This is a genomic window from Methylobacterium adhaesivum (genome assembly GCF_022179065.1).
In the GTDB taxonomy this organism is placed as follows: Bacteria; Pseudomonadota; Alphaproteobacteria; order Rhizobiales; family Beijerinckiaceae; genus Methylobacterium; species Methylobacterium adhaesivum.
In genome coordinates this window covers 52,591-107,635 of sequence record NZ_BPQD01000016.1, presented here as the reverse complement: position 1 = coordinate 107,635, position 55,045 = coordinate 52,591, and the positions used below count along the sequence as shown (strand labels likewise).

The 55,045-nt window shown below is 64.8% G+C and carries 65 protein-coding genes (2 of these 65 running past the window's edge); 20 read left to right on the top strand and 45 right to left on the bottom strand.

Translation table 11 applies throughout. The features are described 5' to 3' along the window. The 4 genes from MFF01_RS13880 to MFF01_RS13865 form a co-directional block, all read left to right on the top strand. On the top strand, positions 1-669 hold the 3' portion of the coding sequence (locus MFF01_RS13880) for a hybrid sensor histidine kinase/response regulator (protein ID WP_238226285.1). Its footprint begins 1,038 nt before the window's first position; 669 of the gene's 1,707 nt are visible here — the last part of the coding sequence; its start codon lies off the left edge, out of view; it ends in the stop codon at positions 667-669. Between the two features lie 311 nt (positions 670-980). Next, positions 981-2,072 (top strand): alkene reductase, encoded by a 1,092-nt coding sequence (locus tag MFF01_RS13875; protein WP_238226283.1) that lies wholly within the window; start codon positions 981-983, stop codon positions 2,070-2,072. 112 nt (positions 2,073-2,184) lie between these two features. After that, positions 2,185-4,083, top strand: a complete 1,899-nt coding sequence (locus tag MFF01_RS13870; protein ID WP_238226281.1) for a PAS domain S-box protein — start codon at positions 2,185-2,187, stop codon at positions 4,081-4,083. Next, positions 4,080-4,736: an HAD hydrolase-like protein gene (locus tag MFF01_RS13865; RefSeq protein ID WP_238226280.1), complete on the top strand. Its 657-nt coding sequence runs from the start codon at positions 4,080-4,082 to the stop codon at positions 4,734-4,736. Before MFF01_RS13870 ends, MFF01_RS13865 begins: the two co-directional genes overlap by 4 nt. 106 nt (positions 4,737-4,842) lie before the next feature. Here the strand turns inward: MFF01_RS13865 and MFF01_RS13860 are convergent, their stop codons facing one another. Beyond that, positions 4,843-5,340: an outer membrane protein assembly factor BamE gene (locus tag MFF01_RS13860; protein ID WP_238226278.1), complete on the bottom strand. Its 498-nt coding sequence runs from the start codon at positions 5,338-5,340 to the stop codon at positions 4,843-4,845. A gap of 209 nt (positions 5,341-5,549) precedes the next feature. Here MFF01_RS13860 and MFF01_RS13855 point away from each other — a divergent pair, with 209 nt between their 5' ends. From MFF01_RS13855 to MFF01_RS13805, 11 genes are all read left to right on the top strand, one after another. Beyond that, the gene (locus MFF01_RS13855) at positions 5,550-6,119 is read left to right on the top strand and encodes a ubiquinol-cytochrome C chaperone family protein (RefSeq protein WP_238226276.1); all 570 of its coding nucleotides are present in this window, start codon (positions 5,550-5,552) and stop codon (positions 6,117-6,119) included. Beyond that, positions 6,116-6,643 (top strand): YceD family protein, encoded by a 528-nt coding sequence (locus MFF01_RS13850; protein WP_238226275.1) that lies wholly within the window; start codon positions 6,116-6,118, stop codon positions 6,641-6,643. The genes MFF01_RS13855 and MFF01_RS13850 overlap by 4 nt, the downstream gene beginning before the upstream one ends. A gap of 202 nt (positions 6,644-6,845) precedes the next feature. After that, positions 6,846-7,880, top strand: a complete 1,035-nt coding sequence (gene plsX, locus MFF01_RS13845; protein ID WP_238226273.1) for a phosphate acyltransferase PlsX — start codon at positions 6,846-6,848, stop codon at positions 7,878-7,880. Positions 7,881-7,906: 26 nt separating this feature from the next. Next, positions 7,907-8,884, top strand: coding sequence for a beta-ketoacyl-ACP synthase III (locus MFF01_RS13840; protein ID WP_238226271.1), 978 nt, complete (start codon positions 7,907-7,909; stop codon positions 8,882-8,884). 95 nt (positions 8,885-8,979) lie between these two features. Continuing rightward, positions 8,980-9,303: an integration host factor subunit alpha gene (locus MFF01_RS13835; RefSeq protein ID WP_238226269.1), complete on the top strand. Its 324-nt coding sequence runs from the start codon at positions 8,980-8,982 to the stop codon at positions 9,301-9,303. Then, positions 9,300-9,797: a MerR family transcriptional regulator gene (locus MFF01_RS13830; protein ID WP_238226267.1), complete on the top strand. Its 498-nt coding sequence runs from the start codon at positions 9,300-9,302 to the stop codon at positions 9,795-9,797. The genes MFF01_RS13835 and MFF01_RS13830 overlap by 4 nt, the downstream gene beginning before the upstream one ends. Positions 9,798-9,929: 132 nt before the next feature. Further along, positions 9,930-10,373 carry a 4-aminobutyrate aminotransferase gene (locus tag MFF01_RS13825; protein ID WP_238226265.1) on the top strand — a complete coding sequence of 148 codons (444 nt, stop codon included), beginning with the start codon at positions 9,930-9,932 and terminating at the stop codon, positions 10,371-10,373. Between the two features lie 161 nt (positions 10,374-10,534). Beyond that, positions 10,535-12,481, top strand: a complete 1,947-nt coding sequence (locus tag MFF01_RS13820) for a PrkA family serine protein kinase (RefSeq protein ID WP_238226263.1) — start codon at positions 10,535-10,537, stop codon at positions 12,479-12,481. A 97-nt stretch (positions 12,482-12,578) separates the two neighbouring features. Further along, positions 12,579-13,880: a YeaH/YhbH family protein gene (locus MFF01_RS13815; RefSeq protein WP_238226261.1), complete on the top strand. Its 1,302-nt coding sequence runs from the start codon at positions 12,579-12,581 to the stop codon at positions 13,878-13,880. A 69-nt stretch (positions 13,881-13,949) separates the two neighbouring features. After that, a complete protein-coding gene (locus MFF01_RS13810) occupies positions 13,950-15,524 on the top strand; it encodes a SpoVR family protein (protein WP_238226259.1) in 1,575 nt (524 codons plus the stop codon). A 375-nt stretch (positions 15,525-15,899) separates the two neighbouring features. Next, complete coding sequence (locus MFF01_RS13805) at positions 15,900-16,136, top strand: hypothetical protein (protein ID WP_238226258.1); 237 nt, start codon at positions 15,900-15,902, stop codon at positions 16,134-16,136. Positions 16,137-16,195: 59 nt separating this feature from the next. Here MFF01_RS13805 and MFF01_RS13800 read toward each other — a convergent pair whose 3' ends face one another. Beyond that, a complete protein-coding gene (locus tag MFF01_RS13800; RefSeq protein WP_238226257.1) occupies positions 16,196-16,372 on the bottom strand; it encodes a hypothetical protein in 177 nt (58 codons plus the stop codon). Between the two features lie 521 nt (positions 16,373-16,893). On the opposite strand from MFF01_RS13800, the gene MFF01_RS13795 reads away from it, so the two are divergent. Together MFF01_RS13795 and MFF01_RS13790 are read left to right on the top strand one after the other, a co-directional pair. Beyond that, a complete protein-coding gene (locus tag MFF01_RS13795) occupies positions 16,894-17,235 on the top strand; it encodes a helix-turn-helix domain-containing protein (RefSeq protein WP_238226256.1) in 342 nt (113 codons plus the stop codon). Positions 17,236-17,389: 154 nt separating this feature from the next. Further along, positions 17,390-17,869 carry a hypothetical protein gene (locus tag MFF01_RS13790; protein WP_238226254.1) on the top strand — a complete coding sequence of 160 codons (480 nt, stop codon included), beginning with the start codon at positions 17,390-17,392 and terminating at the stop codon, positions 17,867-17,869. A gap of 13 nt (positions 17,870-17,882) precedes the next feature. On the opposite strand, the gene MFF01_RS13785 is transcribed toward MFF01_RS13790, so the two are convergent. From MFF01_RS13785 to MFF01_RS13765, 5 genes are read right to left on the bottom strand one after another with little or no spacing between them, the layout of a single operon-like run. Further along, positions 17,883-19,109: a hypothetical protein gene (locus tag MFF01_RS13785; protein ID WP_238226252.1), complete on the bottom strand. Its 1,227-nt coding sequence runs from the start codon at positions 19,107-19,109 to the stop codon at positions 17,883-17,885. Beyond that, on the bottom strand, positions 19,106-19,501 hold the full coding sequence (locus tag MFF01_RS13780; protein WP_238226250.1) for a hypothetical protein: 396 nt from the start codon (positions 19,499-19,501) through the stop codon (positions 19,106-19,108). Before MFF01_RS13780 ends, MFF01_RS13785 begins: the two co-directional genes overlap by 4 nt. A gap of 9 nt (positions 19,502-19,510) precedes the next feature. Beyond that, on the bottom strand, positions 19,511-19,924 hold the full coding sequence (locus tag MFF01_RS13775; protein ID WP_238226248.1) for a hypothetical protein: 414 nt from the start codon (positions 19,922-19,924) through the stop codon (positions 19,511-19,513). Next, positions 19,921-20,148 (bottom strand): hypothetical protein, encoded by a 228-nt coding sequence (locus MFF01_RS13770; protein WP_238226246.1) that lies wholly within the window; start codon positions 20,146-20,148, stop codon positions 19,921-19,923. Before MFF01_RS13770 ends, MFF01_RS13775 begins: the two co-directional genes overlap by 4 nt. Next, on the bottom strand, positions 20,141-20,902 hold the full coding sequence (locus MFF01_RS13765; protein ID WP_238226244.1) for a glycosyl hydrolase 108 family protein: 762 nt from the start codon (positions 20,900-20,902) through the stop codon (positions 20,141-20,143). The genes MFF01_RS13770 and MFF01_RS13765 overlap by 8 nt, the downstream gene beginning before the upstream one ends. 186 nt (positions 20,903-21,088) lie before the next feature. Between MFF01_RS13765 and MFF01_RS13760 the strand changes: the two genes are divergently transcribed. Further along, a complete protein-coding gene (locus MFF01_RS13760; RefSeq protein ID WP_238226242.1) occupies positions 21,089-22,039 on the top strand; it encodes a DUF4238 domain-containing protein in 951 nt (316 codons plus the stop codon). 47 nt (positions 22,040-22,086) lie between these two features. On the opposite strand, the gene MFF01_RS13755 is transcribed toward MFF01_RS13760, so the two are convergent. The 38 genes from MFF01_RS13755 to MFF01_RS13580 all read right to left on the bottom strand — a co-directional run bounded on the left by MFF01_RS13755 (position 22,087) and on the right by MFF01_RS13580 (position 53,962). Continuing rightward, complete coding sequence (locus tag MFF01_RS13755) at positions 22,087-23,124, bottom strand: contractile injection system protein, VgrG/Pvc8 family (RefSeq protein ID WP_238226240.1); 1,038 nt, start codon at positions 23,122-23,124, stop codon at positions 22,087-22,089. Positions 23,125-23,144: 20 nt separating this feature from the next. Then, complete coding sequence (locus MFF01_RS13750) at positions 23,145-23,363, bottom strand: tail protein X (protein WP_238226238.1); 219 nt, start codon at positions 23,361-23,363, stop codon at positions 23,145-23,147. A 2-nt stretch (positions 23,364-23,365) separates the two neighbouring features. Beyond that, positions 23,366-23,737: a phage tail protein gene (locus MFF01_RS13745; RefSeq protein WP_238226236.1), complete on the bottom strand. Its 372-nt coding sequence runs from the start codon at positions 23,735-23,737 to the stop codon at positions 23,366-23,368. 16 nt (positions 23,738-23,753) lie between these two features. Further along, on the bottom strand, positions 23,754-26,804 hold the full coding sequence (locus MFF01_RS13740; protein WP_238226234.1) for a phage tail tape measure protein: 3,051 nt from the start codon (positions 26,802-26,804) through the stop codon (positions 23,754-23,756). A 12-nt stretch (positions 26,805-26,816) separates the two neighbouring features. Further along, a complete protein-coding gene (locus tag MFF01_RS13735) occupies positions 26,817-26,960 on the bottom strand; it encodes a hypothetical protein (RefSeq protein ID WP_238226232.1) in 144 nt (47 codons plus the stop codon). A 35-nt stretch (positions 26,961-26,995) separates the two neighbouring features. After that, positions 26,996-27,280, bottom strand: coding sequence for a phage tail assembly protein (locus MFF01_RS13730; protein WP_238226231.1), 285 nt, complete (start codon positions 27,278-27,280; stop codon positions 26,996-26,998). Positions 27,281-27,343: 63 nt separating this feature from the next. Continuing rightward, positions 27,344-27,847, bottom strand: coding sequence for a phage major tail tube protein (locus MFF01_RS13725; protein ID WP_283207194.1), 504 nt, complete (start codon positions 27,845-27,847; stop codon positions 27,344-27,346). Positions 27,848-27,863: 16 nt separating this feature from the next. After that, positions 27,864-29,024 carry a phage tail sheath family protein gene (locus MFF01_RS13720; protein WP_238226227.1) on the bottom strand — a complete coding sequence of 387 codons (1,161 nt, stop codon included), beginning with the start codon at positions 29,022-29,024 and terminating at the stop codon, positions 27,864-27,866. A 389-nt stretch (positions 29,025-29,413) separates the two neighbouring features. Continuing rightward, positions 29,414-29,872, bottom strand: a complete 459-nt coding sequence (locus MFF01_RS13715; protein WP_238226225.1) for a hypothetical protein — start codon at positions 29,870-29,872, stop codon at positions 29,414-29,416. 18 nt (positions 29,873-29,890) lie between these two features. Continuing rightward, on the bottom strand, positions 29,891-31,840 hold the full coding sequence (locus tag MFF01_RS13710) for a hypothetical protein (protein ID WP_238226224.1): 1,950 nt from the start codon (positions 31,838-31,840) through the stop codon (positions 29,891-29,893). Positions 31,841-31,860: 20 nt separating this feature from the next. Then, complete coding sequence (locus MFF01_RS13705; RefSeq protein WP_238226222.1) at positions 31,861-32,088, bottom strand: hypothetical protein; 228 nt, start codon at positions 32,086-32,088, stop codon at positions 31,861-31,863. An 11-nt stretch (positions 32,089-32,099) separates the two neighbouring features. Next, complete coding sequence (locus MFF01_RS13700; protein WP_238226220.1) at positions 32,100-35,273, bottom strand: DUF4815 domain-containing protein; 3,174 nt, start codon at positions 35,271-35,273, stop codon at positions 32,100-32,102. A gap of 17 nt (positions 35,274-35,290) precedes the next feature. Beyond that, positions 35,291-35,986 (bottom strand): BW3TFN family phage tail fiber component, encoded by a 696-nt coding sequence (locus MFF01_RS13695; RefSeq protein WP_238226219.1) that lies wholly within the window; start codon positions 35,984-35,986, stop codon positions 35,291-35,293. Continuing rightward, on the bottom strand, positions 35,970-37,589 hold the full coding sequence (locus MFF01_RS13690) for a phage tail protein (protein WP_238226217.1): 1,620 nt from the start codon (positions 37,587-37,589) through the stop codon (positions 35,970-35,972). Before MFF01_RS13690 ends, MFF01_RS13695 begins: the two co-directional genes overlap by 17 nt. After that, positions 37,586-38,443, bottom strand: a complete 858-nt coding sequence (locus tag MFF01_RS13685; protein ID WP_238226215.1) for a baseplate J/gp47 family protein — start codon at positions 38,441-38,443, stop codon at positions 37,586-37,588. The genes MFF01_RS13690 and MFF01_RS13685 overlap by 4 nt, the downstream gene beginning before the upstream one ends. Next, complete coding sequence (locus tag MFF01_RS13680) at positions 38,433-38,852, bottom strand: GPW/gp25 family protein (protein ID WP_238226213.1); 420 nt, start codon at positions 38,850-38,852, stop codon at positions 38,433-38,435. Before MFF01_RS13680 ends, MFF01_RS13685 begins: the two co-directional genes overlap by 11 nt. Before the next feature lie 51 nt (positions 38,853-38,903). Continuing rightward, positions 38,904-40,133 carry a phage baseplate assembly protein V gene (locus MFF01_RS13675; RefSeq protein ID WP_238226211.1) on the bottom strand — a complete coding sequence of 410 codons (1,230 nt, stop codon included), beginning with the start codon at positions 40,131-40,133 and terminating at the stop codon, positions 38,904-38,906. Beyond that, a complete protein-coding gene (gene gpU / locus MFF01_RS13670; protein WP_238226209.1) occupies positions 40,130-40,696 on the bottom strand; it encodes a phage tail terminator protein in 567 nt (188 codons plus the stop codon). Before gpU ends, MFF01_RS13675 begins: the two co-directional genes overlap by 4 nt. Beyond that, positions 40,693-41,055: a head-tail joining protein gene (locus tag MFF01_RS13665; protein ID WP_435404637.1), complete on the bottom strand. Its 363-nt coding sequence runs from the start codon at positions 41,053-41,055 to the stop codon at positions 40,693-40,695. Before MFF01_RS13665 ends, gpU begins: the two co-directional genes overlap by 4 nt. Continuing rightward, on the bottom strand, positions 41,052-41,477 hold the full coding sequence (locus tag MFF01_RS13660; RefSeq protein WP_238226205.1) for a hypothetical protein: 426 nt from the start codon (positions 41,475-41,477) through the stop codon (positions 41,052-41,054). The genes MFF01_RS13665 and MFF01_RS13660 overlap by 4 nt, the downstream gene beginning before the upstream one ends. 2 nt (positions 41,478-41,479) lie before the next feature. Further along, a complete protein-coding gene (locus MFF01_RS13655; protein WP_238226203.1) occupies positions 41,480-42,529 on the bottom strand; it encodes a major capsid protein in 1,050 nt (349 codons plus the stop codon). 45 nt (positions 42,530-42,574) lie between these two features. Next, positions 42,575-42,979 carry a head decoration protein gene (locus MFF01_RS13650; protein ID WP_238226201.1) on the bottom strand — a complete coding sequence of 135 codons (405 nt, stop codon included), beginning with the start codon at positions 42,977-42,979 and terminating at the stop codon, positions 42,575-42,577. Positions 42,980-42,993: 14 nt separating this feature from the next. Further along, positions 42,994-44,121: a S49 family peptidase gene (locus MFF01_RS13645; RefSeq protein ID WP_238226199.1), complete on the bottom strand. Its 1,128-nt coding sequence runs from the start codon at positions 44,119-44,121 to the stop codon at positions 42,994-42,996. Positions 44,122-44,291: 170 nt separating this feature from the next. After that, positions 44,292-45,866: a phage portal protein gene (locus MFF01_RS13640; protein ID WP_238226197.1), complete on the bottom strand. Its 1,575-nt coding sequence runs from the start codon at positions 45,864-45,866 to the stop codon at positions 44,292-44,294. Continuing rightward, complete coding sequence (locus tag MFF01_RS13635; RefSeq protein WP_238226195.1) at positions 45,863-46,069, bottom strand: hypothetical protein; 207 nt, start codon at positions 46,067-46,069, stop codon at positions 45,863-45,865. Before MFF01_RS13635 ends, MFF01_RS13640 begins: the two co-directional genes overlap by 4 nt. A gap of 80 nt (positions 46,070-46,149) precedes the next feature. Beyond that, positions 46,150-46,653, bottom strand: coding sequence for a hypothetical protein (locus MFF01_RS13630; protein WP_238226193.1), 504 nt, complete (start codon positions 46,651-46,653; stop codon positions 46,150-46,152). A gap of 24 nt (positions 46,654-46,677) precedes the next feature. After that, positions 46,678-47,010 carry a hypothetical protein gene (locus MFF01_RS13625; protein ID WP_238226191.1) on the bottom strand — a complete coding sequence of 111 codons (333 nt, stop codon included), beginning with the start codon at positions 47,008-47,010 and terminating at the stop codon, positions 46,678-46,680. Between the two features lie 121 nt (positions 47,011-47,131). Further along, positions 47,132-49,099 (bottom strand): phage terminase large subunit family protein, encoded by a 1,968-nt coding sequence (locus tag MFF01_RS13620; RefSeq protein WP_238226189.1) that lies wholly within the window; start codon positions 49,097-49,099, stop codon positions 47,132-47,134. A gap of 163 nt (positions 49,100-49,262) precedes the next feature. Continuing rightward, positions 49,263-49,496: a hypothetical protein gene (locus MFF01_RS13615; protein WP_238226188.1), complete on the bottom strand. Its 234-nt coding sequence runs from the start codon at positions 49,494-49,496 to the stop codon at positions 49,263-49,265. Further along, complete coding sequence (locus tag MFF01_RS13610; RefSeq protein ID WP_238226186.1) at positions 49,493-50,023, bottom strand: terminase small subunit; 531 nt, start codon at positions 50,021-50,023, stop codon at positions 49,493-49,495. The genes MFF01_RS13615 and MFF01_RS13610 overlap by 4 nt, the downstream gene beginning before the upstream one ends. A 3-nt stretch (positions 50,024-50,026) precedes the next feature. Continuing rightward, positions 50,027-50,164, bottom strand: coding sequence for a hypothetical protein (locus MFF01_RS13605; RefSeq protein WP_238226184.1), 138 nt, complete (start codon positions 50,162-50,164; stop codon positions 50,027-50,029). Further along, complete coding sequence (locus tag MFF01_RS13600) at positions 50,152-50,358, bottom strand: hypothetical protein (protein WP_238226182.1); 207 nt, start codon at positions 50,356-50,358, stop codon at positions 50,152-50,154. Before MFF01_RS13600 ends, MFF01_RS13605 begins: the two co-directional genes overlap by 13 nt. Continuing rightward, the gene (locus MFF01_RS22080) at positions 50,355-50,489 is read right to left on the bottom strand and encodes a hypothetical protein (RefSeq protein ID WP_283207193.1); all 135 of its coding nucleotides are present in this window, start codon (positions 50,487-50,489) and stop codon (positions 50,355-50,357) included. Before MFF01_RS22080 ends, MFF01_RS13600 begins: the two co-directional genes overlap by 4 nt. 111 nt (positions 50,490-50,600) lie before the next feature. After that, entirely contained in the window at positions 50,601-50,729 is a 129-nt protein-coding gene (locus tag MFF01_RS22075) for a hypothetical protein (RefSeq protein WP_283207192.1), read from the bottom strand. Continuing rightward, entirely contained in the window at positions 50,729-50,977 is a 249-nt protein-coding gene (locus MFF01_RS13595) for a hypothetical protein (protein ID WP_238226181.1), read from the bottom strand. The genes MFF01_RS22075 and MFF01_RS13595 overlap by 1 nt, the downstream gene beginning before the upstream one ends. Further along, the gene (locus MFF01_RS13590) at positions 50,974-51,570 is read right to left on the bottom strand and encodes a nucleoside/nucleotide kinase family protein (RefSeq protein ID WP_238226179.1); all 597 of its coding nucleotides are present in this window, start codon (positions 51,568-51,570) and stop codon (positions 50,974-50,976) included. Before MFF01_RS13590 ends, MFF01_RS13595 begins: the two co-directional genes overlap by 4 nt. Positions 51,571-51,702: 132 nt before the next feature. Continuing rightward, positions 51,703-52,413, bottom strand: a complete 711-nt coding sequence (locus MFF01_RS13585; protein ID WP_238226177.1) for a hypothetical protein — start codon at positions 52,411-52,413, stop codon at positions 51,703-51,705. A 700-nt stretch (positions 52,414-53,113) separates the two neighbouring features. Beyond that, positions 53,114-53,962, bottom strand: a complete 849-nt coding sequence (locus MFF01_RS13580) for a hypothetical protein (RefSeq protein WP_238226175.1) — start codon at positions 53,960-53,962, stop codon at positions 53,114-53,116. 352 nt (positions 53,963-54,314) lie between these two features. On the opposite strand from MFF01_RS13580, the gene MFF01_RS13575 reads away from it, so the two are divergent. Together MFF01_RS13575 and MFF01_RS13570 are read left to right on the top strand one after the other, a co-directional pair. Further along, entirely contained in the window at positions 54,315-54,662 is a 348-nt protein-coding gene (locus MFF01_RS13575) for a hypothetical protein (protein ID WP_238226173.1), read from the top strand. Next, positions 54,662-55,045, top strand: partial view of a hypothetical protein gene (locus MFF01_RS13570; RefSeq protein ID WP_238226170.1) — the 5' portion only. 261 nt of this gene lie beyond the right edge of the window; the window shows 384 of its 645 coding nt (coding positions 1-384); the start codon lies at positions 54,662-54,664; its stop codon lies off the right edge, out of view. Before MFF01_RS13575 ends, MFF01_RS13570 begins: the two co-directional genes overlap by 1 nt.

The window sequence follows — 55,045 nt, the reverse complement described above, 5'->3', positions numbered from 1 at the left end:
ACCGGCATGCCGCCGGAGGTGGTCAAGCGGGTCTTCGAGCCGTTCTTCACCACCAAGGAGGTCGGCAAGGGTTCCGGACTCGGCCTCGCCCAGGCCTACGGTTTCGTGAAGCAGTCGGGGGGCGGCATCCGCATCGACACCCGCGTCGGAGAAGGAACCTCGATCCGAGTCTTTCTTCCTCGCGTCGAGGGCGCCTTCGAATCCCCGTCCCAGGGCGCGTCGTCGTCCGATAGGGCCGAGGCGCCCGCCTCGGCGCGCCGCTCGGTCCTGCTCATCGTCGACGACGATACCGCCGTCCGCGAGGTCACGATCACGCGTCTTGCCGAAGCAGGCCACGTGATTCGGGAGGCGGGCTCCGGATTGGCGGCTCTGGCGTCCCTTGAAGCCGATTCCCGCGTCGACCTCGTGGTGCTGGATTTCGCCATGCCCGGCATGAACGGCGCCGAGGTCGCAACGGAGATCCGCAAGCGCTGGCCGGGCATGCCGATCCTGTTCGTGACCGGATACGCCGACACCACCGCCCTCATGACAGTCGGCGCCGTGGGGCCTGACAGCATCGTCCAGAAGCCGTTCCGAGAAGGTGAACTGGAGCGCAAAGTCGCCTTGGCCGTCGCGAACCGATTGCAACCGGGCCTGCGCCTCGTCTCCAGCGGCACGGCCGGACACTGAGGCCGACGCGAGGCTTGGCGCGTCGACGGAGTGGAAGCGAGACCTGCCGATCACCGGGTCCCCGATGAAACGTCCTTGATCTTGGGCCACCGCGCGGCCGGACGGCAGATGCCGCCCGGGCGGTTACCGCCCGCCGAAGCAGCCCTCGCTTGCGTGGACCCGGCGCGTGCGGTGACGCACGCCCGGGTCTGGCTTGCGTCTTGCGGCCCATGACATTCCGTCGTGCGCAATCCAACTACCGTCATCGAAGCCCGGCGTCCTCAGGGATGCCGCAGGGCTCCGTTCGTCCCTGAACACCGCGAGAGCCAAACATGCCGAGTCTATCCGATCCGATCCGCATCGGCGCGATCGAAGCCAAGAACCGTGTCTTCATGGCTCCGCTGACCCGCGGCCGCGCCACCCGCGCGCATGTCCCCACGCCGATCATGGTCGAGTATTACACTCAGCGCGCTGGCGCCGGCCTTATCATCAGCGAGGCCACTGGCATCAGTCAGGAAGGGCTGGGTTGGCCCTACGCCCCCGGTATCTGGTCCGACGAGCAGGTCGCGGCCTGGAAGCCGATTGTCGAGGCCGTGCACGCGGCCGGCGGCCGCATCGTCTGTCAGCTCTGGCACATGGGTCGCATCGTCCATCCCGACTTCCTCGACGGCGCCAAGCCGATCTCGGCCTCGGCCACGACGGCGCCGGATGCCGCGCACACCTATTCGGGCAAGAAGCCCTACGCCGAGGCCCGGGCGCTCCCCATCGAGGAGATCCCCCGGCTCCTGGCCGACTACGACCGCGCCGCCCGCAACGCCATCGCGGCAGGTTTCGACGGGGTCCAGATCCACGCCGCCAACGGCTACCTCATCGACCAATTCCTGCGCGACGGCGCGAACTTCCGCGATGACCGCTACGGCGGATCCGTCGAGAATCGCATCCGCCTGCTGACGGAGGTGACGCAGACCGTAGTCGACGCCATCGGGGCGGATCGCACCGGCGTGCGCCTCTCGCCCAACGGCGCGATCCAGGGGGTCGACGATTCCGATCCCGACGCCTTGTTCGGGGCCGCCGCCATGGCTCTGGCCAAGATCGGCATCGCCTTCCTCGAGCTGCGCGAGCCCGGCCCAGAGGGCACCTTCGGTACGGCCAATCATGCCCCCGTCGCCCCCGTCATTCGGAAGGCGTTCTCTGGTCCCCTGGTGCTCAACTCCGATTACGATGGTCCGAAGGGCCAGGCGGTCCTCGATGCCGGGCAAGCCGATGCCATCGCGTATGGCCGGCCATTCATCGCCAATCCGGACCTTCCCGCCCGCATCGCCGAGGGTGTACCCCTGAACAAGGACGAGCAGAAGACCTGGTACAGCCAGGGTCCCGAGGGCTACATCGACTATCCAGCCCGCTCGGGTGCCAAAGCCGCCTGATCGCCGGGCCCGCACACCGGCATGTGATGCCGGTGTGCGACCAAACGTTTCGCATCGCGCTTGGCCCGCTCCGTCGCACGCCCTATTTGAGGACGCTGACGAGGACCCGCTTTTGACTGCGATCACTTCCTGCGACGGCGCCCAAGAGGACTGGACCGAGGCCGAACGGCTCGAGATTCTCCGCGACACGAAGCTTCTCGATACGGCTCCGGATCCCGCCTACGACGACCTCATTCGCATCGCCTCAGTCGTCTGTGCCGCGCCCATCGTCCTCATCAGCCTCGTCGACGAAGATCGCCAATGGTTCAAGGCGCGGATCGGTTTCGATTTGCCCGAGACGCCGCGGTCCCTGTCCATCTGCGCGCACGCCATCCGGAACGGACCGCTCCTCGTGATTCCGGATCTCACCACCGATCCGCGCACGGCCAGCAATGCCCTCGTGGTTGGCGCCCACAATCTGCGATTCTATGCGGGCGCCGTGATCCGCGCCGAGGGTGGCCAGCCCCTGGGAAGCGTGTGTGTCCTCGATCGTGTGCCCCGGCCCGAGGGGCTCACGGATGTCCAGGCCAAGACGCTGGAAGCCCTGGCCCGTCAGGTCGCGACCCTCATCGCCTTAAAGCGCGCGCGGGAGATCGTGTCCGACCGCGAGGCGGATCTCGCGGCAAGCGAGCGACGCTTCCGGGTGATGACCGACGCCATGCCCCAGATGGTCTGGACGACCCGGCCCGATGGGTTCCATGATTTCTACAACGACCGGTGGTATGAGTTCACCGGGGTGCCCTTTGGTTCCACGGATGGCGAGGGCTGGAACGATCTGTTCCACCCCGACGACCGGGAGCGAGCCTGGGCGCGCTGGCGGCGCAGCCTCGCCACCGGCGATCCCTACGAGATCGAGTATCGTCTGCGCCACCATACCGGAAGCTATCGCTGGACTCTGGGGCGGGCGGCCCCCTTGCGCAGCGCCGATGGGCGGATCGAGCGCTGGTTCGGAACCTGCACGGACATCGAGGATCTGAAGCGCGCCGAGGAGGAGGCGCGCAAGCTCGCCGCCGTCGTCGAGCATTCCAAGGATTTCATCGGGATCGCCGACGAGAACGGGCACACGCTTCACGTCAACGCCGCCGGTCGCCGCCTCGTGGGACTCGCCGATGCCGATGCGGCCCGGCGCACCATCGTGAGCGACTATTTCATGCCCGAGTGCCGACACGTCCTCGCCGAGACCGTGCTGCCGGCCGTTCGCCGGGACGATTGGTGGGAGGGCGAATTGACCTTCCGCCATTTCGTGACGGGGGAGGGGATCGCCGTACTCTACAGCGTCTTTCCCGTGCGCGACGAGCGCGGCGCCCTCATCGGCTACGCCAGCGTCACGCGCGACCTGCGCGAGCGCAAGCGGGCCGAGGAAGCCCGCAATCTGCTCATCAAAGAGCTATCCCACCGGATTAAGAACATTTTCGCCGTGGTCGAAGGCATCGCCGCCCTGTCGGCGCGGGCCGACCCGGCGGCCCGCCCCTTCGTCGCCGCCTTCCGCCAGCGCCTCGGCGCCCTCGCTCAGGCCCACGAATACGTGCGTCCGCATTCGGCCGCGAGTGCACCGGCGGTGCAGGGCCAGACCCTGTTCGGCCTCATGCGCCTTCTCCTGGCGGCCTACGCCCAGGATGGCCGCGAGCGCATCGCCCTCCTCGGCGACGACATCGCCGTGGGCGACCGGGCGGCCACGGCCCTGGCGCTCATCATGCACGAGCAGGCCACGAACGCGATGAAGTATGGCGGCCTCTCAACGGAGGCCGGGGCCGTACGCCTGACGGGCCGGCGCAACGGTGAGACCTACGAGCTCGTTTGGGCCGAATCCGGCGGGCCGCCCGTGGCCGGGGCGCCGACCCGGCGCGGGTTCGGCACGGTATTGGCCGAGCGCAGCGTCGCGGGGCAGCTCGACGGAACCCTGGAGCACGACTGGAACGGCGCCGGCCTCGTCATGCGCCTGACCGTTCCGGCCGCCAATCTCGCGGCGTGACACCGGGCCCCTACCGCCTCGTCGTCTTCGATTTCGATGGGACCCTCGCCGACAGCTTTCCTTGGTTCGCCCGCGTCATCAACGATGTCGCCGATCGGTACCGCTTCGCCCGCATCGCTCCGGACGAGACCGAGGTCCTGCGCGGGCTCGATGCCGCCGGCATCGTCCGCCATCTCGGGATCGCGCCATGGAAGCTCCCATTCATCAGCCGGCACATGCACGCCCTGGCGGCCCGTGACATCGGCGAGATCCAGCTGTTTCCGGGTATCGCCGCGATGCTGTCGGACCTCGATGCGGCGGGCATGCCGCTCGCCATCGTTAGTTCCAACACGCGCGCCAACATCGAGGCCGTGCTTGGCCCCGAGGCGCGGCGCTTCCGCTACTTCGCCTACGGAGCCTCGCTGTTCGGCAAGGGCAGGCGCCTCGGTGCCCTGATCCGCGAAGCTGGGTTCGACCCGGCGATGGTCCTCTACGTGGGCGATGAGATCCGCGACCACGACGCGGCCCGCGCGGCCGGCTGCTCCTTCGCCGCCGTGGCCTGGGGCTACACCCGCCTCGAAGCCCTCCGGGCGACGGGGCCGGCCCTGCTTCTCCACAGTCCCGGCGCGGTCGCGGCCGCCGTCACGGCTCCCTTATCGGTTCGGGCGCGCTGAGCCTGTCGGGGCCTCGTGGGGAGGTTCCGCCTACCCCTGAACGGCGAAAGCCGCCCCCGTCTGCACTAGGGCGGCTTCGCAGGACCACGAGACGGCGATGGAACCGTTACTGACCGGCGCGGGCGCCCGGGACCACGCTGGCGCCGCTGCCGCTGCCGAAGGGCTCGTAGCGGGTGAGGCCACGGAACAGCTGGCTGAGGAAGGCCCGGTCCGCACCGCTCGTCGGCGTCGCGCGTTCGATGAAGTCGAACACCTTGCCGTCCTGCAGGCCGTAGAGCGCCACGCGCTCGACCTTGAAGGCGGGGGTGAAATAGACGGCGGTGACCTTCTGGTCCTCAACCTGCTCGCCGAGAAACAGCACCGTGCGGCGGGTGTTCTGGCTGATGTAGTACCAGCTCTTGTTGCCGACGGTGGAGACGGTGGAGGGGGTGCCGAGGATCGTCAGCACCTGTTCCGCGCTCATGCCGGGCTTGACCGTCGCCAGCGCCGCCTGGTCAATCTGGTAGCCGTGGCGAAGGTCTTCGCCGATGCAGCCGGCAAGACCCAGGCCGAGCAGGCCGACGACGGCGAGGCGGGCGAGCGGCGAAACGAAACGGCGCGACATCGACCACCCTTGATCTTGCTGAGGAACTGAACGCGTCTGCGGCGATGAGCCCGACACGGTGCCGGAACTTCCGGAGAAGCCCGAAGACGGTTGCACCTTGACCATTCGTTGCCGTACCGCGGGGTTATGGTTTTGACAAGGCAAGCGCGGTCACACCCGACCCTTCCGCACGGTCTGCGACGGGCTGTCCACACGGGATGGAGGCAGGTATGATCGGTCGTCTGTTCGGGCGAACGAACCCCCGTGAACGCCTGATCCGCGAACTTCACGGGCGCATCAATACGGCCGCCCGCGTGCCGGCCCTCTACACCGCGCTGGGCGTACCCGACACGGTGGAAGGGCGCTTCGAATGCCTGAGCCTGCACGTGATCCTCGTGCTGCGCCGCCTCCATCACCTGCCGGACCCGGCGGCCGACGTGGCGCAGGACCTCGTCAATGCGGTCTTTTTGCAGCTCGATTCCTCCTTGCGCGAGAGCGGGATCGGTGATTTCGGGGTGCCCAAGCGCATGAAGAAGCTCGGCGCCGCCTTTTACGGCCGGGCCGCCGGCTACGACGCCGCCCTCGACGGGGCCGATGCGGACGCCCTGGCGAAGGTCCTGGCCCGCAACGTCCTCGGCATCGACAACCCGGCTGACGCGGCCGGCCTCGCACGCTACGTGATGGCGAGCGATCGGGCGCTGGCCGGCCTCGACCTCGACACCCTCGTCGAGACCGGGCCGGTCTTCGCTTCCATCGAAACCCCCGCCGGACCGGCGGGCCAATCTGGAGTTCTGCGATGACACGGGATCAGGCGGTCGGTCCGCTCACACGCTCGATCCGGGTCGATCGCATGGCGCGGGCGCAGGGCGATTTCATCGTTACGGCGACGCCCGAGGAATGCGCGGCCCTGGCGGCCGATTTCGGGATTCCCGCGATTCGCGACCTCGTCGGGCGCTTCCGGGTCGGCGGCACCCTGGAGAATCTCAAGGTCACGGGAACCGTCGAGGCCGTGGTCACCCAGATCTGCACCGTGAGCCTCGATCCGTTCGAGGCCTCCGTCTCGGAGCCCGTCGAGGTGACCTTTACGGACGGCGAGATCCCGACGGGCCACGACGCGGAGGATGTCGAGGTGCCCGATCCCATCGTCAACGGAAGGGTCGATTTCGGCACCCTCACGGCCGAATTCCTCGCGATGGGCCTCGACCCCTATCCGCGCAAGCCCGGCGTGACTTTCGACCTCGCGGAGCCCGATCCCGAGGATGCGCCGCTCGCCGGCCTGCGCGCTCTGCAGGGAGACCGGGCGCCCCAGGGAAACAAGGACTGATCCGGCATCGGCCGGATCGTCGCACTCGAACGACGCCGTTCCGACGCGATCCACCGGAGTTCCCGGACGGCCTCGGGCAGATTTCGTTTGCCCGGCGGCCGCGAGTCGCTATTTTCCGCCGCGCCGTGACCGATGCCGCCCCGATCCGGCCTCCGTTCGCGCGCCCGTCCCTATCCGCTCACGAGGCCTTCGGCGAACTTTCATGTCCCAGAGAGTGTGCATCTCGCTCGACGCCATGGGCGGCGACCACGGCCCCACCACGGTGGTTCCGGGCGCGGCCATCGCGCGCGAGCGCCATCCCGAGATGACGTTCCTGATGTTCGGCGACGAGGCGATCCTCGCTCCCCTGGTGGCGGCCGAGCCGCGCCTGAAGGGCGCCGTGGAGATCCGGCACACGGCCTTGTCCATCGCGATGGACGAGAAGCCGAGCCAGGCCGTGCGCACGGGCCGGGGGAAGTCTTCCATGTGGAAGGCGATCCAGGCGGTTAAGGATGGCGAGGCCGATGCGGCTGTGTCCGCCGGCAACACCGGCGCCCTCATGGCCATGTCGAAGATCTGCCTCAAGACGTTGGCCGGCATCGAGCGCCCGGCCATCGCCTGCCTGTGGCCCACCGTGCGCGGCGAGAGCGTCGTGCTCGATGTCGGCGCCACCATCGGGACGGATGCCGAGCACCTCGTCGAGATGGCCCTCATGGGATCGGCCATGGCCCGCATCGTGTTCGACCTCGACCGGCCGACCGTTGGCCTCCTCAACGTCGGCACCGAAGAGATGAAGGGCAACGAGGCGGTCAAGGAAGCCGCCCGGCGCCTGCGCGAGGCGGATCTGCCAAATCTGACTTATCACGGGTTCGTCGAGGGCAACGATCTCGGCAAGGGCACCGTCGACGTGGTGGTGACGGAGGGCTTCACGGGCAACATCGCCCTGAAGACCGCCGAGGGCACCGCCAAGCAGATCGGCAGCTACCTGCGCGCCGCCATGAGCCGGACCCTGTCGGCCAAGATCGGATACTTTTTCGCCCGTCAGGCGTTCAAGGCCCTGCGGGACAAGATGAACCCGAGCCGGGCCAATGGCGGCGTCTTCCTCGGCCTGGAGGGCATCGTGATCAAGAGCCACGGGTCGGAGGACGCGCACGGTTTCGCGGCCGCCGTCGATCTCGCCCACGACATGGCGCGCCACGACCTCATGCGGACCATCCGCGACATGCTCGAACTGACGCCGGCGGGGGCCTCTTCTTGAGGCTGCCCCATGTCGAGGACGATACGATGACACGCCTGCGCTCCGTCGTGGTCGGCTGCGGCTCCGCCCTCCCGGCCCGATGCGTCACCAACGACGAGTTGGCCGAGACCGTCGAGACCTCCGACGAATGGATCGTCCAGCGCACCGGTATCCGCCAGCGCTACCTGTCGGACGCGTCCGAGACGACGTCGGTCCTCGGCACCCGCGCGGCGCAGGCGGCCCTCGACGACGCCGGCCTCGACGCCGCTGACATCGACCTCGTAATCTGTGCCACCTCGACGCCGGACCACACCTTTCCCTCGACGGCGACGCAGATCCAGGCCGGCCTCGGCATGACCGGCGGCGTCGCCTTCGATCTCCAGGCCGTCTGCGCCGGCTTCGTGTATGCCGTCACCACAGCCGACAAGTTTCTCGTGACAGGCTCCGCCCGGCGCGCCCTCGTGGTCGGTGCGGAGACGTTCTCGCGCCTGCTCGACTGGGAGGATCGCACCACCTGCGTGCTGTTCGGCGACGGGGCTGGCGCCATCGTGCTCGAGGCCCGTGAGGGCGAAGGCACCAGCGCCGACCGCGGCGTGCTGACTGCGAGCCTGCGTTCGGACGGGCGCCACCGCGAGAAACTCTACGTCGATGGAGGTCCCGGCTCGACGGGGACCACCGGACACCTGCGCATGACCGGCAAGGAGGTGTTCCGCTTCGCCGTCGGTCAGGTGACGGACGTCATCGACGACGCGTTCCGGGCGTCGGGCACCACGGCGGACGACCTCGACTGGTTCGTGCCGCACCAGGCCAACCGGCGGATCATCGAAGCCTCGGCGGACAAGCTCGGCATCGCCCGCGACAAGGTCGTGCTCACCGTGGACCGGCACGGCAACACCTCTGCCGCTTCCATCCCCCTCGCCCTCGACGTGGCCCGCAGGGACGGCCGGATCAAGAACGGCGACCTCGTGATGATCGAGGCCATCGGCGGCGGCTTCACCTGGGGCGCGGCCCTGATCCGCTGGTGATGCGCCCACATGGTTGACCACGGCGGCGGCGCCGATTAGCGTGGCGCCTCAGACAGATAACCAAGAAAACGCGAATCGGCGTCGGGGATAGAGGCATGGCGGGAAAGACGGTCACACGCGCCGATTTGAGCGAGGCCGTCTACCAGCAGGTCGGCCTTTCGCGCACGGAATCCTCCGCCCTCGTCGAGACGGTCCTGTCCGAGATCTGCGCCTGCCTCGCGAGCGGCGAGACGGTGAAGCTGTCCTCGTTCGGCTCGTTCGTGGTGCGCAGCAAGGGCCGTCGCGTCGGCCGCAATCCGAAGACCGGCGTCGAGGTGGCCATCGAGCCGCGCCAGGTCATGGTGTTCAAGCCGTCGAACGTGCTGAAAGCCCGGATCAACGGCATGAACGGGGCCGGCGACCACGACGACGACGAATGAGCGCCCCGATCGCCGCCGCCGAACCGCCCGACAGGGCGGTTCAGGAGAAGAGCGCCACCGCTTTTCGCACCATCAAGGAAGCGGCGGACGAACTCGACGTGCCCCAGCACGTCCTGCGGTTCTGGGAGACGCGGTTCGCGCAGGTGCGCCCCGTGAAGCGCGCCGGCGGGCGGCGCTACTACCGTCCCGACGACATCGACCTCCTGAAAGGCATCCGGAGCCTGCTGCACGGCCAGGGCTACACCATCAAGGGCGCGCAGGGGATCCTGCGCGAGAAGGGCGTCCGCTTCGTCCAAAGCGTCGGCCGGGGCGAGGCCGTGGTCGCGGCCCCCTCGGTACCGGAGGATCCGAGCGTCGAAGACGGGGCGGGGGGCGAGGGTCTGCCCGAGGAGACCCGCGCGCTTCTGGAAGCCGTCCTCCAGGACCTTTACGCCTGTCGGGCGATCCTCGCCGACCTGCGCCACCTGCCGGATTCTGCCGACACCGTAGGCTGAAGGCGACACGGCCTGTCCGGCACGATCGCGTTTCGCCCTCGACGCATCCCCTTCGCATCCCCACATCGCCTGGACGCGTTCGCCCGCCCGATGCCGCCGCACGGGGGCGCGGGCCGTCCCGGAGAGTTCACGATGCTGCTTGCCCGTTCGACCGCCGCCCTTGGCCTCGGTTTCCTGCTGACTGCCCCGGCCCTCGCCCAGACCACCGTGACCCGCAGCGAGACGGCGGCACCCGGAAAATCCGTGCGTCTCGCCATCGTGCCGAACCTGAAGAAGGATTGCTCGGCGGGACCGATGCCGGAGATCCGTGTGAGCGGCGCGCCGAAGAACGGCTCCCTCATCACCAAGGTCGGCAAGATCAAGACGCCCGCAAGCTACCGCTGCCCCGGCAAGGAGGCGGCCGTGCAGGCGATCTTCTACCAGAGCAAGGATGGCTACACCGGCACCGACGAGGTGACGGTGGACGTCAAGGATTCCGACGGCAAGGTGCAGACCCAGAACATCCGCATCACCGTCGACGGTTCGAAGAAGGAGGCCCCGGCCAAGGATGCCGGCAAGGCCGCGACCGACCTGTGACGCGGGACTCCGGCCCGGAGGCGCCCCCTCCGGGCCGGGTGTGGCGCGCAATCCACGCTCGCCTTACGTGTCGACCGCGCTGCGACAAAACTGGGCCTGTCAGTTGCATCCCAGCCGAGACAGGATGAAGCTGGCACTGTCGTGAGGGGATCGGAAAGCCTATGCCGTCGACAAACGACCTGTTCCAGAATTTTGCCCGGGGTTACGAGGCGCGTCGCGATACGGAGATGAGCCTCTCCGAATTTCTCGAGGCGTGCCGCAACGAACCGTTGATGTACGCCACAGCGGCCGAGCGCATCCTCGATGCGATCGGCGAACCGGAATTCGTGGACACCGCCAAGGACGCGCGCCTCGGCCGGGTGTTCATGAACCGCACGATCCGGGTCTACCCGGCCTTCTCCGAGTTCTACGGTATGGAGGAGACCATCGAGCGGATCGTCTCGTTCTTCCGCCACGCCGCACAGGGCTTGGAGGAGCGCAAGCAGATCCTCTACCTCCTCGGCCCCGTCGGCGGCGGCAAGTCGTCCCTGGCCGAGCGCCTCAAGGCCCTGATGGAGGTGCATCCCATCTACGTCCTGAAGGCCGGCAACGAGGTCTCGCCGGTGTTCGAGAGCCCGCTGGGGTTGTTCGATCCGGAAACGATGGGGGCCGAGATCCAGGAGCGCTACGGCATTCCGAAGCGCCGTCTCACGGGCCTCATGAGCCCCTGGGCCCTGAAGCGCCTCGACGAGTTCAACGGCGACATCTCGCGGTTCAAGGTCATCAAGGTCCGCCCGTCGCGCCTGCGCCAGATCGGCGTCGCCAAGACCGAACCGGGCGACGAGAACAATCAGGACATCTCGAGCCTCGTCGGCAAGGTCGACATCCGGCGCCTCGAAACCCTGAGCCAGGCCGACCCCGACGCCTACTCGTATTCGGGCGGGCTGAACCGGGCGAACCAGGGCGTCCTCGAATTCGTCGAGATGTTCAAGGCGCCGATCAAGATGCTCCACCCCCTGCTCACCGCGACGCAGGAGGGCAATTACGTCGGGACGGAGAACATCGGCGCGATCCCGTTCACCGGCGTGATCCTCGCCCACTCGAACGAATCCGAGTGGCAGACCTTCAAAACCAACAAGAACAACGAAGCGTTCATCGACCGGATCTACGTCATCAAGGTGCCCTATTGCCTGCGGGTGACGGAGGAACAGCGGATCTACGAGAAGCTCGTCTCGGGCTCCGAACTCGCCCAGGCCGCCTGCGCGCCCGGCACCCTGGAAATGCTGGCGCGGTTCTCGGTGCTGTCGCGCCTGCGCGAGCACGCCAACTCCAACGCCTTCTCGAAGATGCGAGTCTACGACGGCGAGTCCCTGCGCGAGGTCGATCCCCGCGCCCGGTCCATGCAGGAATACAAAGACGCGGCCGGCGTCGACGAGGGCATGGACGGCATCTCGACCCGTTTCGCCTTCAAGGTGATGGCGGCGACCTTCAACCACGACACCACGGAGGTCTCGGCCGATCCCGTGCACCTCATGTACGTGCTGGAGCAGGCCCTGCGCCGCGAGCAGCTCCCGCCCGAGACCGAGAAGCGCTACCTCGAATTCATCAAGACCGAGCTGGCGCCGCGCTACGCCGAGTTCATCGGCCACGAGATCCAGAAGGCCTATCTCGAATCCTACCACGATTACGGCCAGAACCTGTTCGACCGCTACATCGACTATGCCGATGCGTGGATCGAGGATCAGGACTTCAAGGACTCCGAAACCGGCCAGTTGCTGAACCGCGAACTCCTGAATCAGGAGCTTACGAAGATCGAAAAGCCGGCCGGCATCGCCAACCCGAAGGATTTCCGCAACGAGGTCGTCAAGTTCGCCCTGCGTTCGAGGGCGCAGCACGGTGGGCGAAACCCGTCCTGGACGTCTTACGAGAAGTTACGGGAGGTGATCGAACGGCGGATGTTCTCCCAGGTGGAGGAACTGCTGCCGGTGATTTCCTTCGGCTCGAAGAAGGACGGCGAAACCGAGAAGAAGCACGGCGAGTTCGTCGATCGGATGGTGGCCCGCGGCTACACCGAGCGGCAGGTCCGCCGTCTGGTGGAATGGTACATGCGGGTCAAACAGGCCGGATAACGCGAACCCCTGATGACGGTGACCGCCGCGAGGGCGGCGGTCACCACCGGACAGTCCAAACCCGCGAGACTCTTGAGGGCGAAGGCAAACACACCGGATGCACATCGTCGACCGCCGTTTGAATCCCGGGGGCAAGAGCCTCGCCAATCGCCAGCGCTTCCTGCGCCGGGTGAAGGACATGGCGCAACGCGCCGTGCGGGAATCCGCCCGCGAGAAGGACATCAAGGATCTGGGCAAGGACGGGCGGGTGTCGGTGCCCCTAGACGGGGTGCGCGAGCCGCGCTTCTCGCGCCAGTCCGGCACGGGGCTGCACGACCACATCCTGCCCGGCAACAAGACCTACGTGGAGGGCGACCGCATCGAGCGCCCGCCCTCAGGCGGTGGCGGCCGGGGTTCGGGCGAGGGCGGCGACGGACAGGAGAACAGCGAGGACGCGTTCCGGTTCGTCCTCACCCGCGACGAGTTCCTCGAACTCTTCCTCGAAGACCTCGAACTGCCGGATCTCGCCAAGCGCCGCCTGTCCGTGGTGGAGACGGAAGGGCTGCGCCGAGCCGGCTACACCGTGTCGGGCTCGCCCGCCAATCTCGCGCTGACCCGCACCCTGCGCAATTCCATGTCCCGGCGCATCGCCCTCAAGCGCCCGAAGCCCGACGAGGTCGCGGCCCTCGAAGCGCGCATCGCGGAGACGCCGTCGAGCCATCCGGACCTGCCGGACCTGCTCCTGGCGCTCGCCGCCCTGCGCGAGCGCACCAAGCGCATCCCCTACGTCGATCCCATCGATCTGCGGTACCGGCGTTTCGAGCCCTATCCGCGTCCCGTGGCGCAGGCGGTGATGTTCTGCCTCATGGACGTGTCGGGCTCCATGACCGAGCACATGAAGGACCTGGCCAAGCGCTTCTACATCCTGCTGCACATCTTCCTGACGCGGCGCTATCGCCACGTCGAGATCGTCTTCATCCGCCACACCGACAAGGCGACGGAGGTGGACGAGGAGACGTTCTTCGGCTCGCGCGAGACCGGCGGGACGCTCGTCTCCTCGGCGCTCGTGGAAATGAAGCGCGTCATCGCCGAACGGTACGACCCCAACGACTGGAATATCTACGCGGCACAGGCCTCGGATGGTGACAACGTCTCCTCCGACGGCCCGACGGCGACGGAGCTGTTGCGCGCCCACATCCTGCCCGCCTGCCAGCACTTCGCCTACCTCGAAGTCGGCGACGAGAACGGGCCCCGGGCGGGCTTCGTCGAGCACCGTACCACCCTGTGGCGCACCTACGAGGGTCTGGCCAAGTCCGGCGGCGCCATCGCCATGCGCAAGGTCAACCACCGGCGCGACATCTACCCGGTGTTCCGGGAGCTGTTCGGGCGCAAGGACGCGCGGGCCGAGGCGGAAGCCTAAGGCCACGACGGGATCCTTCTCCCCAAGCGGGGAGGGGACGAGACGCACCGCTTGGGAGACAGGACAGCCATGGTCGGCAGCATCATCCGCCCCGCGCGCAATCTGGGATCGGCCGGCCCGCAGCCGCTGTTCACCGGTAACGACTGGGACTTCGACACGATCAAGCGCATTCACGACGCCTGCGAGACCATCGCTGGCGAGGAGCTCGGCCTGTCTTGGTACCCGAACCAGATCGAGATCATCACCGCCGAGCAGATGCTCGACGCCTACGCCTCCATCGGCATGCCGCTGTTCTACAAGCACTGGTCGTTCGGCAAGCACTTCGCCCAGCACGAGGCCAGCTACCGGCGTGGCATGATGGGGCTCGCCTATGAGATCGTCATCAATTCCAACCCGTGCATCTCCTACGTCATGGAGGAGAACACGGCGACGATGCAGACCCTGGTGATCGCCCACGCCGCCTTCGGCCACAACCACTTCTTCAAGAACAACTACCTGTTCAAACAGTGGACCGACGCCGACGGCATCCTCGACTACCTCGATTTCGCCAAGGCCTACATCACCCGTTGCGAGGAGCGCTACGGCCACGGGGCGGTGGAATCGGTCCTCGACGCTGCCCACGCCCTGATGAATCAAGGCGTCCACCGCTACCCGCGCAAGAAGCGGCCCGACCTCGCCTCGGAACAGCGGCGCGAGCGCGAGCGGGCCGAGCACGGCGAGCAAGTCTACAACGACCTCTGGCGCACCCTGCCGCAGAAGATCGCCGGCGTTCGGCCCGATCTCGCCGCCGAGCGCCGCAAGGCCCTCCTCGAACTGCCGCAGGAGAACCTGCTCTACTTCCTGGAGAAGGCGGCCCCGCGCCTGAGGCCCTGGCAGCGCGAGATCCTGCGGATCGTGCGCCTGGTGGCGCAGTACTTCTATCCGCAGCGCCAGACCAAGGTGATGAACGAGGGCTGCGCCACCTACTGCCACTACCGGATCATGAATTCCCTGTCGCAGAAGGGCCTCATCGGCGAGGCGGCCTATCTCGAATTCCTCACCTCGCACACCAACGTCGTCCGGCAGCCGAACTACAACGAGCGCGGCTACAACGGCCACAACCCCTACGCTATCGGGTTCGCCATGATGCAGGACATCGCCCGCATCGTGGAACAGCCCACCGACGAGGACCGCGCCTGGTTCCCCGACATCGCTGGCACGGGCGACGCCATGGCCACCCTGCGCGACATCTGGGCGAACTACCGCGACGAGAGCTTCATCGCGCAGTTCCTCTCGCCCAAGCTCATGCGCGACATGCGCCTGTTCCACGTGGTCGACGATCCCGACGAGGCGGAGCTGCGGGTGGAGGCGATCCACGACGAGCGCGGCTATCGCAAGATGCGACGCTCTTTCGCGCGCCAGTACGACGTCGCCTGGCTCGATCCCGACATCGAGGTCATGGATGTCGACCTCGAGGGCGACCGCCGCCTCATCGTCCACCACAAGGCGCTCAACCGCATCACCCTGGAGAAGGACGATGCCAAGCGGGTGCTACAGCACCTTGCCGACCTCTGGGGATACGAGGCCGTCCTAAAGGAGGTCGATCCGGCCACCGACGAGGTCCTCGCCGAGCACCACGCCAGCCCCCGGCCGATCTTCTTCTGAACGGAAGATTTCTTTCGAGCGGGCTCCTCGGCCCCCGACATCGAGGACCAAATGGAAAAGGCCGGGATGCTGAGCATCCCGGCCTTTTCTCGGTACGGTGGAGCCGGCCTTTCGGCCGGTCCCCGTCAGATTGGTCGGAGTAGCAGGACTTGAACCTGCGACCCCCTGTCCCCCAGACAGGTCTAAGTCGTTGAAATCGTTAGTCGCGTTTCCGCATCCAGACTGTAGAGACGCCGCCGTTTCCCGTCAATGGATTTGACGGACGGTAACGTATTTTCGCCGGATACCTACCTGTCTCATAGGTGATTAAGTCGGATTGAACCGAACGTCTAAACCGACGTTATCACCCGTGTTGCACAACGCGGAGGAAAATTGATGTCGGTAGCAGTCGTGAACATGAGCCCCACCGAGAGCGCGATCGTGGAGGTTTTCGGGGTCCTGATTGGCGCCATAGTTGAGAGCGACGAGCAGCGCGAGCGAATCGCCGAAAACCTTGGCAGTTTGCGGGATCGCTACGTCGAAGAGGGCGGCGCCGCCGCAGACGCTGGGATTGTCATTATTGACAAGCTTGCTCGGTTCAATCCGCCGCTCGTCCCTGCGGCCGACAAGTGACAAAAAAGCCCGCCGCGGTTCACCGGGGCGGGCTTCTTAACGGGCTCGGGGGAGCCGGATCAGGCCGGGGCGACGGTGCAGGCGCCGGGGCGAACCTTACGGACCTTGCCGGCGTCGTCGGTCGTGACGACGAACTGACCGTCGATGCTCGTGACTTTGGCCGTGAACTCGGTGCCCGAACGGCCGGTCTTGAAGGTGACGGTCGCGCCGACGGTCGGCTTGCTCTGCTCGCTCATGTTCTCAATTCCCGCTCATGTTTGGCGCCTCGGCGCCGTGCTGACAGGGGGAACAATGCGAAGAACTCGGCTCGGCCGGGAGGCTGTTTAAGTTGCCCTGAAGTACCTGCGGAGTCGGAAGAATTGGTACTGAGCCCGGCGATCGGCGCGCTCGCCTCGCAATCTGCAATCACGGTCGCCTGATCGGGGGCCGCCGTTGCCGGGCTCAGTGACAGGACAATCGCCCGTCTCGGCCGCGCGCGGGAGGCTGATCGGATCGCCCCAAGAAAAACGGATCAGATACGAAAAAACCGCGTAACGGAGATTGACCGTTACGCGGTTTCTGCGTAAAACACTCTTGCCCGGCGCCGGTGCCGGGCACCACAGAGGAGAAAGAGATGATTACCATCTCGATCACTCTGCGGTGGAAGAGTTGGCGACTGATCCTCGCCATCACCTTCTAAACCGCAGGGGCCGGGGGAGGTCGAAAGGCTTCCCCCGGTTCCCAGCGGAGAACATAGCGATCCGAGGGAGTTTCAGCAATGGACGCCAAAGAGAACGCGAAGCCGCTCACTGAAATCCGCACCCGGCTCGGATGGCCTCAAGTCGCCATGGCGCAGGCGATGGGCCTGAGCTTGCGGGCCTATCAAGCGTTAGAGGCGGGGGAGACCCCTATCCGCCAAATCCATCTGCTCGCCGCCGAGCGCGTCTCGATGCACCATGCTTGCATTCAAGGCCGCCCCGAAATCACGACCGGCACGATCAGAAGCGAATGCCTCGACCTCGCCGCCATGATTCGCGGCACGCAAAAAAAGCCCGCCACGGCTAACCGGGCGGGCGAGTCAGAAGATACCAATGCAGGGGAGGCGGCGCTTAGCGTGTAGGTGGCTCCATCGGTGATCGCCTCGTGCCGGCGCGGCTTGATCGGGGGTGGGTAACGCTTCAGTGCCGGATGACGATGCCCGAGCAGGCCGGGCATTGGGAGATTGCTCGGGTCGCCCCTTGCGAGCGTCTAGGCCGAGCCGTAGAGCGATTCGGATGAAGCCGATCGCTCTCGCCCTTGCCGCATCCCTGATCGCCCTTCCAGCGTGTGCCGAAGGCACACTGGGCGGAACTATTCAGAGCTTTACAAACTCGTTCAATGCGGGTGCCGCGAAAGAGCGTCTTGGCTTTAAGTTGAAAAAGCCATCGTGCGAATCTTCTATAAAGACATCTTGCAAATTTGTAGACGGGGAAGATTTAGGTATCCTCGCCTCAATGGATGGAGGCGAGATAGGATTTCTAGTTTTACTCTTTGATCTTGCTTCGAAACGCGCCGACAAAATCGATGCTATAATCAAAACCGTAGTTAAATCTTATTCAAACGATTTAAGCGATGACGAGTCTCGATCTTTATCGAACAAGATTGCGAAACAGGCTATGCTGAACGACAAGTCCACCATTCAATTCGGCGGGATCAAGGTCGATGCGTCTATAGTCGCGGGGTCTAAGCTTATGGTGGGCTTTACTCGGCCGTGATGTATCGGGCGCGTTACGCCGCATGGGCGAGCCGGGGCGGGAGGAAGTTGACCCTATGCCGGCCGATCTCGCCCCGGTGCCGGTGATACGTGAGGGCGTTCAGCGCCTTTCCTGAACGATATCCACCGCCGTGCGCGTAAGCGTCCTTCCCGGCGATCGTATTGAAGCTCTCGACGCGAACCGTGCCGACCTCGCGGGCCGTCTCGTGATGGATATGCCCGAAGAAGACCGCCTTGTGATGGCACTCGCCCCAATCGACCGGGCGATCCTCGGCGAGCATCATCGCCATGCGCTCGGGCTTCATCGTGTGTCCGTGGGTCGCGCCGAGCAGCACACGGCCGAAGCGATGGTAAAACACGAGGCTCGGATCGTCATCGACCGTGATGCGCGGATTCCGCTCGTAAAAGATCGCCAGGGCGGCCGTGAGGGCGGCCGTCGCGTCGGGGTCATGATTGCCGGGGAGGAAGCGAACCGTGACGCGCTCGTGCTTCTGAGCCGCAAGCTCGATCATATCCATCGCGAGGCGGATGCCGGTCTTCAGAACCTTCGGCCACCGCCCGTCAACGTCGAGAATGTGGCCGCTCGCCGGGGTCTGATTCTTCTGATCGTTCATGTGGAAGAAGTCGCCGAGGCCGAGGATCACGGCCTCGCGGCTCGGCCGAGACTGAGCGATCAGGTCGCTCGACATCTCGCGCGCGCGGTCGGCCGCGATCTTCAGGTCATAGGACTCGCCGACCTCGCGGCCCCATGCGTGCATCCCGAGATGAAGGTCGGGGAGCGGATAGACGGTCAGAAGGTCGGCGTCGGACACGGCCGGGAGCGGGAGCAGCGGGGCCGCGCCTTGGTACTCGGCGAAGGCCGTCCGCACGGCGTCGATCACGGACTCGGCCTTCCCGACGGCCCGCGTCTTGAGCCACTTCAGGCGCACGCGGTTCTCATCATCGACGAGGGCCGAGACGGCGCCGACCTCGTGCCCGGCCGGGACCTCGAAGACTTCGCCGGCCTCGCGGGTCTGTTTGACCCAAGCGCCGTCGGGCGTGCGGCTCGAAACCTGTTTGACCTCGAAGCCCGGCATGACCGGCGCGAACCCGGCAAGGCCCCGCTCGGTCGCGCGCTTCAGACGGTTGCGGAAGGCGTTGCGGGACAGGCCCGAGGCGTCGGCGGCGGCAACTTCCGTCGGATGCGCGGCCCTGAGCGCGACCGCGGCCTGAAGGTCTTCGTCGGAAAGGTGCGCGCTCATTTCGCCTTCGGCTCCCGGCCCTCGATCAGCTTCGTTGCGACGCCCTCTTCCTCGCGCGTCAGTTTCGCGAGGGCGTCTTCGATATCGCCCATGCGCCGCGCGAAGGTGATCCGAGCGGACTCGGGCGCCTTGTCGATCGTGCGGCTCAGGGCGGTCTTCTCATTGCGCAGCAAGGCGCGTTGCGACGTGATGTCCCGAAGCTGACCTTCGAGGATCGTCGTCTTCACGTCGGCCACAGCCGACACGACGGTCGCGATCTTCCCATCGACGTATTGAACCGTCGCCGGCATGGGGAGACCGAGAGCGATGTACGTCGAGCCGATGGCCGTCGCGACGCCGAGGGCCTTCGCGAGGCTCCCGGCGACGGTGGAAAGGGTGTCGAGACTGAACATGGAAGAGATTTACCGGGCGCGTTTGGCGAGGATGGCGCCGACGATGCCGGTCGCGATCTTGCCGCCGACGGCGATGCCGAAGAAGCTGAGCAGGATCGCGCCTTGCCATTCGTCGAACGGCCGCGGGAACGCGGGGACCTTCAGGCCGAGCTTGAAGCACGTATCGAGGGCCACGAGGTTCAGGTGTGCGACGAACGGGAAGGCCGTAAAGAACGTTAGGACCCGCATCTCGAAGAAGCCGGCGGTCGCGAGTCGGACCTGTTGCGAGAGCCGATCCGCTTCGAGCTTGGCCTCGAGTTGCTTCATCGCGACTGACGCCTTGACCCGCTCGCTCTCGACGGCCGAGTCCTTGAACTTCGCGACCGTCGAGGCGAGGGCCTTCACGGTATCGCCCGTGAAGGCCGAGATCAGCCATCCGATCACGGCTCGCCCTCGCGGCGGGCCGTCACGGAACCCGAGGTCGCGACCCTGAGCAGGCCGAAGACGACCGTCAGCATCAGCGTCACGCCCTCGGTCTTCTCGGCGGGCACGCCGAGCATGAGCAAGAGCGGCTTCAGGTCGATCGCGCCGAGCACGTCGGCGAGACCCACGAGGGCGAAGAAGACGGCCGCGAGGATCGTCTTCGACTTGTACCAGACCTTATCCATTGGCGGCGGCTTCCCGGTAAGCATCAGCGCGGGCACCCTGGACGCGCGCGCGGTAGGCGAAGACGGCCGCGGTCACGACGAGCATGACGGCGACGCCGCCGACGGCGTAGGGCCACAGGTCGGGGGACATCACGGCATCGCTCGGAAGGGCGGCCGGGGCCGGCGCGGCTGCGGCCGAGGCGGTCGCGGACTTCTTCGCGGCGATCCTCGCCTTGCCTGCCTTCACGGCCTCGGCCTGAAGCTCGGCCTTCGCGACGGCGGGCGAGGTCCCGACGGCGAGAGCCCACGAGACGGCGGTCGCCTCGACGTGGGCGACGCGGGTCGTCCAACCCTTGCCGAACGTCTTGAAGGTCGCGAGGCCGCGAAGGAACGCCATGCGGGCCGCGCAAAGCTTCTGGATCTGCGCCTTCGTCGAGCCGGCGCCCTTGGCCGCCTCGTGCCACTTCTTCGCGCGCGAGACGCCCGAGTTCACGGCAGGGTCGAAGACAGCCAGGTCAAGGCCGACGGGAAGCGCCTCGCAACCGGCGGGCGTGAAATACTGAGCCCGATAGATCGAGGCGATCTTCTCGTCGGTCAGGTTCGGGATATCGAGGCCGGGATGCGCCGACGCCGCGATCCCCCTCAGGGTCCCGACGAGCTTGCCCTTGCCAACCTTGCCCCCGGTCCAATTGCCGGGGTCCTTCGGGTTTTTCGTGAATCCGCCCTCGTGCTTTAGGATTTGCGCGAGGCACCGGGGGAAGTTGGACGAAGCCATAACGGACCTTCTTTGCTGAAGGTCATTCTTTCCCGTCCTTGCGCGCGACGCGGGACCGTTCGAGTCGCCTATACCTCACAACGCAAGCACGTCATCAGGTAGGACCAAAGTCTCCGAAAAAAGCTCCCTGCTTGACGAGGTTCCGCGGAGAAAATAACATAAAAGTCTTTTTGTAGGATTCAAAAATTGTCAACACTTACAAAGAATCAGCATTATGTCTGGCGGGCTTACTTGGATGAATGGGCGGACAAAAATAGTAACATTTATTGTTTCATGCAGGACAAAGTAAAATTATTTCCAGTGAAATCTGCTAATATTGCAGCAGAACGTTTTTTTTATCAATTAGCAGAATTGAATGATGCCGAAATTGAATGGGTTAATTTATTAATAGATAGGGCCTCCAATGAACAGCTACGGGATTTCCACCGGGAAACGCTTAATACTTTCCAGCTTGTTTACCGGCTGCGCAATAGAATCCAAAATGCTTCAGAGCTTTCTAAAGAAGGATTCGAAATGATGTCCAAAGAACTCGATATCGCAGAAAAAATGCACGGCGAGAGATGGCACGGTTTCATTGAAAATATGGCGCAGGTCTCCCTAGAAGAACTAAAAAAGTGCAGTGCAGACTTTTATAATGATAAAGTTGAGGGAAACCATTTCATTCATTTTATTTCACAGCAATTTTTTAGAACGCCGAAGTTAAGAGCAATGCAGATCAGAAAGTATCATCCCATGTGGCATCGAGGTCTTGATCTTGATAAAACTTGGTTCATAGAAAGCCAAATATTTGCAATGAATATGTGTGTTGGTATATTGATTAGTAAAGATTTATACAAATTCAAATTCCTCCACAACGCAAATAAAGTACCTTTTCTGACTAGTGATCAGCCTGTGATTAGTCTTGGCGCAGACAATGAAGGAATGCGCCTTTACTATCCATTGAAGCCGAACCTTGCAGGTTTGTTCGAAAAAGATACCAATGCCGCGCTAAAATCAGAAAAAAATATCGGAGTTATGGAGCTTGAATTTTATAATAACAAAATATATCAGCAATCTTATAATCAGTTATACTGTAATAGTGCTGACTATCTGAAAGAGATAATATCAATCCCTAAGAACGTTATTGATAAGTGGTAGCAAGTCGTGGATTTATGCAGATAATTACCATAACATTCACTGAAGTTTTATTTCGTTGTATCATCGTCCTCACCGCTTTCGAGGGTCAGCACGGTCTTCAGGCCGCCGTCGTCGAGGGTGTGCGCGGCCGTCTTGCACGAATAGAGTCCATCGACATCAGGATCGTTCGCGAGGAACATGATCTTGCATCCAGCGAAGAACTTCAGGTCGCCGATCATCGTGATCGAGACCGACACCTTGCCGCGGTTCAGCGAAGCGAGTTGAACCTTCGCGGCCTGCTCGGCTTCCTCGCGCGTCTTGTAGAGCTTCCGGTCGCGGTGTTGCGGCTTGCCCTTGCCGCCCGACGTGATCCACTCGCGCTCGCCGGTCTCGACGTTTTGCCAGGACGCTGACGCGCTTTCATAGGCGCCGCGTTCCGAGCCCGTCGCGGACCAATCCGTAACGTCGGCCTCGCGGATGACGAAAGTCGGGGCGGCGCTACCGTCGGCGAGACGGCCGCCCCCGGCCTTCGTGAAAAGAAGCTTCCCATCGGCGGGCTTGAAGTTCGCGCCGACCCGCTTCGCGAGACGCGAGAGGAACTGAAGGTCGGACTCCCCCGATTGGTCGATATGGCCGATCTTGATCTTCGCGATCTCGGGATCGACCTGAGCGGACTTCTTATGTTTGCCGGCGACTTCCTTGACGATCTCGCCGACCGTCTTCTTATGATAAGACCTAGACTTCGGGCTCTTGATGTCCGTCGTGACATCAGCCGCCTTCGCCGACACGCTCATCTTGCGAGGCGCGCCGGTTTTCGTCCACTGATCGACCTTGTATTGTCCCATATACTTGACGCCCGCGTTCGCGTATCCGAGCGAGACTTGAACCGTCGAGCCCTTCTTCGGGGCGCGTTGCCGGGCGCGATTGTCGATCTCCATCGTGACCGCATCGCTCTTCGTGCCTTCGTTGTCGGTCACGGTGATCGACATCAGCGGCGCGCGTGCGTCGCCCGACGTGAAGCCGCTCGGGACCATGACGCCGCCGCCGACGAGCGGGATGCCGAAGGGCGCCGGGATCAGGGTGCTCGTGATGTCCCCGCCGTCCATCGTGATCCGAACCGCGGGGATCACGAAGTGGTGCCCCATAGGCGGATGACGGGCTGCGCCGGCTCGGGCGCTACGGTCGGGATCACGACGGGCAGGCCCTCGGGGAGAACCGTGCCGGCGGCGGCGAGGCCGGGGTTCGCCCGAAGGATCGCCTCGGTCGCCCCGCGAGTGCGGCCGAAGTGATCGAGCGCGATCAGGTCGGCCGTGTCCCCCTGTTGCGTCGTGTAGTCGTGGGCCATGCTCAGGCGTACTTCTCAAGCTCGACAGAGAAGTCGATCTTGCGAGCCGCGCCGTCGCTCATGAAGGCTTCTTTTCCCTCTTCGATCGACATGACGACCCACCGATCCCAATTGACCCCCGTCCCATCGACCATATTCAGGGGTTGCCCGCGGCCCGCCTGAGCGCGCATCGCATCGACCTGACGCAATCCCCCGCGGAAGTGGGGAAAGATCACGCCCGAGATCGTGAGCTTATCGGTCCCCGGCCCCATGAACTGATGGGCCGGGGCCGAGCCGATCCGCTCTTGCGTAGGCCAGCGCCAAGAGGTCGAACGCTGGAGCCGGTCATATCCGCCCGTCGTCACTGCGAAGCGGTAGGCGCCGAGCGCCATCATTACAAAGCCACGCATCTTAGTCGCTCAGAAGCCCCCGCTGATCGGATTCGTATTGCGCCAGGACCCGGCGCACGGCCCGCTCGGCTTCGCGGGCGATGTCGGTCGCGCCGCCGTTGCCGCCCGAGATATTCAGCTCGACCTTCACGTCGCCGCCCCGAACGTTCCGGGTCTGCGTCTCGCCGCCAGAGCCGCCCACGCGAGCGACATCGCCTGCCGATGGCGTGCGAAGGGCGGGCCTGCCATCCTGACGACCGACGGCCGCGATCCGCTCCATGCTGACGGGAGCGACGCCGGCTTGCGCGGCGGGCGCCGTCGGCATCGCGGCCGACGGCATGGCCGGGGTCGCAAGGGGCGAACGGCCGGCGTCCGACAGCTTACGGAGCGTGCCGTTCGTCTCGATCCGCCCGGTCGCGTTCGGCACGAAAATCTCTGGGCCGCGCTCGCCGACGAGATAGGGCAAGCCGCCGCGCACGGGGCCGCCGAGAGCGCGAGCGCCAGCGACCGCCGGGCCGGAAGGTGCCGCCGCCCGAGGGGCCGCACCGCCACCACCGCCACCGCCGAGGCCGATCGCACCCTTCGCGCCTTCCCAAGCGCGTTGCGCCGCGCCCTTCACGGCATCGACGAGGCGGCCCGCGGCGCCCGAGACGCCGGAGACAATCGCGTCGATGATCGCCGAGCCGAGGCCGCCCCAATTGATCGCGAGGACGGCGTTATACCCTTCCTGCGCCTTGGTCTTCAGCATCTCGAAGGCGGCCGGGACCTCGGCGATCTTCGCCCTGACCGTCTCAAAGACATCGACAAGGCCGGTGAAGACGCCCTTGATCGTCTCGATCTCGCGCGCGGTGTTGGCGAAGAGGTTGCCCGATCCGCTGGCGAAGTAGTCCCGGAGCTTGATCCACGCGCCGCCGACGATGTTGAAGAGCGGGGCGAGTTCGCGGAGCGACCGGGCGGCCGTCCCGAGCGAGCGCCCGAGGCTGAAGCCCCACATCATCAGCGTTCCGTCGGGCTTCTTCCCCGTCAGGTCGTCCCACGCCTTGCCGATCGCCGTCAGAAGGCTCGTGACGGGCTTCAGCGCGGATTGCGCCTCGGGGCCGAGCGCGGCCATGAAGCCCGCCTTGAACGTCGTGAACGCCTTCCCGAGGCCATTCCAGTTCTTATAGATGAAGGCGCCCGCCGCCCCGATGCCGAGCAGGATCGCGCCGACGCCCGTGCCGAGCAGCGCGAAGCGGAGAAGCTTCAGCGCCGAGGTCACGAGCTTGACCGGGTTCAGCAACGCGAGCAGCGCGGGGATCAGAGCGCGAGCGCCGAGCGCCAGGGCGCCGAAGACCGCGCCACGGCCGCCGACGGCGCCGAGCAGCATCAGGCCGACGAGTGCCGTCCGCAGGCGCATGATCGAGGCGACGGCGACGGCGACCTGAGCCGCCGCGAAGCCGCGGATCGCCGCCGAGATCATCACGAGCTTCGAGGCGAGCCCAAAGGTCGCGGCGGTCGCGAGCAAGCCGAGGCCGCGCGCGAGCATCCCGACGACGCGAAGGGTCGCACCGGCCGCCATGAGGAACGGGCCGAGCGCAATCGCGGCAAGCCCGAGAGCGCCGACGATCCGCATCAGGGCCGGGCTCTTTTCAGAGAACGACTGAATCCCGTCGGCGACCGCCGAGAGGCCGACGGCGAGCGTCGGGAACGTGGCGCGGCCGAGCGCGACCGACAGCTTCTCGATCGCCGCGCTGACCTCGTAAACCGGGCCGACGATGCCCTTCAGGACGGTCCCGTAACGGCTTTGGGTGTAGCCGTCGGACTCGGTCTCGATTTGCTTCAGAAGGGCCGGAAGGTCTGACTGCAAGAGCGCCATGTAACGCGAGGCGTGCCGGCCTTCGAGGATCGTCGCGACATCGCCGAGCGTCACTTCGCCCTTGTCCATCTTCGATTTAAGGTCGGTGAAGAACTTCATCAGGTCGATCTTCGACCCGGCGGCGACGATCGAGGACTGAACGTTCTCGGCGAGAACCTTCGAGTCGACAGCATCCTTCCCGGCGCCAGCGACGCCCGATTGAATGATCTTCGTGATCGCGGCCGAGAGCTTCACGGGCGAGCCGGCGAGGGCCTTGTCGTTCAGCGCCTTGTCGATCTGGCGCTTCACGGGGGTCGCGTCGATGCCGTCGGCCTGAAGGCCGCTGATGATGCTGCCGCTCGTGACCTTGCGCGCGCCCTTGCCGACATAATCGCCGAGCTTCATCCCGACGCGCTCCATCGCGGCGAGCGCCTTCGGGGGCATCTTCACCATGCGAACGATTGCCGAGCGCATCGCGACGCCCGCGTCGGAACCGACCGAGCCGTTCTTCGCGAACGCCATGGCAAACGCCGAGGCTTGCTCAAGGCTGATCCCGGCGGCCGACGAGGCGCCGCCGACATACCGATACATCTCGCCCATGTCCTTCAGCGACGCCGTGGTCTTCACGGCGGCGAAGGTCATTTGATCCGAGACGCGCTGAGAAGAGCGCATCGACTCGGCGTAAGTCTTCATCGGAAGCTGGAACGAATTGATCGTCCGCGCCATCATGTTTCCGACCTCGGCCGGAGTCATCTCGCCGAGCACGGCGGTCGCGAGAGTTTGGTCGATCGACCCCTTCATCTGATCGAAGTTGAAGCCGCCCTTCAGCATCTCGTTTCCGGTCGTGATGATACCGGCGAGGCTTTGCGGATACTTCTTATTCAGGTCATTCGCGAACCGCTCGAAGTCGGCGCGCTGCGCTTCGGTCGCATCGCCGAGGGCTTCGAGCATGTTGCCGGCCTTCTCAAACTCGAAGGCCATCTTCCCCGCGCCGAGACCGAGCAGGCCGAGGGGTGCCGAGACGGCGGTCGTGACGTTGCGCCCGGTGTCCTGAAGTCGCTTTCCGGCGGCCGACACGCCGCGCCCGGCGTTGCTGACCGCCGTTGAGACGCTGGCATTGATCCCGCGGACCCGGCGGCCGAGGGCCGCGACTTGGCTCTCGGCGCCCTTGATCGCGGCGGGGAGGCTTCCATTGATCCGGCCGCCGATATCGACGAAAACCGAGAAACCCTTCGCCAAAGCCCGCCCCCGCTACTTTCCACGCTTCCGCTTGTTCGCTTTCGCGATGGCGCGGTTCAGTTCTTCTCGGTATTCGAAGGCGGCTTTAGCCCATCCGTTGAAGTCCTCGATCTCCATTTCGAGGATATCTTCGAGGGTGAAGCCGCCGCGGGTCATGTCGATCAGCGTCAGTACGGCCCGGCGAAGGTCTTTTAGTTCGCCGACTGACGCCCCGTGAAAGCCGAAAGCTGCTCGCTCAGGGTATTGGAGTCGATCTCGTCGAGTTCTTCGATCACGTCGGGGCTGACGTTGCAGAGCCGGGCGAGCATGAAGACGCCGCGGTCGCCGTCGGTGCCCTTCACCTTGGCCGCGTCCATCGAGTCGCGGGTCTTCGGGCGGCGCATCGTGAGCTTCGCGTATTCGACGCCGCCCGTCTCGAAGGGAAATTCGAGGGGGACTTCGACTTCGAGGCGCTTATCGTAGTTCTTCTTCGACATGGAGTTTCCCGCTCACAGTTGAAAGGCGCTTTCCGCGCCGGGGAGGAAGGTGACGGTCGGCCCTTACAGGCCGATCGCCTCGCGAATGCTTTCGAGTTCGTCCACGCCGCCGATGTTGCGGATCATGTTGTCTACGTCGATCTCGTGCTGAAGCTCGTTATTCATCGTCAGGCGGTAGTAACGGACCGCCATCGCGACTTCGTGGGTCGCGAGATCGCCGGCCTTCCACGAGCCCATCGTCGAGGTCTTGAAGGACCCGTGAAGCTCGACGACGACCGGGATCGCGCGCTCGCCGTCGCGCTGAAGGGCGCCGCGAATCTGAAGGCGGACCCCATTGCCGTTCATGCGGCCGACGCGCTTGAAGATGTCAGAAACGTACTCGGCGAAGGTCAGCTTCGCTTCCATCGCCTCCTGACCCATGTCGATCTCGGCGACGCCATCCATGCCGCCGCCGCGGTGCTCTTCGGTCTTGAAGTTCAGTTCGGGAAGCTCGACCTCAGTGACGCGACCGGCATAGCTCGTGCCGTCCACGAAGAGGTTGAAGTTACGAAGTACGCGCGGGATCATCGACCTTCAGAGCCTCTTAGTTGAACAGATTTTTGATGTAATCGGTCACGAGATGCGACCGGAAAGTCACGCGCTCGGCCGGATAAGCCGGCGTGAAGTCGTAATCGAAGGTCGCGTGACCGTTCGAAATCTCTTCCTCGCCGTTCAGCGCGGGATCGACCCAGCAATCGGCGCCGGGAAGGATCGCGCCCTTCGGCACGAGGGTCCGCAAGTAGAGGCGGACGCTCGAAGCCACGTCGTCGAAGTATCCGCGCGTAATGCTGCGATCGACGGCCCAGCGGTGAGCACGAGCGATCGAGATGTTAATCATGTCGTCGATGCGCGACACGCTCAGGAACTTGAATTTCGGGTCCTGAGAGCAGGTCTGATTGCCCCAGGTGTACCATCCGCCGTCGCGAATGAAGGTCGCGATCTGGTTTTCGTTCAGGCGGTTCGCGCGGCTATTCTTGCCGACGGAGTCGATGGGGCGAGCAAGCCCGCCGATGCCGAGGATCAGCTTGTTCGACGGCGACTCCCAAAAGCCCGACTCGTTGTCGTTCTTCGCGATGACGCCCGCCTGACGGGCCGAACCTTCCTGAATCACGTACTCATCGCGGGTCGCCGAGAAGCCGGAAACCTTGGGCTCGACAATGAAGACGCGGCGCGAGCCGAAATCGCGGCGGTAGTCGATGGCGGCCTGCTCGGTGAAGTTCGGGCCGTCGGCGATGATATGCGCCCTCAACTCGTCGGCGATCGGCTGAAGCTCGCCGACGACCGGGTTCGCGCTGGCGCCGAGCGAGGCGGTCGCCTCGGCGCCCGTGCCGTCGCCGACGATCTCGATCGCGGGGGTCGCGGTTAGGGCGAAGCCGGGACGGTCGATCGAAACGCCGACGACCTTGCCGTTCTGGACGATGGCGGTTCCGGCCGGGGAGGTCAGGCCGCCGCCGTTGCGGAAGACGACGCGCGCGGCCGTGTAGCCCGTGCCTTGCTTCGTGACGGTAACGGACGCGACGCCGATCGGACGCTGATGCGTGAAGCCGGGGGCGATCAGGACCATCGGCGAGAGGCCGTGATCCGACTCCGCGTCGCGGAAGCCGTGGACGCCGAGCAGTTCGCCGGTCACGTCATCGACGCCGCCGACCACGTTGCCGAGGGTCTGATTGATCGTCGAGCCTTCCTCGACGATGCGCAGGATCACGGCGGCGCCGATCTGATCGAAGATCGCGTCGAGGGCGACGGGGATCGTGCCGGTGATGCCGAGGCCCGCCATGTCCGAACGGCGCGTCACGAGCACGTTGCGGTTCAGGGGGAACTTCGCGCGGTTGGCGCCGGGAGCGGTGCCGATCAGTCCGATGACGGACGACCGGGCGGTCTGAACCGGGCGAATGCCCGTATTGACAGAGACGTTCTCGACGCCGTGAAGGAAGTCGGTCAGGGACATTTCGCGGCGGACCTCTAGGAAACTTCCAAGAGATTAGCCGCGGCTTTATCTTCCGACGGGCCTGATCGAGTAGCCTCGGAGTCAATAAAAAAGCCGAGGCGACTGCCCCGGCTGAGTTATTACTTGTTAACTTCGGAAGATGATCTTCAGCGGGCGAGGATCGCCTTCGCCCGGTCCTCGCCGAAGGCCGCCGCGAACTTCGCCTTCAGCCCCTCGAAGTACGGGTCGGTCGAAACGAGCCGAGTGCAGTCGATCCACATGCGGCGCTCGCGCGTGCTCGCGGTCGCAAGCTCCTCGTCGAAGCCGTCGAGTTCGTCGTCGGTCATACGGCTGAGCACGTCCGTCTTGAAAAGCTCGAAGGGCACGTCGGGCTCGGGGGCAGCCTCGACGGGCTCAGGGGCCGCCAGGACGGACGCCACAGCCTTTCCCTTCACGAAGAGCAGGCCGATGGGGTTGCCGGTCACAGAGGGCGCCTCGATCTCGCGGAAGGCGTCACGGGGGCCGAGGATCGAGACACCGCCGGGGGCGATGCCGTATCCGTCGAACCATTCGATCTCGGCCGCCGTGGCGGCCGAGGCGACGATCAGGTCGCTTTTGTCGATCACGAGATGCATGTTCTTCCCTTACTTTCCGCCGAGGCCAGAGACGCCGATATTGCCGGGCGCGACGCGGGTCAGGGTCGTCGTTCCGGTATTCATGCCGCACGCATAGGAAGAGTTCGGCGAGTAGCACCAGGAATAGGAGGTCGCCACAGCATCGCCGCCCAACGGCCAAATCCGGCCGTCGTATCCGCCCGTCTGCATTCCAGGCCCGGCGATCCGATCAGCACTGCGATAAGACAGGGTTCCACCGTCGGCGAAGAACGCAACATTCTGACCGCTGCCGCACGGGTTCATGATCGAAGAGAACCCGTCCCGGTAGGCAATGACGTACCACGAGGCCATCCCGTAGTTATGCGTATAGCTGGCGCCGGCCGCAACCTTCGTCAGGTTGGTCCCATCCCAGCGATAGGCCCCATCGCTGGCGATCAGAGCATCACGCCCAACGGGCAGGGCGCACTTGTTCGCCATGCCGGCCGGGAACGGCGAGGCCGGGGTCGATACGGGCGCGAGCGAAGTGCCGGCGGCCGTCATGTCATAGATGCCGAAAGCCGTTCCGTTGTGAACGGCCATCAGCGAGTCATTGATCTGAGCGACATAGGAACCGCTCGTGCTGAGCGTGATCGAGCCGGCAAGCTCGACGGTGCCGTCGCTCTTGAACCGATACCGGCGCAGAAGCGTCAACTGACCCGACGAGTTCGCGAACGCCATTACGAGGAACTGACCGTCGCCGAAAGTGTGAGCCGTAGCGTAATAGTAGGTCGAGCTATAGCCGAGAGAGCTTTCGACGGTGATCCGCGAATTAAAGGCGGGCGCGCGATAGAGGCCGATATCGTGAAGGCCGTTCTGACTATTGATCCCGAAAGTGACGACGCCGCCGCGGACGGGGAGGGCGTTCCAATACTGAGCGGCGCCGCCGGACCACGTAAAATTGTTTCCGTTGGCGCTCGCGCCAACGAAGCCGGGGAATCCGGAGTCATAGGAAAGCGGCCCGATGAAGAATCCGGAGTAACCCCAATTCGTGTCGCGCGTGCGCGTCACCATTGCCGAGCCGGCGATGCGCGTGCCGGTGTCGTCCATGCACGGGACAGCGAAGGCGTAGTCGCCATAAGTGGCATAGCCCTGCGTATAGCCTTGCCCGTTCGGGCCGTAGAAGTCGCCGCAAAGCACACCGGCCGGGCCGCCGGAATGGTTCGTCAGGCGGTCACGAACAGCCGGAAGCGAAAGCGGCGTCACGCGCCACACGCCCGACTTCGCGTCCTGAGCGGACAGAACAAGCCGCGCCCACCCGTAGGGCTGGACGGTCGCCAGGACGGCGCCGGAAGCGTTCTTCACGGTCCACTTCGCGAGCGAGCGGTTCTTCACGGCGATCTCGCGGTGAAGATAGACCGCCGGGATCAGGGTCGCGTCGGGAAGCACGAGATCGAGGGTCGTGAAGTCGAGCGCCTTCGAGGCGTCGAGTTCGATCGTGAGTCCCATGTCGGCCGCGACGAGGGTCAGACCGGCGGCCGTGGTCGCGAGCTTGCGGCTCGGGAGGTCGGAACCGAAGCTCGCGGTTTTCGACTCGGTCGCCGTGGCGCGGCCTTCGAGGTTCGTCGCGCGGGTCGTCAGGTCGGCCGAAGCCGCCGTCGCGTTGAAGTCCGCCTTCTTCGCGGCGGCGTTGGTGTCGAAGTCGGTCTTCTTGGCCGTCGCGAGATCGGTGATCTCGGTCTTCTTCGTGCCCGTGAGGGTCACGATCTCGTCCTTCTTCGAAGTCGACAGGTCGACGATCTCGTTTTTCTTCACGTCGCCGAGGGCCGTGATCTCGGACTTGCGCTGATCCGAGAGGATTTGAATGTCGAGGACGTTCGCCTTGCCGCCGATACCCTCGACGGCCTTCGAGAGATAGGCGAGTTCTTCGGCCGTCGCGTTCGCGGCCTTATTCGCGATCTGAGTCGAAAGATTAACGAGGGCCGTATTCAGGTCGGCGGGCATGTTTGTTCCTTGCCGGATCGTCAGATAAGCGGATAAAGACCGAGCGCGGTGCGCAAGGCTTCAGTCTTTCGACTCTTCTCAAGTTTGGTCGCTCGTGCCGAGACTGAAGCGGTCGCCTGCTCGGCGGCCGTCAGGTCCCGGTCGATCTCGCCAATTGCGTCGGCGATCCGGCCCCGATCCTCGCGAAGCGTGTTCGCGGGGTTCGGGACGGGATAGCCGCGAGCGGTGCGGTCGTCGTGCGCGCTCACGGGGCGGCCTCTTACGAGGCCGCGAGGGTGTAGGCGCGCAAGTTGCGCAGGCGGGGCCGCGAGCCGGGCGTGCCGTTCAAGGTCACGTTCACGCGGGGCATCATCTCGGAGAGCGAGGCGACCTCGTGAATGAACTCGCGATACCCGTTGTCGAGGGCGCGGCTCGAAACCTGAGCAGCGTTGACGGGGGTGTCGCCAGCGTCGGAGCCCTGAGCCGTGACGATGACACCCGAACCGCCGGGGATCAGAGCGTCATAGATCACGACGACCTTCGAGTTCGTGCCAGCCGGGAAGGCGCGGCCCGAGTAGGTGCCCGTTCCGGCCTGAGTGCCCGAGATCAGGTTCGTGCCGGGGTAGAGGACCGGCGAGCGGAGCGCGGTGCCGTAGAGCTTCGCGGTGACGCTCACGGCGCCCGTGACGGCCGAGGCAAGCCGCACGGGCTGACCCGGCGCGACGGTGTAGCTCGATCCGTCGGGGAGCCCGATCACGAACTCGATCCGGGTCTGAGCGTCGGGGACGATCACGTTCGCCGAGACGATCAGGTCGGTCGCGTTCAGGACGTTGACGGACCCGAGGGCGATCGTCTTCGTCGTCTCGGTGTAGCGGGCCGCGAGCAGGCGGAAGGCGAGATCGCGATCCTGATGCGGAGTCCACGTCCGACCGTTGCTCGACGAGAGCAGGGCGCCGATCGTGTAGGGCTGGGACGTGACCCAACCGTTCACGTTGTCGAACTTGCCAAGCTCGGCGACGGCGAGTTCCGCGTCGGCGTCATTGCACATGGCAACGATCGCGCGCTCGGTGTCGCCATCGACGAGGATCGGCGCCTCGAAGTCGAACCGGGTCTTACCGTTCAAGGTGATCTCGCCGGGGGCCTTGCGAGCCCGCGTGATGATCTCGCCGGTCGGGATGCCGAGATCGACGCCCCGGATATCGACCATCACGTCGGAATTGCCCTTCGCGCGGAAGTCGAGTTCCACGCCGACGATCTGCTCGGCCTGCGGAAGGCTGAACGTCTGCGCCAGCGGGTCCCAATTCATCCACCACCACGAGCGGGTGATGTTCGTCACGTTCCGCAGGGTGCGGACGGTCAAGGTGCCCTGACCCGTGAAGATCGCATCGCCGACGGTGCCGTTCGCGATGCCGCGGAAGCTCACGAGCTTGCGGCCCGTGGGGATGCCGGCGGGGATCGTGAACTGACCGGCGAAGCGGCCGTTCGCGTCGGCCACGATCACGGAAGGCGAGGTCGCAATCGCGATGCCGTCGAAGGTGACGCCCGTCAGGGGCTCGCCGGGGCCGAAGCCGGTCACGTCGAACTTCACGACGATCGAGCGGAGGGTCGTGATCGCGGTCGTCGAGGTCGCGACCTGCTCGACGGTCTGAGTCTGAGACTGCGAGAAGGTGTTGCCCGAGCCCACGTCGAAGATGCGGGTTTCGGCCGCCGCGAACTGCGACTGAACGATCTCCCACTGATCGACCGCCGGGTTCAAGACGATCTCGGCGGGCGTCTTGCCGAAGGCCATGTACGGATTGATCTTCATCCCGCCCGTCTTGCGGAACTGCTCGATCACGGGGACGCGGGTGAAGGCGAGGGTCGTCGGAACCGTCACGTCGGCCGGGAGCCGCGCCAGGGTCGCCGTGATCGGAAGGATCATCTCGCCGTTGACGATCGCGGCGGTCTGCGGAATGCCCGCGTCACGCATCGAGTCGTCGATCAGCGGATCGACGTAGACGCCACGCTTGTACGCCGCATCGCGAAGGGTCACGTCGGAACGAAGACGCTGCTCGGCGATGATCTGAGTCAGTTCGTCAAGCCGGGAGTTGAAGACCCGAAGTTCCTGCATGGAGACCATGCGGGTGCCGTCGGCGACGAGGGCGCGCTTCGCGTCCCACGACTGCATCACGGAAGCGACGGCGAGAAGGTGCGCCGGGACGCTCGGGGCGAGCGGGTTGAAGTCGGCGGCGACGCCCTTGATCCACACGAAGAGGCCCTGTTCCGTGAGGCACAGGCGGTCGATGCGCGGAAGCTTCGCGTCATAGGTCGTCAGCACGAGGGTTCCGGCCACGGCGCCCGCGACGGTGAAGCCCTTCGAGTCGACGGCGGTCGGCGCGACGCTCGTGATGTAGCGATACTTCACGACATAGGACGAACCGGGGGACGGCTCGCCGCCGGGAAGGGACCAATCGACCATGCCGCCCTGAAGGCGGTAGTCGGAGCCCTGAACGAAGGTCGTCGCGCCCTGTTTGACCTCGACGATCTCGATCACGGACACGTCGGGGAGGGGATCGGCCGCGCCCGAGAAGGCGCCGTGAACGACGGTCGCGGACTTCTCGGCCGTGATGCGGACTTGCTTGATCTCGGCGACCGGGGAGCGATCGAGGGTGATCCGCTGCGCCGCGATGCCCGCCGAGGCGTGCGGCTCGGCGTCGATCGTGCGAATGTTCGCGACGGCCGGATACACGATGCGGCTCGAAGCCTGAAGATCGACGGCGAGGCCGCGGACGCGGGCGCGCCCGGCGGTCACGGTGTAGACCTGTTCGCCCGACGGGAGGTCGGCGCCGGCCTTGGCGTCGAGGCCGCTCACGACGTAGGTGCCGCCCGAGTTGTCGATATCGTAACGGGCGATCGCCTGACGCACGCCGTCGATCTGCGGAGGCGGCTCATTCGAGCGCACGTTGCCGTCGTCGATCGTATAGACCGGATAGAACTCGCCGGCAGTCACGCCGTCGGCCGTGTGTCCCCACGACGGGGTGATCGTGCGGCGGACGGCGCCGGGCTGACCGTAGGCGGCCGAGCCCTCGATCTGACCGTAAAGGTCGGGGCTCTCAAGCTCGGTTTCGACGCCCTCGATCAGGCGCACGCCGACGCTGATCGTGCCGTTGACCGGGACGGTGAAGGCGTTCGACGGCACGCCGCGCACGGCGCCGCGGACGTAGACGGCGCCGCTCTCGACGGTCGTCTCGCCCGTGAAGGCATCGACCGAGATGCGGCAATCGCGGACGATCGCGCCATCCTTCAGAAGCGCGTCGCCGAGGCCCTTCACGCGATCGGCGAAGATCGACTGAACCTCGACCATCTCGGCCTGCTGAAGATAGACGGGCCGGGTCGCCGAGGAGCGGAAAGACACTTCCTCCCAATTGCGGCCGGGGGTGAAGCGGTTCAGATAGCCTTCGATTTTTTGGGTCATCGCTCGTGCTGCTCGACTTAGAAGGTCAGGACGGATTCGAAACTCTGCTGAGTCGCGCCGTTACGAACGATTGGCGACGTGTATTGCAGCACGAGCAGGATGCCGGGGTTCACGACCTCGCCGGGGGCGAGATAGAGTTGACCGGGCGGGACGTTGGGCTTCGCGACGGTGCCGAGCACGACGCCCGTCTCGCGAATGGTTTCGAGCGGGGCTTCGTTGAAGGCGAAGACGGTGCGCGCGAGAAGGTGCGGGGTCGGCACGTCGGACGGGTCGAAGCGCCCGGTCGTCATCACGATCGAGCCCGACTCCGGGTTCGGGATCACGTAACGGCACTCGGTCAGCTTCTTCCGACCCACTTCGTCGAAGAGCGCGGTGCGGGCGGGCGTCTCGGGCGGGCGGGGCGTCTTGTAGCTGACGCGGACGGTGCCCTTCGCTGGAATGGCGCCGGTCAGCACGCGGGTCAGGACGCCCGTCACGACGTTGACCGTGTAGTCGGTCCCGGCGGCGTAGGTATTCAGCTCGTCGGCCGTCCTGACGACCACGCCAGCGACGTTCGTGCGGCCGAGGGCGGCGCGGTTGTCGTCGCCGAAGATCGCCACGTCGGCGCGGTTCTCATCCCACCACGATTGACCCCGGCCCCACGCGAGATGGAGCACGGAGTTCTTCACGGCGGTCGCGAGCGCGGTGCGCCCGCTATCAGTCAGGATCGCCATTAAGAGCAGTTCCGATAATAACGTGAAGGTCTTCCCAGGTCGCGCCTTCCGGCGGCACGAGATCAACCCAACTCTGACCATCATAAGCGGCGGTCCCGACCTCGAAGGAGGTCAGTAAAGTCGCCGCCCCATCGACGATCCGGCTCTCGATCAGGGCGCCGCCGCCGAAGCTGACGCGCGACACGGCTCGGGCCGTCGGCGCCGGGAACTCGATCACGTTCGCGGCCTCGCGGCGCGCCAGGATTTCGAGGATCGGGGTCCCCCTGTTCCATCGCGTGTCGGTATCGAGGCGGAAGCCGTCGGCGATCCACGGAATGCCCGTGGGGGCAACGTCGGCGCCCGTAAACACCGCCTGAAGGCTCTCGACGGGCGCGCCGTAGTCGAAGCGGATGCCGGCGAGGAACGTCGCGTGCGGGGCGAACGCCAGGTCTTCGGAAGCGACCTCATGCGTCGTCGCGCCGACGACGTGCGAGAAGGTCTGAAGCTCGGGCGTCGGGAAGCTCGCCGACTGATCGAGGCTCACGTCGTCGAGTTCGAAGCCCCGACGCACCCGAAGGTTGACCCGGCTCGCGAGGACGGGGAACGACTCTACAAGCCGCATCGTGCCGCGAAGATTGACGGACCCACGCGATACCGCCTCGACGATCGCCTCGATCGCCACCTTCCGAAAATAGAACGTGTCGGCGTCGAGCCGGAAGCCGTCGGCGAGCCACGGCTTGCCCGTCGGCACGAGGTCGCAACCGGGGAAGACGGCGTTCAGGCTCTCGACCGGCCATTGCCGGTCAAGGATCATCGCCGCACGGATGATGCGGTGCGTATCGAGGAACTGATCGCGACGGGCGCCGCTTTCGAGCGAGAAGTTATCGACGAAGCCGGTGTCGAACGGCCGGAAGACGCTCGGCCGTTGCGTGTCGGGGATCGACCAATCGAACATGATGTCATCGACGTACCGAGCGAAGCTCACGTCGCGACGGTCCATCTCGAATGTCAGCACGGCCCGCGTGTCGCGGAAGTCGGCCGACGTGTCTTCCTCGCGCCCGAAGCTGAGCACGGGCTGACCGGGAGCAAGCCGCACTCCCGAGTCGAAGTCGAGCAGCGTCGAGTCGAGCACGGCATAGTCGGGCCGGGCCGCACGCGCGTCGAAGCCCGAATGCACGCGGCTCAGGATCGACTTCGCGCCGATCGAGAGCCGGGTGAGGCCGACGGCGTTCCGAAGGGCGTCAAGGCGCTCGGGGGGCTTGCGAAGCGCGACCTGAAGCTCGGCCCATCGCGGCGAGCCGGGCATGATCTCTTCGACCTCGGCCCCGGCTTCGCCAATCCACGACAGGGCGCGATCGACGGCCGCGAGGGTGCCGCGCTCGCGCTGCCACGTCTTGCCCTCGCGATAGAGCAGTTGCCAATCCTCGACGTAGGCCGCAACCTCGTCGAGCCCCCAATCGCGCAAGAGCCACGGCAAGAGGGCCGGATCGACCGTCTCGCCGTAGCGCGCCGAGATGATGCGCTTCGAGAGCCCGCGAAGAAGGTGCCGGGAATCGACGACATCGACGGCGTTGCGCTCGAAGGCCGCGGCGTTGTGCGGGAGAAGATCGACGAGGCGGGTCACAGAGCGCGGCCCCGGTAGTTCGGCACGATCGAGCGAAGCGACACGGCCTCGCCGAACTCGGTCACGATGTCAGCGACCGGCGAGACGATCTCGATCTTCTTCATCCCCTCGACGAAAAGCTGAGCGTTCGCCCACGACCTTTCGAAGTCCCATTCGAGGCGGCGGGCCTTGTCGAAGCTCGCGCGCACGCGGGAGTCGGCGCGTTCCACGGTGTCGATCGGGGCGTCGGGAAGAAGCCAATAATCGAAGATCAAGTCGATCTCGGCGATGACAGCCGAGCGGGCGACGATCGTGTCGTTCGTGCCCTTCGTGCCGCGCCGGTTCAGGGCGACCCGGACCGTATCGAGAAGGTCGTCGTCGGCGACGCCGCCGTTATCCTTCGCCAGGACGGCGACGAAGATGCTTCCGCGCCCGTCGCCACGAACCGCAACGTCGGCCACGCGCTCGGGCGCCGCCTCGAAGGCGTTCGACTCGTACCATGAGTCGGGGCCGGCGCCGGAATGACCCTTCATGCGCGCTTCGAGGCGCCGGCTCAGGCTCTCGTCGCTCTCGCCCTCATACCTTTCGAGGTCCCAATCGCTCGCCTTGCGGGTCAGGTCTTCGCCGGTCGCGAAGTCCTTCAGGCTCGCGCGGAAGGCTTCATTGATTTCCTGATAAAAGAGAAGGTCCCCGTAGGCCGCGTGGCGGCAAATCCGATTGATCGGATCGCCTCGAAGCATCCACGTATCCCACTCGGGCATCAGCGAGCGCATTTGTGCGATGCGGGCCGAGAAAAGCGACGCGAACTCGGGCTCTCGCTCGATAACCGGGACGGCGAGCTTCGACAGGAAGGCGTCGTCGATTTCACCGGCCATAGTAACCCCCTTCCTCGTCGCCGAGGCTGATGCGTCCAGACGCATCGTAAGCTTCAGAAAAATCGCCCAAGTGCCCGCGTGGGTAGTAAATCCCCTCGATATCGAAGATCGGGTTCCCGTTCGCGATGTCGCTTTCTTCGAGAAGTCGCATCCGCGTCACGCGAAACCGAGGCTCTTCAGCCATGAGGGTTTCGGGGCTGATCCGGTTCAGCGCCTCGGGGACCGCGGCGTAAAACTCGATCTTCGTGAGGGGGCTCAGGGCGCGATCGACCATCCGGGGGAGGTCCGACCCGAAGTCGCGCGCCATCACGAGCGCCCGCAAAGACGTTGACAGGATCGTCGTGATCGACTGCCAAACGTCGTCGAGGCCGCTGATCGTCTTCCCGGTGTGTCGGTCGATCGTCGCCATTCCGCAACGTACCGGCGCGCCCCGCGGGGCGCGGGAGCGTTCCGGTCGCGCTCAGTCTTGCTTCCCGAGGCCGCCGAACCGGACGCTCTCGATCATCCCCTTCACGATGTTCTTTTGCGATCCCATGAAGTCGGGCTCGGCGGGCGCGGCGAGGTTCGCGCTATCGAGAATGCCCTTCAGGTCGCCGATCGTCGAAGTGATTTGCCCCAAGGTCTGAGACAGGCCGGCTTTTTGCGCGACGAGGCCCGCAAGCTGCCCTGCCGCCTGCTCGCCGCCGCCTTCGAGGTTCGTAATCTGGCGCCCGATGTCGGCGATCTGAGACGTGATCCCCGACTGTTGCGTCACGAGGCTGGCGATCTGCGAAGTCGCTTGCGTGATCTGACCTTGAATAAAATTCCCCATCATGTCGCCGATACTGTCTATCGTCGGCAACTGAAACTTTCCCATCGCGAGCTTAAGAAGAGACTGAGCGTAACCGGGCAAGAGCCCCGTCACCATTTGAACCATCTTCTCCATCCCGCCCGGCGCTTGATTGAAGATCGCGAGCAGGCCGGCAATCTGCGGATTGGTCGGCAAGAGCAGATTATGAAGAAGCGAGGTCGCGAAGTGCTGAGCGGAGATCGTGTGCTCGGCCTGCTCGATCCGCGCGTGAAGGCCCTTCATTTGCTGATTAAGGTCGAAGTTCTGAGCGGACACGGCCGCCAGGGTGCGCGCCATGCTGGCGCTCTCGCTCGACGGCCCGGTCGATTTCGCCTTCGAGCCGGTCTGAACCGTGACCTTGCCGTTCGACATGCGAACGGCGCCGTCCTTCGAGCGGAGCGTGACCTTGCCCGTCGCGTTCGTCGCGTCGAGAGTCAGTTCCCCCGTCTCGCGGTCATAGCCGACGACGGCGCCGTTTTTGAACTTGCGCTTCCACTCGCCCGGCTTCTTCGTCGGGGCCTTGTTCTTCTTCGTGAACGTGGCCGCGGGCAAGACTTGCGCGGTCGCAAGCTCGCCGCCCTCGGTCAAGAGAACGACCTTCTCGCCCTTTTCCAGAAAGTGAGCTTCGGACTCGCCTTCCTCGCTTGCCCGGCCGCCGTTCGCCGGAATCCAGTCGGTGATGATATGATTATCGTCGTCGTTCTTATCGCCGATCAGGACGCGATAAGACGGCGGCTCGCGCTCAAGATCGACCTCGGCGATCTCGCCGAACTTGATCGCGTCTTGAACCCGGCGATCGAGATCGGTCGTCTCAGGATCGCCGACGCCGCCCGTGCGGCTATTGTCTCGGGAGAACTTCACGGCAGTCTCGGGAGGCTGGAAAGGGGCGGGCCTTTGCCGGCGCGGATCACGGGCGTCGGCTCGTAACCGTTCAGGATCGCATCCACGTCGTTCGGGATGCGCCCGGCGGCCTGGACGATCTTCCTCGCCCGGTACGTGACGGCATAGGTCAGACCGATCGCCCCCACGGGCTTGCGGACGTTTTCGGTCACGAGGTCGATGTCGGTTTCGTGGAGCGTCATGTTCGCGCCCTCGAAGCCGGGGATGCTCCACCCGTCGAGCGCGCCTTCGATCTGCTCGGCGAGGTCATCGAGCTTGTCGTCTACGGACTCGCCAGCGCGAAGAAGCCCCTCGATCACGACCGAAAGCGTCGCCTTGCGCCACGCGAGCGAGTCGTCGATCGGCTCGGAATAGTCCTTCTCTTCGCGTGTATAGATCAGGATCGCCGGATAATCGTCATCGGCGATCGGGGCGATCCGCGAGGCAAAGACCTTATCGTCGGCAGCCGTCGGGTATGTCCCGCCGACAGCCGTCTTCAGCCGATTGCGGATCGCGTGACGAAGTAGCTTTCGGGGGTGCGTCATTCGTCGCGCTCGATCAGCATGAGCACGGTCATCCCGGTCCCGTCCGGTTGCACGTCCTGAACGGTGAAGTCGCCGCCCTCGTCGATGTCGTTCGGCGTGATCTCGACGCGCGCGCGTTGCTTGATCCCGGCGAGCGAAGCCGTCAGGCATTCGAGGCGCGGCCCGGTCGAAGAGAACTTCGCGCCGCTCTGCATTTGGTATTCCGAGCCCGGCCAACGGTTCGCGTCGAACGTGGCGTGCTGATCGTCGAAGATGCCGAACACGCGACGGCGCTCGCCGCCCTTTGCGGGGGTGACGAACGCTTCGCGGCCGAAGGCGTCGATGAAGCAGGCCCGGTCGTCGGCCGTTTCGAAGCTCATTGCATCGCCTCACGTAGGCTCAGGGCGGCGTCGATCTCGTCGGCCGTGGGTTGGAAGCCGAGGATGCTGGAAAGGGCTCTGACGCGCGGCCTACCGCCTTGCGTCCAATCCCCCTCGTCTAGGAGGTCGAAGGCTTCCATGACCTCGGCGACGCGGCCCTCGGCCCCGCCGGATTCCTGAGCGGGAAGGGCGGAATCCGGCGGCGCGTTCTCGCCCTCGGGTTCGGTGACGGGCTCGGGGGCCGCATCATCCGCCGGGGCGATCGGATCGGAGGCCGGCGCCAGGGGATCGCCGCGATCAAGGATCGAGAGTTTCCCCTTCAGCGCCTCGGCCTCGTCGAGGTCGAAGTCGTGGAAGATCGAGCCGGGCGGGTGATAAACACCCGCCCGCTTCATCCTGACGAGCGTTTGCACGCTCGCCATCGCTACCGGACCTTGGCGCCGAGGGAGCCGTTCGGACGGTAGGGCACGAGCAGCGGGGCGGACTGCCCGAGCACGTAGCGAACCGACGGCTCTTCCTCTTCCCAGGACTTCACGAAGAACTGACGGGCCTGCATTCCGGCCTTCAGGTCCTTGATCGCGCCGAAGTGACGAACGCCCTCGACGTTGGCGCACATGACGATCTCGCCCGCGGGGAGAAGATCGACTTCCTGCCCGGTCTCGGGGTCCTCGTACTTGTCCGAATGCACCCACAGACGATACTCGCCGAAGAGGGCGACGAGGCGGACGCCTTCCTTGATGACCATCGGGCCAAGCTCGACGCGAGCCTGAGTCAGCGTGGCGACCGTCATGTCGAGCATGAGGCGGGCGGCCTTGCCGAAGGCGTCGTCGGCCATGATGCGCGCGCGGATCGTCTTCCACACGTCCACGGCCATGAGCACGTCATTCGCGACGAGGCCCGACTTGTCGAAGATAAGCTGACCGAAGTCCTCGATATCGTCGAGGAAGTTGCCGGTGTCCCACTTGTCGGAGCCGGTCAGCACGACGGTCAGGTCAGCATCGCGGCCGAAGTCGATCTCGTTCTTCTCGTAGTCCTGAGACTCGAGAACGATCTTGCCGGTGCGGATCGTCTCGGCGGCCATCTGCTCCAAGCGGCCCTGCCACATCTCGATCTGCTCGTTCAGGGCGAACGCGACCGAGGCGGCAAGCCGCTGTTCCGGGGTCAGCGATCCGCCGAGCTTCTCGCCGACGGTGCGCTTGAAATACTTGCCCGGCTCGAAGACGCGCTTTTCCTTCAGGTAGGCCGGCGACACGGACTTCGAACGGAAGCCCTGCTCGCGCACGATGCGGCCCTTCACGAGGGGCGAGACGAGCGGCGTGATAAGCCGGCGACCCGGCTTCTTCACGTCGAACTTCACGTCCTCGGTGTCCGAAGTCTCGTACTCGGTGAAGAAGCGATTGAGGAAGAAGGCCGTCCGAACGACGGGCGTCTCATCGACGACCCGGTTAAGGGCGGTAGTGCTAAAGAGGTCCATCGTCCGGTTTTTCCTTGGCCTATTCTTCGAGGTTGCTTGCCGGCCTTAGCCGAGCGGGTTTTCGAGGTAGATCGAGCGGAGGCGGAACGGCTTGTCGATCGAGCCGAGGGTGTGGCCGGCGCCGAGGATCAGCTTCTTCTGATCGAAACGGCCGGTGATCGCGGCGATGCCGTCGGCATCCTTCGGCCCGGTCGCATCGACATCGGTCATCAGGACCCGATCGGGGACTTCCGAGCCGTCGGTGACGGCCGCGGTGTTGCCGCCGCTCGTGATCGTCTTCTCGGACTTGACGAACTTGCCAGCGTCGGGACCGCTCGCGATCTCGCCGAGTACAGTGCCACGGGCGAGCTTGCCCGCGCCGGCCTTGATCTTGATCTTCCGCGCCTCGTAACCGCCGAGGATCAGGGAATCGGGGGTGATTTCCCCCTCGTTTTTGTTGAAGTGCGCCACGTTCAAGGCTCCCGTTACTTGCTACCGAGGGCCGCGGCCCGCGCGCTCATGATCGCCTTGACGGCGGCGTCGTCGCCCGTCGCGACCGGAGTACCGCCGGGGGTCACGTCCGCATTCGCGGCCTGATCCTCGTCGATCGCCTTCCCGCGCTGAGCGCCCTTCGCCTTCTCGGCCTTCACCATCAGAGCCGCGAAGTCGCCCGGCGTGGAGCCCGATTGAATCGCCTCGTCGCGCTCGGCCTCGTAACCGGCGATCGTCAGGTCGTGGATCGACGAGACACGCTTGCGCTCGGCGGCCTGGACGGTCGCGGTCGCGCTCGCCGTGGCGGTCGCGGTCGCCTCGGCCTGAGCGGCGGCGACGGCGGTCGCCTGAGCGGCGGCGGCCTTCTCGCGCTCGGCGGTGACGGCCGCCTCGACGGCCGCATTCATCTCTTCCGTGGTCGGCATTGCTTGGGACTCCTGGTTGGACAGACGGCCGCCACTGGCGAACCGGGTTTCGCCCGCCGCGAGCGCGGCGAGGGTTCCTTCGAAGGTGCCGATCGAGTCGGCCATGCCGGCTGCGACCGCGGCCTGACCGATCAGCACGTCGCCTTTTCCGAAGGCGTCGAGCACGCGATCGACGCTCACGCCGCGGTTGACCGCGACGGCCTCGACGAAGACCTGAGCGAGCGCATCGACGCGGGCCTGAACGCGCCCGCGACCTTCGTCGCTCGTGATGTCGGACTTCTTGAAAGGGGACTGAGACGAGACGAACTCGACGGTCGCCACGCCGCGCGCGGCGTCGCGCGCGCTGGAATCCGCGTAGCTCGCGCGCACGCCGATCGAACCGAGCGCGGCCCCGGCGCCGACGACGATCGAGTCGGCGGCCGTGGCGAGCCAATAGGCCGCCGAGGCGCCGAGGTCGCCGACGTAAGCGACGATCGGCTTCACGCCGCGCACGTCCCGCACGGCCGCGGCAAGCTCCCCGATGCCGGCCGCCTCGCCGCCGGGCGAGTCGATGTTAAGCAGGATCGCCTTCACGCCGAGGTTATCGACGGCGGCCTGAAGGTCCCGGCGCAACACGTCATAGCTAGACGCCCCGCTGAACTCGGTCATCAGGTTCGCCCGCTTGAAGAGCGGGCCTTCGGCCGTGACGATCGCCACGCCGTTGCGGAGCGTCGCCCGCTCGGCGCGCGCCAGGGCTTGCGCCCGGTACGCTTCGAGGGCTTGCGGCGCGGGCTGATGCTCGCGCGAAGCGATCTCGATCATCTTCGCGAGGGAGTCTTCGTCCATCGCCCAAGAGGCGGAATGAACGGCGTCGAGAACGCGGACGGTCACTGATCTTCCTCGGTCTTTCCGCCCGGCTCAGGCTTTTCGGGGGCGCCCCCGGCGGCCTTGTTCGGGTCAAGCGTCTCGGGCTCAAGCTTCAGGGCCACGCGAAGAGAATGCTCGCGGCCCCGTTGCTCGGTCGTCTTCTTCCAATCGCCGCCGGTCTTCTCGGTCACGACTTGCTCAAGGGTCTTTCCGCCCATCTCGACGGCGATCTTCTCGGCTTCCCATTCCTTTTTCGGATCGAGCACGAGCTTCGACGGGGGAATCCACATGGCGCCGAGGTACGCGGCCCGGCGAACCGGATCGTCGAAGCCGGGGGCCGTGAGCAGGCCGGCGTTCACGGCATCGACGATGAACCACTCGTAAACGGGCTGACAAAAGGCGTTCACGAGCCATTCGCGACGCTCTTTGAAGAACTGAGACGCCATCTCGATTGCAGCACGCGACGCCGAATAAGACGCCGTGAAGTGCATCACGAGAAGTTCGTAGGGGATCGACAGTGCAACGCCGATCTGACGCACGACGGCGAGGAAGAACGGGTCGAAGTTCGTGTTCGCGGTCGATTGCGCGACCTCGATCGACTCGTCGCTCCCCAACTCGACGACACTTCCAGAACCGAGCGTGACTTCGTTCGACGCCATGCCGGGGAGCGGGGCGGTCGCGCTGGCGAGCCCGTCGTCGTTCGCGGTCTTCATGAAGACCGTGAAGAACGACGAGACGACCGCCTTCATCAGTTCGGCTTCGCTGTAGCGATCGAGTTGCTTCAGCGTCTCGATCACGGGCGCCAGGAAAGGCACGCCGCGCGTGAGGCCGGGACGCACGCGCTCGAAGACGTGGAGCGCCATGACCTCGCCCGAGGCGGCGCCGATGGCGGGGACTTCCTTGAAGCCCGAGATCGCCGAGATCACGTCGTCGCCGGGATGATCGTTCGCGACGAAGTAGCTGACCGGCGCGCCGTCCTCGTCGATCCGAACGCCGTCGCGCACAGACGGGTCGTTCAGGTGCTCGACGGGCGTGACGATGCGGTCGGCCTCGACGATCGCCAGGGCGAGCGCCAGGACGGCTCGAACCTTCGCCTTGCGGCGCAAGACGAGGGTGTCGCCGCTCTCGAAGACCGTCGAGAAGACGAGCGCCTGAAGCTCGTAAAAGTTCTGATGCCGCGTGATGTCGGCCGCCTTCGAGACGGCCCAGCGGTGAAACAGCTTCTCGGCCTTTTGCTCCCATGCCTCGGCCTGCGCCTCGGTCATGCCGAGCAGTTCGCGGTCGATCTGAGCGCGGACGTGCAAGCCGGTCCCGACGACGTTCGACCGGGAGGTCGCGCGGGCGCCGGTCGCGATCGGATTGTTCCGCAAGAGGTCGCGCGAGCGGGACCGGAGCGTTTCGAGGTCACCGAGGGTGTCGGAGTCGGCCGAGCCGGCGCGCGTCATCCACGCCTTCAGGGCGTTGCGCGTCGAGCGGGCGCCGGAATATTGACCGGCGGCGTGAAGGGCGATGCGGGCGTTATAGCGGCGCACCCCGTATCCGGGGGCGAGGGCCGTGATCGCGCGATCGAGGATCGAGGGGGCGACGGGGATCACAGCGGGACGATCCGCGTGACGCGAACGCCGCCGCTATTCTTCCGACGGACCTCGCGCTTCAGTTCGGCGGCGCGCTTGGCGAGCGACGAGTGATCGACGCGCCAAATCTCGCGATCCTTCAGCGCAATACGTTGACCGCGCTGCTCGACCGTTTCGAGGGCGGTTTCGATATCCGCAAGTTGATCTTCGACGCTCTTCGCCATTCGGCAAAGGTATCGAGGCCGTTATTCATTGGCGGGGCCGATCTAGTCGCCCCCGCCGTGTCGTTACGCCTCTTTTGCGATTACGCGGTTCTTTGCGCGTTTGCATCTCCCAAATCTTTGCAAAACTGAAATAGCAACCGGAACACGCTATGATAACGTTGGAGTTCAGCCTCTAACTGATCGGTCTTAATTTCCCAATTCTTTTGTAATAAATTTGATCCACCTTTCCTTAGGGCAGTCTTCAGTGAATTTTCGTCGGCGTCGTGAATTACGATTAGTTCACTATGCGCAATATCGCCGCGGAAAGTATTAAGCGATCTCAATTCGGCATAGATCGCGTCCCACCTTTTACGAAAATCTTTGTCGAGCAGATTAATCAAAGCCGCATTGCAAAGTTTTATCTTTCCTGAAGTCCAGCTTTGAGTGCCTAGAAGGGACGTTGCTAGAGGGATAGGCTCGCTTACTCTACCTTCAAACGACCTCCACAGAACAGCTTCAAGCCAACTCTCTAGGGCGGCATTCTTTGTGATGACCTCTCCGATTAGTCGGTGATAATTTAAAACCTCGGCTTGAACTTCGCTCATTTTATGCCCTCGATAGATACCTCTTCAACCCGGTTGCTTGGCGTCGCCCGCCTTCCGGCGGCGGGGTGCCGCCGCGGGAGGCATCTCGCCCGTCTCGGAGTCTGCTCGGCGCCTTCCGCGCTCGCGGAAGATTTCGAGGCCATCCGGTGGAGACGCACCGTCGAGATAGAGCCCGACGAGGATCGCGATCGTGCCGGAAACTCGGCTCTTCTCGTTTTCCATATTTAAAACGTGATCGTTGCCGTTCGTCGCCGACAGGCCGAGTGCTCGCGCCAGTTCCGAGCGCATCAGGGGGCGACCGACCCCCCAAAGCTCCCCGAGGCGTTCGCGTGCCGCCGTGATCTCTGCCCCTCCCATGTTCGCCCTTCCTGAGCATATCCGTCGGCATCTCGTCGAGGCCGACGGATGAGATTGATCGGATCGTATAGCCGAAACGTAGGGGAACCGCCACTCACACAACCGAATTAATCGGTTGTCTTCACAACTGAACCCCGGAACTCCGAACCCGGCGGCGCGGCCGAGCCGCCGCCGCGGCCGGGGCGAGCACGGCGCCTTCCCGAAGGGAGGGGCCGGCGGCCGTCGGACGGGGCGCAGCGTTTCGGTTGACCTCGGCGGCCTGACGAAGGGCCGAGAGACGGCGACTCATGTCGATACCTAAAGAAAGCCGCGCCGCAATCCCATAAACTCGACAATCCAGCGGCTCATTTCGAACGCGATCTTTGATCCACTCTTTTTGCGTGAATCCGCGCCGATCGACCTTCAAAATTGCCTTTTCCGCAGTCAAGCCGTCGAAATACGGCTTTTCATACGGCTCTCGATTGGGAAAGTGACAGTATCCCGGCCCCGGTTCCTTGACGCCGAGGCGCTTGTAATGAAGGTCTTTCGCTTGATCGACGCCGAGCACGAAGACCGTGATCTTTTTCGCGGCGTTCTTCGTGCCCTTCGGCGGCCAAATCGGCTTGCCGGGTCCGCCGATGCCCTTGATCGCGTAGACCTTGCGGCCGAGCCGGGGTCGGGCAAAGTCATAGACCTGTTGCGTGAAGTGGCCGCCCGAGTCGATGCAAGCCGCTTCGACGCGCATGTCGATTCCGGCCGGGTGCGGGAACTCGCGAAGAAGAGCGTGATCGAGTTGTTCCCAAAACGAGGGGTTGTTCGGGTCCCCGTACCTCACGGCGTAGTCGAGCGACCATGACTCGTCGTCGGACCCCCATCCGATCCACTCGACCTCGAAGCGATCGTCCTGAATATCGACGCCGCACACGATCGTTCCGACGCCCGAGGGGATCGCGGTCGTCGTGTAGTCCTCGCGGCGGCCGAGCAGCGATCCGCCGTCGGCGCGTTCGCCCTTCTCTTCCCAGGTCTCGGCGAGCCGGGTGTTGACCCACGTCTTCAGCCGCTCGGGGTGCGGTTTCGCGAGCACGAAGTCGCGCGCCATGACGCCAAGGGCCTGCCAGGGCGAGGCGATGCGGTTCAGGTGGAAGCCGGCATGACCTTTGACCTCGGGCCGGGTCGCGATCCATCGGCCGCGCTGAACGGCTTCAAGCCGCTCGGCCTCGGACCACGCATAATCACAGACCTCGCCGGTCTCGGCGTCGGTCGCCTCGCAATGGTAACGGGCCTCTTCCGGCTTGCCCTCGGGCCACCGGACTTGCTTCCATTGAAGGTGCTGCTCGTGAGCGCACTTCGGGCACGGCACGAAGTACCGACGCTGATCGCTTTCGAGGTATGACGCCTCGATCCGGCTCGCACCCTTGATCGTGGGCGTCGAGACGAGGATGATCTTCCGATTCCAGAACGTGGTAGTTCGCTCGACGGCGAGCGAAACCGGGTCGCCTTCCTTGCCGGCGCTCGCCTCGTAACGGTCAACCTCGTCGGCGAGCAGGATTCGGATCGGTCGCGAGGCGAGCGAGGCCGGCGAGTTCGCGCCCGCGAGCGTGATATGTCCGCCGGGGTACTTCTTATGAAGAATAGTATCTTCGGAGTCGCGCGAGTGCGATCCGAGCTTCGCCGCAATAACCGGCGTGTCTCGGATCATCGTCGAAAGACGATCTTTCGAGAATGCCTCGGCCATTTGCAACGTCGGTTGCAGAATTAGCATCGGGCACGGATCAAGATCGACGTGAAAGCCCGCTAGGTTCAGAATTACTTCGGATTTGAAGCTCTGAGCGGAGATCATGGCCGTGACAAGCTCGATCTCGGGATCAGAGCAAGCATCCATGACGCCGCGAGACGGCTCAACGCGGCTAGTAGACCATTTTCCGGGCTCGGAAGATGCTTCTGACGACAGTTCGCGCCGGTCGTCGGCCCATTCCGAGACCGTGAACTTCGGCGGCGGCCCGAAAGACTGACCGATAAGCTCGCGGACCCGCGCGCGAAGGCGTTCCTCGTGCGCCGCGTCGAAGTCGCCGAGGACTTCGAGGGTCGCCGGGTTGAAGTCAGCGTTCACGCGGCGGCCTCCCCGTCGGACGGGGGCGGCTCGTCGGTCCAAACCGTGTCTTCCGACGAGCATTCGGGGCAAAGCTCGTCGAGCACGCCAGGGCCGGGCACGAGGTCGGCCCGCAACCCATGCCAGCCGCACGAGTCGCACTGAGCGAAGCGGTCACGCGCGGTCATGCGGCGGCCCTCATAGGAGCCCGCTGAAGGCCCGCCGAGAGAAGCCAGTGCGCGACGTAAGCCTCGACGTGCCGACGGGCTTCCTCGGCGTTCTCATGCCGGCTCGTGCCGCGTTCGCCGAGATAGTAGACGGCGAGGGCGTGATCGCGATCGCGGCGCACGACGGCGACCTGAACGGCACCGATGCGCGCCGTCGCGAAGTGCCCCTCGGGGGTGCTCCACTCGATCACTTCGGCACCCCGGCGGCCTTGATCTCGGTCAGGGCCGAGTGAATGAGTTCATCGACGATCGTCACGAGCTTCTTCGCCCGCTCGGGGTCGGACGCATGAAGCTGAGCCGAGGGCCGGAACTTCGTCGGGATCGCGAGCAGGCGGGCGCGCGCGTTGGCGATCTCGTCGCTCAGAACCTTCGCGATCATGTCGATCGGGGCGACGGCATCCATGTCGCGGGCGAAGTCGAGTTCGGCCGACTTGGCGTTCGCGACCTCTTTGCGGCGCTTCGCCTCGTCGAGGGTGATATGCCCCTCGGCCTGTTCGTCGCCGCCCTTCTCGTCGCCGAAGGCGTTGCCGCGCGTGCGCCGGGTCGCCCGAGCCTTCTTCACGAGCCATGCGTGAACCTCGGCCGAATCAAACTGCCACGGCACGCCCTTCGCGCCTTGCTGGCGCGCCGGAAGGCCGTCTTTGATCCACGTATCGACCGTGGGGAGCGAGTAACCGAACGTCTCGGCGACCTCGGCGCGATTGAGAATCCGCCCCATCGCTCAGGCGTCCACGATGCCGGCGAAGATCGCCGAGACGACGAGCCCGAGCGCGACGCCATCCTCGTGCGAGACGGCAGCGAAGAGCGCCAGGATCAGAAGGATCGTGATCGCGATGCGCCGGGCCATTACAGGCGCCATGCGAGCACGAGCCCGATCGGGGCCACGCCGTAGCGGCCCGGCTTCGGATCACGCCAGGGGGTCACGTTGAACGTCACGCCCCGGTGGAGCAAGCCGTTCGCCCAGGTGCGGACGGGGGCGACGAGGCCCTTGTCGGACGGGTGCCGCATCGTCCCGACGACGAGCGGCCCGAGCACGAAGCCGGCGCGGCTCATGACTCGGTCGCCGCGACGGCCGCGCCGAGCGCGATGAAGAGGGCGATCACGACGCCGACGAAGGCGAGGACCGGGGCCAGGATCACGGCGACGATCGTGAAGACGACCGCCCCGGCGAGGGCGCGCAGCATGTCAGGAGTCCTTCGAGGGGCGAGCGCGCATGACGATCTCGCAAGCGGCGGCGAGAGCGCCGGGGCTGCCCATGATCTTCAGGGCGTCGAGGAAGGCGGCGAGCAGCGGCGTCACGGAACGGCCCCGAGCATGTGGAAGAGGGCGAGGGCGGCGACGGCCACGAAGCCGAGCGCGGCGAGGACGAAGACGACGAGCATCACGGCGAGGGCTCGGATCAGCTTCTCGACATCGACGGCCATCACAGGCACTCCCAAGGGGGGTCGATCGCCTCGCCCGTGAGGGTGTCGAAGACGAGCGAGCCGGTCAGGGGGAGGCCGAAGCCGAGCCATTCGACGACGAACGGGCGCACGAAGTACGGGCCGCGCTCGTCGGTCAGGTCGTCGAGGCCGGTATCGACGAACGACCCGTCACGGTTCAGCGGCACCGTGCGGCGGCCGACGAAGGGGAGGATCACGCCGAAGAGGGGAAGGCCGAGGACGCGCATCACGCGGCCCTCGCCGCGGCACGCTCGGCGGCTCGCGCCATCGCGGCGATCTGCATATCGACGACAGCGGCAAGCTCGGCCTTGCCGCCGTAGTTTCCGAGTTGCCGGTCGGGCACGGCGCCGAGGGCTTCGCTCGGATGCGAGGCCGCGGCGGCGGCGCCCTTCTTCGCGCGCGCATAGTCCTCGATCGAGCGGGAAACGCGCCAGATTTGACCGCCGAGGCGGCGGATCGCGGCGACCTCATTCGGGAACCGCACGTCGTCGAAGACGATCTTCTCGGGCTTCCGGCGAAGGACCGAGGCCGTCTCGGTATCGACCCAAAGATCTTCGTTAATCTCATCCCGGCCCCATTCGGTGCCGAGGGTCTTCATCGCGTGGCGCGGGGAGCGGCCGTTGAGCAGCGGCGAGGGGACCTCTTTCAGGTCGCCTTCGATCATCCTCTCGATCGTCGCCTCATCCGCCCCGCGGTAGCGGAGCAGCGTGCGGAGCATTTCCTTCAGGGCGTTCGCGAACTTGCCGCGCTCGAAGCCGTGGCGCGAGATCAGTCGCTCGGCCGCCGTCGATTTCCCTGATCCGGCGAGGCCGGTGATTCCCACGACGAGCATCCGGCCCTTCCCCGAGACTTGACGGGGCGGAAGATGCACACGGCCGAGCCGGTCGGCGGGGTCGTTTTGGTATCCCTCATATAACTATGAGACATGGCGTACTGATAATTAGGCGGCATAAACCTAACGAGCACGCCACAAGGCGAGCTTCATATAAAGCTTTCGTTTTAAGTTTGCTAACTTTAATCGCATCTTATAAGTCAAGCTTTTATGAGCTCTCGCCTTTTTATTCATCGCAACTAACTGTTTATGACCTCTTTTTTCTTTTGAACTCCACGACCTTTTGCCTATGTAGGTAGTCATCATTCTCTTTCTCAGATCATTTAACTGCAAGAGAAAAGCCGTCAGTTTAATATCTGCATGATTCTTTGCGGCTATAGCAATATTACCTGGGTGGTCATAGCTGTAGTAGCTAGAGGATTGCACTGAATCTAGCTCTGCATTTATTGCTGTAATTTCGCGTTCAATCAATGATATGCGTATTGCAATTTCGCCTTCAAGCATATGAAGTTTTGCATCATCCAAATCTTGAGCGATTTTTTTGTCCAATGGGCGTATCTTCACGTTGGGAACAATATCATCATGAATGTCGTCTTTGATGTTCCAAAGGTAGAGATTTTCTGCCGCTTCTACTCGATATTTGTGCTCGATCTCTACGAGCAATGGTAGTATTTTTAAGCAGAGCGCTTTTGCTTCTTTATTTTCAGCTCGATCTGCTTCTTTTCGTTTAAGGTAGTCACCAATGAAGCTTTGCCAAATGCCGCCTCCAAGGGCGCCTGACACTACACTCGTACCAACCGTGAAGAGTGAATCGAGGTCCAGACCGATGGGCATTCAAAATCCATTTTTCAATGGGTATCAGCATCAAGCTTGTTATGCAGAATTTCGAGTAGGGTAGGGAGTCAGAAAATAGTGCTTTCTCAATTCTATCTAGCGGAGGACCGGGATCGCGCGTTACCCGCAGGGGGCGGCCCCCCGGAGGGACCCAAGCGTTGCTGATATGCAACATCACTGTGACATATATGTTTGTCAACTCATTCTTGTAGAACAATCTTCCTTTCTTCTGCTTTCGCACAAGTATTCGGTCGTCCATGCAAGTCTAGTCTTCATCGTCTCATGTCGCATCGCACATCGCCTCAAGTGTTGCGCAATAGAGGCATGGCATAGGGTGCGTGCATGGTAAGGGTGCGTTAAGCATGGGCCGTGCATCATCCGTCGTCGTCCATCATATCCGTTGCATCCGTCGATGCCTCGAAGTATTGTCTCTTCATCGCTCTTCGCTCTCACAGTCTTCGAGAGATCAGTTCGGTCTAGAGCTTTTACCTTCAGAGGTTTCGTCTCATGCTTCGCGCGCTTGCCCGTGACGCCTTCGAACTCGTGTGCCTTGCGTCCTTCGCTCTCGGCGTTGCGTGCGTCTCGTATGCCTTCACGCATCCATGATCTTAGTTTGATCTTCTTCCTTCATCAGCACACATGACAAAGCCCGACCGATAAGGCCGGGCTTTTTCTATGGAGCAAGCCGTAGGTCAGGGGCTCAGTCGAAGGCCGCCGTGCCATCGCTCATGACCCGAGGCACGTCAGCCCCGGCCGAGAAGAGGCGAAGGCCCGGCTTCCCCCTGACGGTCAGCTTCACGGTCGCGGTCTGAAGCAAGCCGGACTCGGTGAGCGACACGATCGTCTCGTCGAGGTCGGCCGCCGAGGGCCGAGGTCGCGGCAACGCACGGCGAAGGTCCGTCTTCACGAGACCCGCCTTCCCCGCCTTCCCCACGAGGGCGACGATACGCTCGGGCAACGGCAACCCCGCGGCGACCTTCTTCGGCTTCACCTTTCTCGGGGCGACGACCGAGACCCGGCTTTCCCGCGCCAGGATCGGATTGCGCCGCATGACGACCGCCATCACGTCGGCATGGAACGTGCGCCACAACGCCGCGCGAGCGCCCCCGAGATCGAGGCCCTTGTCGAAGTGCCGTTGCATGATCGCCGAGAGCAGGCGGGACGCCTCGGCCTCGACGGACCTATTCGCTCGCATCGGCTCGGCCTCACGAGACCCCACGATCTCGGCGAGGCGGTGCATGTGAGGCGACACCGCACGAAGGAACTGATCGAGCGGCACGTCGGCAGGGGGCTCGAAGAGCCTGCTCGTCGGCACGGTAGCGAAGATCCGCACGACGGCGCCGTTCCTGACCGGGAAGATCAGCCTCTTCCCCCTGAGCGCCTTCACGATCGCGGGCCTGTCCTCGGGTGCGATCCACGGGAGGCACTGTTCCTCGAATTGCCACAACGGAACGCCGTCCGTCGGTGCGCTCGCCATGAACGACGACACGGCAGATTGAAGCGCCTCCCATCGCAGACCTAGGCGACGGACTTCCGGCATGATCGGCATTCTCAGGGGTCCTTCGGTTGAGTCGTCTCCATATAGGAAAAGGGGGTTAAAAGAGCCATCCCTTATCCCCTATATGTTTCCCCCCCTTATATCTTCTTATACATACTGCACTCTGACCTCATAGGTCGTTTTTCTTTCCTGAACGATTTCAATGGGGTGTTAGTTCGGAGGGTTCGCCGTGTGGATAAGTCTGACCCGCGAACCAAGCCCCCACCCCGACGATACCACACCGCCGACGGTATCTGTCTCGATTGCGTAGACGGTCCGTTCATAACGGTTGACCTGATCCGTTGTTTCCGTCATATCCAACGGACCGGCCCACGGGCCGCCCACCCCGACGACGAGGCGCAACGTGAACGCCCTGCCTACCAGCCCGGCCGAGCAATCGGTCGGCCCCTATCCGCTTGCGCCCGGCGCAAAAGAGCGGGGCGGGGCTTCAGCGGCCTCGGCCGCCATGATCTCGGGTCGCGCGGCGACCCTTCGCGCGAGGGTGATCGTCGCCCTCGCGATGGCGGGCAACATGACCGCCGACGAGACGGCCGCCCTCTTGGGGGAATCGGTGCTCTCGGTGCGCCCCCGCTTCACGGAACTCTTCGCCCTCGGCGAGATCGAGAAGACTGCCGAGCGCCGCCCCAACACGAGCGGCCACGATGCGACCGTGTGGAAGCTGACCCCCACCGCAACCCGGAAGTTCGCGTGATGCTCGACTGCCCCGCCCCCACGCGCCCCGCGATCCGCGACTTCGCCAGCCCGCCCCCCGAGCCCGCTCCCCGGCTTGCTCCCCCGGCCCCCCAACCCCCCGCGATCACGGCGCCCGAGCCGCGCTTCGCGATCATCCGTGGTCGCATCCTTGGCGAGGCGAACCCCGAGACGATGGGGCCGGCGTGGATCGTCCGCATCGACCGCGAGGCCCCGAAGTCGCTGATCGGCTTCCTGCTCAATGAGCACGGCGAGCCCGACGTGATCCGGGTCAGCCTCTATGACCGCTCGCCGAACGTGTTCGGTCAGCATCGCGAGCCCGGCCGCTTCGAGAAGCGCCGCGAGATCGCCCGGTTCGACAGCTTCGAGCAGGCCCGCTTCGCC

Excerpts from the sequence above, each read along its gene's own strand:
- MFF01_RS13830 (WP_238226267.1), top strand. The coding sequence starts at position 9,300 with ATGAGCGCCCCGATCGCCGCCGCCGAACCGCCCGACAGGGCGGTTCAG.
- MFF01_RS13580 (WP_238226175.1), bottom strand. The coding sequence starts at position 53,962 with ATGCCGATCATGCCGGAAGTCCGTCGCCTAGGTCTGCGATGGGAGGCG.
- MFF01_RS13800 (WP_238226257.1), bottom strand. The coding sequence starts at position 16,372 with ATGAGCGAGCAGAGCAAGCCGACCGTCGGCGCGACCGTCACCTTCAAG.
- MFF01_RS13835 (WP_238226269.1), top strand. The coding sequence starts at position 8,980 with ATGGCGGGAAAGACGGTCACACGCGCCGATTTGAGCGAGGCCGTCTAC.
- MFF01_RS22080 (WP_283207193.1), bottom strand. The coding sequence starts at position 50,489 with ATGCTGCGCGCCCTCGCCGGGGCGGTCGTCTTCACGATCGTCGCCGTG.
- MFF01_RS13610 (WP_238226186.1), bottom strand. The coding sequence starts at position 50,023 with ATGGGGCGGATTCTCAATCGCGCCGAGGTCGCCGAGACGTTCGGTTAC.
- MFF01_RS13840 (WP_238226271.1), top strand. The coding sequence starts at position 7,907 with ATGACACGCCTGCGCTCCGTCGTGGTCGGCTGCGGCTCCGCCCTCCCG.
- MFF01_RS13725 (WP_283207194.1), bottom strand. The coding sequence starts at position 27,847 with ATGATCCCGCGCGTACTTCGTAACTTCAACCTCTTCGTGGACGGCACG.
- MFF01_RS13630 (WP_238226193.1), bottom strand. The coding sequence starts at position 46,653 with ATGAGCGAAGTTCAAGCCGAGGTTTTAAATTATCACCGACTAATCGGA.
- MFF01_RS13855 (WP_238226276.1), top strand. The coding sequence starts at position 5,550 with ATGATCGGTCGTCTGTTCGGGCGAACGAACCCCCGTGAACGCCTGATC.
- MFF01_RS13635 (WP_238226195.1), bottom strand. The coding sequence starts at position 46,069 with ATGGCGAAGAGCGTCGAAGATCAACTTGCGGATATCGAAACCGCCCTC.
- MFF01_RS13745 (WP_238226236.1), bottom strand. The coding sequence starts at position 23,737 with ATGATGGCGCTCGGCGCCTACCGCTTCGCAGTGACGACGGGCGGATAT.
- MFF01_RS13875 (WP_238226283.1), top strand. The coding sequence starts at position 981 with ATGCCGAGTCTATCCGATCCGATCCGCATCGGCGCGATCGAAGCCAAG.
- MFF01_RS13685 (WP_238226215.1), bottom strand. The coding sequence starts at position 38,443 with ATGGCCGGTGAAATCGACGACGCCTTCCTGTCGAAGCTCGCCGTCCCG.
- MFF01_RS13780 (WP_238226250.1), bottom strand. The coding sequence starts at position 19,501 with ATGTTCAGTCTCGACACCCTTTCCACCGTCGCCGGGAGCCTCGCGAAG.
- MFF01_RS13625 (WP_238226191.1), bottom strand. The coding sequence starts at position 47,010 with ATGGGAGGGGCAGAGATCACGGCGGCACGCGAACGCCTCGGGGAGCTT.
- MFF01_RS13700 (WP_238226220.1), bottom strand. The coding sequence starts at position 35,273 with ATGACCCAAAAAATCGAAGGCTATCTGAACCGCTTCACCCCCGGCCGC.
- MFF01_RS13585 (WP_238226177.1), bottom strand. The coding sequence starts at position 52,413 with ATGCCCATCGGTCTGGACCTCGATTCACTCTTCACGGTTGGTACGAGT.
- MFF01_RS13655 (WP_238226203.1), bottom strand. The coding sequence starts at position 42,529 with ATGGACCTCTTTAGCACTACCGCCCTTAACCGGGTCGTCGATGAGACG.
- MFF01_RS13790 (WP_238226254.1), top strand. The coding sequence starts at position 17,390 with ATGAAGCCGATCGCTCTCGCCCTTGCCGCATCCCTGATCGCCCTTCCA.
- MFF01_RS13730 (WP_238226231.1), bottom strand. The coding sequence starts at position 27,280 with ATGTCGAAGAAGAACTACGATAAGCGCCTCGAAGTCGAAGTCCCCCTC.
- MFF01_RS22075 (WP_283207192.1), bottom strand. The coding sequence starts at position 50,729 with ATGGCCGTCGATGTCGAGAAGCTGATCCGAGCCCTCGCCGTGATGCTC.
- plsX (WP_238226273.1), top strand. The coding sequence starts at position 6,846 with ATGTCCCAGAGAGTGTGCATCTCGCTCGACGCCATGGGCGGCGACCAC.
- MFF01_RS13805 (WP_238226258.1), top strand. The coding sequence starts at position 15,900 with ATGTCGGTAGCAGTCGTGAACATGAGCCCCACCGAGAGCGCGATCGTG.
- MFF01_RS13815 (WP_238226261.1), top strand. The coding sequence starts at position 12,579 with ATGCACATCGTCGACCGCCGTTTGAATCCCGGGGGCAAGAGCCTCGCC.
- MFF01_RS13860 (WP_238226278.1), bottom strand. The coding sequence starts at position 5,340 with ATGTCGCGCCGTTTCGTTTCGCCGCTCGCCCGCCTCGCCGTCGTCGGC.
- MFF01_RS13770 (WP_238226246.1), bottom strand. The coding sequence starts at position 20,148 with ATGGATAAGGTCTGGTACAAGTCGAAGACGATCCTCGCGGCCGTCTTC.
- MFF01_RS13750 (WP_238226238.1), bottom strand. The coding sequence starts at position 23,363 with ATGGCCCACGACTACACGACGCAACAGGGGGACACGGCCGACCTGATC.
- gpU (WP_238226209.1), bottom strand. The coding sequence starts at position 40,696 with ATGACGCACCCCCGAAAGCTACTTCGTCACGCGATCCGCAATCGGCTG.
- MFF01_RS13695 (WP_238226219.1), bottom strand. The coding sequence starts at position 35,986 with ATGGCGATCCTGACTGATAGCGGGCGCACCGCGCTCGCGACCGCCGTG.
- MFF01_RS13665 (WP_435404637.1), bottom strand. The coding sequence starts at position 41,055 with ATGAGCTTCGAAACGGCCGACGACCGGGCCTGCTTCATCGACGCCTTC.
- MFF01_RS13600 (WP_238226182.1), bottom strand. The coding sequence starts at position 50,358 with ATGAGCCGCGCCGGCTTCGTGCTCGGGCCGCTCGTCGTCGGGACGATG.
- MFF01_RS13820 (WP_238226263.1), top strand. The coding sequence starts at position 10,535 with ATGCCGTCGACAAACGACCTGTTCCAGAATTTTGCCCGGGGTTACGAG.
- MFF01_RS13825 (WP_238226265.1), top strand. The coding sequence starts at position 9,930 with ATGCTGCTTGCCCGTTCGACCGCCGCCCTTGGCCTCGGTTTCCTGCTG.
- MFF01_RS13810 (WP_238226259.1), top strand. The coding sequence starts at position 13,950 with ATGGTCGGCAGCATCATCCGCCCCGCGCGCAATCTGGGATCGGCCGGC.
- MFF01_RS13850 (WP_238226275.1), top strand. The coding sequence starts at position 6,116 with ATGACACGGGATCAGGCGGTCGGTCCGCTCACACGCTCGATCCGGGTC.
- MFF01_RS13680 (WP_238226213.1), bottom strand. The coding sequence starts at position 38,852 with ATGGCGACGATCGACCGACACACCGGGAAGACGATCAGCGGCCTCGAC.
- MFF01_RS13795 (WP_238226256.1), top strand. The coding sequence starts at position 16,894 with ATGGACGCCAAAGAGAACGCGAAGCCGCTCACTGAAATCCGCACCCGG.
- MFF01_RS13755 (WP_238226240.1), bottom strand. The coding sequence starts at position 23,124 with ATGGACGGCGGGGACATCACGAGCACCCTGATCCCGGCGCCCTTCGGC.
- MFF01_RS13710 (WP_238226224.1), bottom strand. The coding sequence starts at position 31,840 with ATGCCCGCCGACCTGAATACGGCCCTCGTTAATCTTTCGACTCAGATC.
- MFF01_RS13735 (WP_238226232.1), bottom strand. The coding sequence starts at position 26,960 with ATGACCCGCGGCGGCTTCACCCTCGAAGATATCCTCGAAATGGAGATC.
- MFF01_RS13605 (WP_238226184.1), bottom strand. The coding sequence starts at position 50,164 with ATGGCGCCTGTAATGGCCCGGCGCATCGCGATCACGATCCTTCTGATC.
- MFF01_RS13660 (WP_238226205.1), bottom strand. The coding sequence starts at position 41,477 with ATGGCGAGCGTGCAAACGCTCGTCAGGATGAAGCGGGCGGGTGTTTAT.
- MFF01_RS13785 (WP_238226252.1), bottom strand. The coding sequence starts at position 19,109 with ATGAGCGCGCACCTTTCCGACGAAGACCTTCAGGCCGCGGTCGCGCTC.
- MFF01_RS13765 (WP_238226244.1), bottom strand. The coding sequence starts at position 20,902 with ATGGCTTCGTCCAACTTCCCCCGGTGCCTCGCGCAAATCCTAAAGCAC.